The following is a 55,318-nucleotide window of genomic DNA, read 5'->3' on the forward strand; positions in this document are numbered from 1 at the left end:
CGGCGCCGATATGGAACAGCCTGAACGACCTGCCGCGTGACAGGCGTACCGACCTCTACGACACCACCTTGGGGTATCGGCTGCATGCGCCGATGCCACGTTGAGGAGGCGTCATGGAACAGCGTCTTGCTTTACCGCGACAACGGTCGTCGTCGCTGATACTCCTGGGCTTCGCGCTACTGTGCGTTGCCAGCCTGATGTTGGGTGGAGGGCCTGATTATGGGCAGCTCGTCGCAACCCTCGACCAGCCGCTGAGTAGGCTGCGCTGGATAGTCGGCGATATCAGCGAGGTCGCCTTCTACAAGCACGAGTTGCCGGCACTGGGGTTGCTGCTGGGGGCAAGCCTCGCGCACTGGGCCCAGCAGCGGGGCCATCGCTGGCAAGGTTTTGCCATCTGCTACGGCACAGGGCTGTGGCCCTGGCTGATCATCAGCTCGCTGCTCGGCTTGCTGCTCAGCCATGCGTTGTGGGGCTGGACGCTGGACGGTGGTGCCTGGCAGCCGACTTTCGTAGCTTTCGTTTCGCTGCCGGCGGCTATGGTCCTGCTGTTCGGTGGTGGTTGGCGCGTCGCGATCAATGGCGCGCTGCTCGGTGCCGTGCTGGTGACGCCAGCCAGCCTGCTGCTGGTCAACTACCTGTGCTACCCGCTGCAGTTGCCCGTGGTGATCGGCAATGTCAGTGGCATGGCCCTGGCCAGTGTGCTGGCGTTCATCCTGTGCAAGCGGTTTCCGGCGCTGGTTCGCGATGGACAGCGCCCAGAGGTCGCAGCGACGGCGAGCCAGCCGGACTATGGCCTGGTCTGGACCCTGCGTCGGGTACTGGCCGATTTCAGCGAGGCGCCGTTCTTTGGCAATGAACTGGCCAGCCTGGGTTTGCTGCTTGGCGTATTGCTGGCTTATGTATTGGCCCCGTCGGCACCAGCCTACGGTTCGCAACTGGTGTTGCAGATGGTGGCCGGGCAGGGGTTGGCATCGCTGGTCGGTGTGCTGTTTTGGCGACGGCAATGGAAAGAGCGGGGCTGGTATCCGACCTATATTCCCATCGTTTCGATCGTGCCCGCCGCCGTGCTGACTCTGGGTGGCAGCTGGCAGGTGGTCGTCGCCAGCGCAGTGCTCGGCGCGCTGATCGCGCCACCGCTTGCCGTGGCCATCAGCCGGCGACTGCCAGGCTACATGCACGGCTATATCGGCAATGTCCTGTCCATGGCCATCAGTACCCTGGGTATCGTGCCCCTGGTTGGCCTGCTTGCGGGAGGTAACCCATGACAGCACCACTCGTTTCTATCGGCAGCCTGGGCGGTACGGTCAGCATGCAATCCGCGGCGCCGGGGCAGGGTGTGACACCCCGGCTCGACTGTGCCGCTCTGCTGAGCACGCTGCCGCAGTTGCAGACACTGGCGCAAATCAGCACCGCCACGTTGTGCCTGGTGCCGAGCGCCTCCCTGGCATTCACCGACATGCTGGCTGCGCTGGCCTGGGCAAACGCACAAGTGCAAGCGGGAGCCCAGGCCGTGGTACTTACCCAGGGCACCGATACGCTGGAGGAGACCGCGTATTTCCTCGATCTGCTCTGGCCCCATGACACCCCGCTGATCATGACCGGCGCCATGCGCTCGGCCTGCCAGCCGGGCGCAGATGGTCCGGCGAACCTGCTGGCGGCAGTGCAGGTTGCGATAGCCGATGGCAGCCGGGGGCGTGGCGTACTGGTGGTGATCAACGACCAAATCCACTTGGCTGCTCGGGTGCGCAAGACTGCCAGCCTGGCAATGGCGGCCTTCGAATCGCCCGGCGCAGGGGCGATAGGGGAAGTGGAGGAGGGCTGTCCCATCTATCGTCAGGCTGCCGCGCCACGCTGGGTGTTGCCCCTGCCGACGCAGGTCGATCATCAGGTCGTGCTACTGGAGGCGTGCCTTGATGCCGATACGCGTCTGCTGCGAGCCTTTGGTGCCATGGGCTATTCAGGGCTGGTGGTTGCCGGCTTTGGCGCAGGCCATGTCTCCGAAGCCTGGGCCGAGGCTTTGAAGGACGTCGCAGACAGCATGCCAGTGATTATCGCCACCCGCACCGGCAGTGGTTCGACAGCCCGGGGAACCTACGGATTCGTCGGCGGCGAGATCGACCTGCAGGCCCGCGGCCTGCACATGGCTGGCTGGCTTTGCCCGCGCAAATGTCGGCTCTTGTTGTGGCTGCTGGCCGGTAGCGGGCGGCAGGCCGAGCTGGCGCAGTGGCTGCAGCAATAGCCCGATGCCCGCTCTCATGAAGGGAGCGGGCAGGCGTTGCCTATGCTACGGTGCACGCACATTTACACAGGACACCCACCCATGCTCCCCGCGCTCAGCGAAAAAGAACTCGACCGCCTCGAAGACCTGCTGATCACCTACGGCAACGATTATTCGGTACTCAACCTCGCCGAGCTCAACGGTTTCTTCACTGCTCTGGCCAGCTCCCCCAACAAGGTCAACCCTGAGCAGTGGCTGCCTTCTGTCGCCGGTGGCAAGGTGCCCAAGTTCAAGAAGCCCGCCCATGAAGAAGCCTATACCGCGCTGATGCTGCGTTATGCCAGCCAGGTGGCCGAAGAGTTGGCCACCGACCTCGAGGGCTTCGAACCGATGTTCGAAGAGGGCGAGAGTGAAGAGGGCCCGGCGATCATTCTCGAGGAGTGGTGCTTCGGCTACATGCGCGGCACGCAAGTGGCCGAGTGGAGCGAGCTGCCGCCAGAGCAGGATCGTCTGCTCAAGGCCATTTCGCTGCATGGGCTGGAAGACAACTTCGAGCTGCTCGACTCGATGAGCTTCGATGAGCGCCAGGCCTGTGTACCGCTGGTGGTCGAGGCGGCGCGGGGGTTGTACCAGTACCAGAAACAGCACCGGCATTGAGATCGTAACCGCGGGCGCGTGGGAGCGGCGATGCGGCGACCCGACGTGCCCCGCAATTGTGATTATTCCACTTGCCGAAATACTGGATTGCTCCCAGCACTGATTCTGCTGCCGGTCGATCCAGTGCAGCATGTCCTCCAGCAGCGCCACTCCCGGCGCTGACCTGGAGCCCCGCACATGCCAAGCCCGATCAAGCTCTACAACTTCCCCAAGTCCGGCCACGCCCACCGTATCGAGCTGATGCTGTCACTGCTCGAACTGCCTACCGAGCTGGTATTCGTCGACCTGGCCAAGGGTGAACACAAGCAGCCCGAGTTCCTGGCCATCAACCCCTTCGGCCAGGTGCCGGTGATCGATGACAACGGCATCGTCATCGCCGACTCCAACGCCATCCTCGTCTATCTGGCCAAGGCCTATGGCGGCGAGCGCTGGTTGCCCGAGGATCCGGTCGGCGCCGCCCGTGTGCAGCGCTGGTTGTCGGTGGCGGCAGGCCCGTTGGCCTTCGGCCCGGCCGCCGCACGCCTGGTGACTGTATTCGGCGCCTCGTTCAACACCGACGAAGTGATTGGCCGCGCCCACACCCTGCTCAAGGTGATCGACGCCGAACTGGCCAAGGGCCCGTTCCTGGTTGGTGACCAGGCGACCATCGCCGATATCGCCAACTACTCGTACATCGCCCACGCCCCCGAGGGCAACGTGTCGCTGGAGCCGTACGCCAATGTGCGCGCCTGGCTGGCCCGGATCGAGGCGCTGCCGGGCTTCGTGCCGATGCCACGCACCGTCATCGGTTTACAGACCACGCTCTGAACCCAGAGGAATGCCGCCATGCGATCGCCCTGGCATGCAGGTGAAAAACGGCTGCAGGAGCAAGTCGGTGTTGCAGAGCGCATGGAGGTGTTCGGCCAGAAGGTCATCCGCGACTTCATGCCCGACCAGCACCGGGCTTTCTATCACCAGTTGCCGTTCCTGGTGGCGGCTGCCGTGGATGCCGCTGGCACCCCTTGGGCGACGCTGCTCGAAGGCCCGGAAGGCTTCGTCAGCTCGCCCGATCCCCGGCAACTGCTGATCGGCACCGCGCCTGCCGCTGATGACCCAGCCACGCCGAGCCTGGTGGATGGCGGTGCCATTGGCTTGCTGGGGATCGAGCTGCATACCCGGCGACGCAACCGGCTCAATGGCCTGATCCGTCGAGCAGGCAACGGTCAGCTGGAGGTGGTGGTCGAGCAGTCGTTCGGCAACTGCCCCCAGTACATCCAGCTGCGCGAATACACTCGCGTCGATGAGCCGCCGCAGGCGCGTCGGGATTTATCGGCACTCGATGCCGCGTCCCGCGCCATGATCGAAAACGCCGACACCTTCTTTGTCGCCAGTTACGTCGAGCAGGAAACCGGCCAACGTGCCGTGGACGTGTCTCACCGCGGTGGCCGCCCCGGCTTCGTCAGGGTCGAAGGCAATCGCCTGACCATTCCGGACTATGCCGGCAACCTGCATTTCAACACCCTCGGCAACTTGCTGGTCAACCCGGTTGCAGGTCTGTTGTTCGTCGACTTCACCACCGGCGATGTGCTGCAGGTTTCAGGGCGAACCGAGGTGGTTCTCGACAGCCCGCTGATCAGCGCTTTCGAGGGGGCCGAGCGGATCTGGACCCTGGACATCGAGCAGGTGGTGATTCGCCCGACTGCCGTGTCGTTGCGCTGGGCCTTCCAGGAGTACGCGCCCACCAGCCTGATGACCGGTACCTGGAGTGAAGCCCAAGAGCGCCTGCAACAGCGTGAGCGCCAGCGCCAATGGCTGACCTGGCGCGTGCTGCGTATCGAGCAGGAAAGCCGCGATATTCGTTCGTTCTACCTGCAACCCGAGGAGGGCACGGCGGTGGCCTTCGCGCCCGGCCAGCATATTCCCGTGCGCCTGCAGGTTGATGGAGAGGCACCGCTGATCCGCACCTACAGCCTGTCCAGCGCACCGTCCGATGGCCACCTGCGCATCAGCGTCAAGGCGCAGGGGCCTGCCTCACACTACCTGCACCAGCAACTGAAGGTGGGCGACCCTTTGCAGGTGCGCCTGCCCATGGGCAGCTTCACCCTCGATCACACTAGCGACCGCCCCCTTGTGCTGATCGGTGCGGGCGTCGGTATCACCCCATTGATCGCCATGCTGCGCGAACAGTTGGCCTTGGGGCTGGGGCGACGCATCTACCTGTTCCACGGTGGCCGCACGCTGGCCGACCTGCCGTTCCAGCACGAGCTTGCCGAACTCCAACAACACGCCGGTGGCCTGCTGAGCATTCACCGCGCCCTGAGCCTGCCCGAACCCCAAGCCGTGCAGGGCCGCGACTATGCGTTCGCCAGCCGCCTGGGCATCGAGCAGATCAAGGCCACGCTGCCATTGGACGACTACGACTTCTACCTGTGTGGCCCGGCCAGCTTCACCCAGGATCTCTACGAGGGGCTGCGCACGGTGCATGTCCCCGATGCCCGCATCCACGCCGAAGCCTTCGGCCCTTCGACCCTGCGCCGCCATACCGACGACAACCAGCCCACGCTGCAACAACCGCCGCCCGCCAGCGAACCGGTGCCGGTGTACTTCGCCAGCTCAGCCAAGGAAGCGCGTTGGGCGCCTGGTGGCGGTACTTTGCTGGAACTGGCGGAGAGCCGCGGCCTGTCGCCGGACTTCAGTTGCCGCGGTGGCTCTTGTGGCACCTGCAAGACCAAGCTGGTCAGCGGCCAGGTCCACTACCCGAACCCACCCGCCGAGCTGCCCGAAGCCGGCAGCGTGCTGATCTGCTGCGCGGTTCCGGCCCAGGCCGAGGACGGTGTGCAAGCCGTGGTGCTGGAGCTCTAGCGTGCGCACAGGGATAATCGCCCCACGACAACGCGTGGGGCGCGGCATGGACCAGATCCACCTGATGAAAGTGTTCGTGGCCGTCGGCGAGCTGGAAAGCTTCGCCGCCGCCGCCCGCCGCCTGGCCATCTCGCCAGCGGCGGTAACCCGCGCCGTCAGCGCCCTGGAGGAGCAGCTCGGGGTCAAGCTGCTGCTGCGCACCACTCGCAGCGTGCGCCTGACCGAGGCCGGCGGGCGCTATCTGGAAGACACCCGGCATATCCTCGCCAGCATTATCGAAGCCAACGAAGCCGCCGCCGGCATCAATGCCTCGCCCAAGGGCGACCTGGCGGTGACCGCGCCGATCCTGTTCGGCAAGAAGTTCGTCATGCCCTGCATCGTGCGCTACCTGCAGCAGTACCCCGAGGTGGACGTCTCGGCGTTCTTCCTCGACCGCGTGGTGAACCTGGTGGAGGAGGGCATGGACGTGGCCGTGCGCATCGGCCAGTTGCCCGACTCGGGCCTGAAGGCGCTACGGGTGGGCAAGATGCGCCGGTTGCTGTGCGCCTCGCCCGAGTACCTGGAGCGTCATGGCACGCCGCGGCACCCCTCGGAGTTGCAGAAGCACGAGGTCATTGCCGCCGGGACGCTGTCACCTCGCACCGACTGGCGTTTCGGCGCCATCGACGACCCGACGCTGATCCGCATGAAGCCGCGCCTGACCGTGACCAGCAACGACGCCGCCATCGCCGCGGCCAGTGCCGGGCTGGGAATCGCCCGGCTGCTGTCGTACCAGGTGGCGGATGAGGTCGCGGCCGGGCGCTTGCAGGTGATCCTGGCCGAGTACGAGGAAGCGCCCTGGCCGATCCATATCCTGCATCGCGAGAGCAAGTACGGGTCGACCAAGGTGCGCACCTTCATCGACATGCTGGCCGAGCATCTGCGCAGCCATGCGCACCTGAGCTGACCGAGTGGCCTGTCGGCTCAGCTCAGACAAGGCACCTGTGCCTGCCGCGCACACGCCGCCAGTACCTTCAAACCGCCCATCACCTCCGGCGTAATCACCCGCCCAAGACACACCCGCAACCCCGTGCCACATTCCCCATCGGCAAAGAACATCCCGCTGTCGCCCACCTTGCATCCGCGCTCGGCGGCAAGCTCTCGCAATACCGCCATATCCGTCCCTTCCGGCAATTCGAGCCAGTGGATGAATCCTCCAGCAGGCGCTACATACCGCGTCCCCGGTGGAAACTCCGAGCGCACCAGCGTTTCCATCACCTCGGCCTGCGCCGCCAGCCGCCCACGCAGCTTCGCGCAGTGCGCCTCCATGTACCCGCGCCCGATGAACTCGTCCAGCACGCGCTGGGCCAGGCTCGACACCGCCAGGTTGCGCGAAAACAGCTGGGCCAGGATCGCGTCCCGATAACGCCCGGCCACGCACCAGCCCACCCGGTAGCCCGGCGCCACGGTCTTGGAGAACGACGAGCAGTAGATCGTCTGCCCGGTCGCGTCGTAGTGCTTGATCGCCTTCGGGCGCTGCGCCTCGTCCACCAGGTCGAAGAAGATGTCGTCCTCGATGATCGGCACATCCGCCGCCTGCGCCAGGCGCGATAGCTCGGCCCGGGCCGCGTCGGGCATGATGAAGCCGCGAGGGTTTTGCAGCGTCGGGTTGAGGAAGACCACATCGACCTTCTTGCGTTTCAGCGCCCATGCCAGGTGGTCGAGGTCCATGCCGCTGCCTGCGTGGGTGCGCATGGGCAGGGCGCGCATCCCCAGGCGTTCGATGGTCTGCAGGATGCCGTAGTAGGTGGGGGTCTCGATGGCCACCGTGGCGCCCGGCCGGGCCACGGCCTCAAGGGCCAGCTCCAGGGCCACGGTGTCGCCCGAGGTCACCAGGATTTCATCCGGGCCGCAGGCCACGCCGCGCTGCAGCATCAGCCCGGCGATACGTCGGCGCAGCGAGGCCAGGCCAGGCGGGGCGATCAAGCCGGCCAGCGGCTGATCGGCCTTGCTGGCCAGGGTCGTCAGGCATTTGTTCAGCAGCACCTGGGGCGTGAGTTCGTCATGCAGCACCGCCGAGCTCAACGACAACCCGCCGTTGCTGGCGGCCTCGGCAAGCATGGCGACTACCGCGTGGTTGACGTTGACGCTGACACTGGCCAGGTCAAAGCCCTGGACCTGGGCCGCGCCCTTGGCGACGAAATAGCCCACCCGGGGAGTGGCCTGCACATAGGCATTGGCTTCCAACTCCGCCAGGGCCCGTTGCACCGTGGCCAGGCTGCTGTCGAACAGCCGCGCCAGCTCGCGCACCGACGGCAGTTGCGTGCCGGTGGGCCATTCGCCGCTGTCGATCTGGCGCAGCAGCCAGGTGTTGACGATGTGCCAGCGTTTGTCGGGCTTGGGGGTGCTGTCCATGGGGGCCTTGTGTCGTGTCAGGCGGGGGCTCCGGAAAGGTAGAGCAAAACCACGCCGGTTGCAGCCACGATGACGATGTTCAGCAGCACCAGGGCAAAGCCGAAGCGGATCAGCCCGTGCTCTTCCTCGCGGTTGGCCCCGGCCAGCCCGATGATCAGCGACAGGATCGACAGCGAGCCCAGCGCGCCATGCCCGGCGGCGCTGTTGACCATCGCCGCCAGCCACGGGCCGTGGACCGTGGACAGCGCCGCGATGGAGGGCATCACCAGCGTGTTGCCGCCGACATTGGAGCCGGTGACATAGCCGGCCAACCCCGCCAGCAGCGATACCGTCGAGGCCAGCGACACCCCGGACAGCGCCTGCAACGCCCGCTGCGCCTCGACCAGGAAGCCGGCCTTGACCATCACCTGGGACAGCAGCAGGAACAGGAAGATCGTCGCCACCGGGAACCGCGCCCGAGTGACCAGCGCCTGCCATGGGAAGCCCGCGCCCTGGCGGCCGACCATCATCAGCACCACCAGCAGCAAGGCCAGCCCCGGCGAAGCCAGCGGCTTCCACGACACATTGGCGCCGTGCACCACCCACAGCCCGTCCCAGCCCGACAACAGGAACAACGCCCGCGACGCGATGATCACCGCCAACAGGGCCAGGTAAGGCCATGCCGCCTGCGGCCAGCGCACCAGTGCCCCGCGCCGCGCCCAGGAGATACCCAGGCCGACCGCGGCCACCGCCAGCCCGGCCAGCACACCCGAGGCCTCCGGCCCGATCCAGCGGTTGACTGAATACAGCACTGTGCTGAACAGCAGCGAGATCAATCCCAGCCCGAGCCATGCCCGAACACTACGAACACCCGCCAGGCCCAACGCCACGGCGGCCAGGCAGAGGAACACCGGAGCGCTCACCAGTGCTGAATGGCTGCCCAGCTCCTGCGCCGGCACATGCGCCAGCAACGCGCCGATCACCGTCGCCAGCCCAAGCGTGCCCCAAGGCATCACCACCATGCCGGCCAGCGCCATCTTCATGCCGACCTGGCGCGAGAACAGCCCCATCAACAACGGCACGGTAGCGATCAGCGATACGCCGAACCCGGTCATCGCCTCCAGCAGCGGCGCCAGGCCCAGCACGATGAAGATCACCTGCATCGGCGGCGTCCAGCCCAGCTCGCGCACCCAGGCGCCAATCGCCTGCGGCGCGCCGGCGCGCTCGACCAGGATGACGAAGGCCAGGCCCGGGACGATCACGCAGGCGGTACTGAGAAACAGGATCAGCGTGTCTTGCAGGATCGCGCCGGACACCGCCGTCGACAGCGGCTGCGCGGCGCCCAGGCCCCACAGCAGCAAGACACCGGCCACGCCGGCCAGCGCGGCCTGTACGGGCGGGCGGCGCAGCAGCAGGATCAGGGCGATCACCAGGCCTATGGGGGACATTTGCAGCAGCAGGGCAGCCATGATGCGGGTTCCTTTAGCCATCCGGGGGAGTATGGAAGGGATGGTGGAATGAAGGACTAGGCAGCGACAGATACAGGGGGTGGGGGTTTTTCAATACAACCCCAGGGCTTGTGGCGATGGAGCCACCTGTTTGCACCTCCTCTAACGCCAATGCCTGGATTTCTGGGCACTGAGTGCGATATTGGCCGTTAATGCCTGCAATCCGAGGCGTTATCTGGCCAAACCTGCCAGCACCTTCCCCAGTTTCACCATCGCGTCCCTCATCTCGGTGGGCGTCAGTGCCGCAAACCCCATCAGCAAGCCGGCATCGTTCCTCGGCACCGCGTACAAGCTGCCCAGCCCCAACAGATCAATCCCCGCTCCACGTGCCGCCCTGACCACTGCGTCTTCCGCCAAGTCCTGAACGAAGTGGCAGGGCATCTGCAGCCCACCCACCGGCACTTGCGGGCGCAGGAACGCCCCCAGGTGCCGCTGCACCAGGTCCGCCAGCACGTCGCGTCGCTCGGCATAGAGGCTTCGCATTGCCCGCACATGGGCGTTGAAGTGTCCGTCCTCCATGAACCTGGCCAGGGTCAGCTGGGCGATGGATGCGTTGTGGCCATCCTGCAGCGTTCGCGCAGCGGTCATTGGCGCGACGAGCTGGGGCGGCAGCAGCAGGTAGCCGATGCGCAGCCCGGCGCCCAGCGACTTGGTGAAGGTGCCGATGTACAGCGTGCGCGAGTGCGAATCCAAGCCCTGCACACAGGCGGTGGGGCGGCCGGCATAGTGGAACTCGCTGTCGTAGTCGTCCTCGATGATCCACGCCCGCTGCTGGCGCGCCCATTCGATGGCCAGCAGGCGCCGGTCAAGCGACAGGGTGGCGCCGGTCGGGTATTGGTGCGAGGGCGTGAGGAACAGCGCCCGGGCATCCGGCGCTAGCTGGGCCATGCCTTCCACCTGCAGGCCGTGCGCGTCCACCGGCACCGGCACGCCTTGCAGCCCGGCGGCGCTGATGGCCTTGCGGGTGCCCTGGTACAGCGGGTCCTCGACCAGCACCCGGTCGCCTGCGTCCATGAGTACCTGGGCGCACAAGCCCAGGGCCTGCTGCGAGCTGGTGAGGATCAGGATGCGGTCAGCGGATGCCTGCGCGCCGCGTTCGAGGTTGAGGTAGTCGGCGATTGCACTGCGCAAGGCGAGCATGCCCTGTGGCTCGCTGTGTTCCAGGGCACGAGTGCCGTATTGCTTGTATACCTGCCGCTCCAGCTTCTCCCAGACGGCCAGGGGGAAACGCCGGGTTTCTGCCACGCCCGGGGCGAAGGGGCGGGGTGATTGGAAGTTGTGAACGCCACCGCTGTGCAATAGCGCTTCACCTCGGCGGCTCAACTGCACCGGGGCCTCGCTGTGTGACGGCCGCTGGCGCTTACGCAACGGCAGGCAGCGGGCCCGTTGTGACACGAAGCTGCCGCTGCCTACGCGCCGCTCGATAAAGCCCTCGGCGTGCAACTGGCTGTAGGCCGACTCCACGGTATCCCGCGAGACGCCCAGGGAAATTGCCAGCGACCGCGACGCCGGCAGCGGCTTGCCGACCGCCAGGGCACCCTCAAGGATCAACTGGCGGATGGCCCGCTGGATGCGCACATGCCGCGCCAGTGCGCCATGGGCGGGATCCGTTAGCCAGGCTTTTACCGATTCCAGCTGGGCGTGTTTGAACATTGGCCTGGTCCTTGGCGGATGGATTTGAAAGGTGCCTGCCTATCCTGGGGCCGGATCGCGCCCCTGAAAATGGTCTGGTAACTACCGAATAATTGGCAGGTAAAAACCAGCCATTTATCCGCTATAAAACCCAGGTCCGCAAGCAATCGCCAAGGAAGGCAAGCGCTACGGGCAGGCCGGCCCCCTCACTCATTCAGCTGTGTTGTCCAAAAGGGGTTTCAACAATGACCACCACCCAACTGCCCGTTTTCGTACGCGAAGTGAAGCAAGCCGACCTGCAGGCATGGTCCGACTACTGGGCGCAATACCAGGCTTTCTACCAAGTGGACTTGGGCTCAACCATCACCGAGCGCACCTGGGCGCGCTTCTTCGACCCGGCCGAGCCCATGCACTGCGCCGTGGCCACGGACGGCGAGCAAATCTTCGGCTTTGTTCACTATGTGTTCCACCGCTCGACCTGGGGGCGCAATGATTTCTGTTACCTGGAAGACCTGTTCGTGTCGCCGAGTGCGCGGGGGAGGATGATCGGCAAGCGGCTGATCGAGTTCGTCCATGACCAGGCCCGGCAGCAGCGGTGCGACCGGTTGTACTGGCATACCCAGGAGACCAACAAGACTGCGCAGCGGTTGTATGACTGGATTGCCGAGAAGCCGGGGGTGATCGAGTACCGGATGTCGTTGGATGTTGCTCACTAAGTCCATAGTGAGCAGATGAGGGCGTGGGAGCGGGCTTGCCCCGCGAAGGGTGGCACCGGCTTCGGGGTGTAGGTCCCTGTGGCGCACAGCCGCTCCCATGCCCAGGCATCAGAAATTCCCTTTCGAAATCTGCCCGAGTCTTACGGTGCTGTCAGACCATTCAGAAAGACGACCCCTCCCTGGCAGTGGAATACTTAATCCAATATTTTGTGCCTTAACTGCCATCTATTCAGATAACACACATGAATTTGGATTTAAGTCTTACCAAACCCAGTGAACTCATGAGGGCGCTGTGCGAGCGCTTGCGCACCGAGCGGCTCGCTCAACAGATGTCGCAAGCGGAAGTGGCTGCTCGGGCTGGCATCGGCACCAATACTGTGTCCAACCTTGAAACGGGACGTAATGTCGGTTTTGAGAACCTGATCCGAGTGGCGATGGTTCTAGGCCGAAGAAAAGAGCTTGAGGCGCTGTTTTTGCCGAGGGTGGAGTGCATAGCCGACATTGCTCGCTACGAGCTCGGTGCCAAGCGCCAGCGCATCCGGAAGAAGTCAGGGCAGGGTTGAACAGGGCTGCATGGCAGCCCTTTCAGTGATCGCAGGGTTCAATCGCCAACCCCATGTAACCTCAATGCCCGCTGCGCACATTCCTTCCAGCTCAGCTTGCGCCGCTCGGGTACCACCACGGGCAACTCCGCCGCCATCACCAACGGCATATCCCGCATCCGTACCCAAGGCTCACTCTGCCAATACAACAGGCTCGCCGTATGCCCACCCGGCCAGCACATCCTGCCCAGGCGCGGCAGGTCTTCCAGCGCCGAGTCCTGCCCATCGCGCAGCACCGCCACCACCTCATGGGTCAGCCAGTGGCGCAGGTGGCGGTTTTCCGGAATGTGATGATGGGCGAGGAGGGTATAGGCCCCGGACTCGCTGACCATGGTGGTTTCGCCGTACTGGCCGTAGCGCAGCAACTGCACGGTGCGATGCTGGTCCGGGTCGAGCTTGCGGATGCAGTGTTCGTCGAAGAAGCGCCCGGTCATCCGGCCGAGTTCGTGGGCGCAGAACCAGGCTTGGGATTCGAGCCAGAGGGTGTGCAGGGGGCGGTTGTGGCGGGTGAAGAGGGTGGAGTCGTGGAGGTCAGTCATGGCTGGCCTCCCTGGTCCTAAGGGTTTGGAGCAGGCGTGACGCATGTGCGAAAAGCCTGTGAACGCTAGTCTCGATAGGCATTTCCTTTACCTCTACGTGATTGCCAGCTTTCTTAGGGCTGGGTGTCGGGAGTTAAGAAACCCACGTAGAGGCCGGACGTATTCCCCTTTCGGGTCTTGTATTGGTCCACTCCCGACATAACACGTTTTTTGCGCGCGCAGGATTAGACCACAGGCACAAAAAAACCGCATCTGTCGGGAGCGGAACGACCGCTACGTGAGGCGTTTCTTAGGCGCCGTACAAAGGATAGATTCGAACGGAATTTGGGGTCAAATTGGAAGGTGTGGGAAATTTCTGAAAATTAGCTGCTGGTCCAGACCTTTCATCGCACCGCAATTGAAGGTGCACTTTTCCGATGCGCTTATTCTTGCGTCCAGGCTCTCCATGGCTGAAAATTGTCGGATTTCCATCATGTGTGCTCGCAGTATTCCGCAGCCCTTGGAGCGGAACGGATTTATAAAAATGTTGAATATCAATGAGTTAAAGGATTTTTTCTCTAGCCGGAACATTGTCTCTGTCTCTAGAGGCGACCTATCGCTTGTAAATTGTGTGGCTAAGTGCTATCAAGAGAGTCTCCCCCCGTATTTCACTGTTGGAGATGTTTTTGATTATTGTTTTCGAGTTTTAATTAAGAATTACAGGAATGAGTACTGCCTGAAAAATTTGATAGCTAGGAATATTTTTTTGAGTAGGCACGGGGGAGGGGGTGCCACCATGTTCAATGAGTTTCGTGTGGGGGGGAATAAGGCTGATTGTGTGATCGTTAATGGACTTGCGTCTTGTTATGAGATTAAGACCGATTATGATAATTTGGGGCGTCTCTCAACACAGATTGAATCGTATCTGAAGATATTTGATAAAGTTAATGTGGTTGCGTCAGATAAATATCTCGACTCTATAGTCCATGCCGTTCCTGATGAGGTAGGCGTGATCAGAGTTAGCAAAGGTGGGGGGCTGAAGGCGGTTAGACCAGCTAAACAAATAGTAACTCCTATTGATACTGAGGTTTTAATTCGCTCGTTACGGAAAAGCGAGTATATTGCTTTGGTTGAAGATCTTGGGGGTGTTATTCCAGAGGTGGGTAATACGCAGATTTTTAGAGCTTGCTGTAATTTGTTGGGCGAGTTTGATAGCGATAAAGTTAGGCGTTCTTTCAGGCGAGTAATTAAAAAAAGTCGACCTGTGAATAGAGAGTTTTTGTATTCGTTGCCCAGCTCTTTGGTTGGGGCTGGTATTGAATCTGATCTTTCTGTCAATAGCAAGGTACGGCTCATTGAAAATTTAAAATTGACACTGAGTAAGGAAGCTTTATGTATTTCCCAATACTTAAAGGGAAGCAGCATGAGTTAGCTGCGCTAAAGGGGCTGATAGGGCATATAGATGTCGGGAATGTGTGTCCAATATTAGAGCCAGTTAATACCGATTTGCATGCGTTGGCAAGTTCTATTTCGGCGCTCTCTTCTTCTGGCTATGAATTGTGGGTTGTAATTAATCCCTCTCAGGGCAAGTATTCAGGTTACCCAAGGCAGAATATTCATGTTGCTTTGAGTAAGCTTCTGGCAACTCTACCCAGTGGCGGGCGTTTCTTGCCGTGTGTAAAGGTTAACGGTGCGGGTGATCTTTTTGCTATTAATCTACTGGGCTCGATTCAGCAACCTTTTGTCGCATACGTTGAAGGTGTGATTGATGCCGCGCTTGCGTTGGAACTTAAACGAGCGTCGGTGGTAGCATTAAACTCAGATTTGAACTCTTCTTCTACTTGGGCTGGATTTTCTGCGGTAGTGCTTTTTCATGATGGATTTGAGAAAAAGAGCCGGAATTTAGATTATCCGATCGAGTCTTTCTATTCGCGCCTCCATCTAAATTACAAGCTTTCACCGTCGGTTATAGGGTTCGGTGATTACACTGTCTTGCCAGAACGTTATGCTACTGGGGGTGGGCCTGCCTACGTTGTAACTATCCATTTATCTTATCTCAGCGTTGCGCGTAATATGGATATGTACGTTCGGCACTTTTCCTCCCATACAGACGTCAAGTCACAAGTTGATCCTGGCGGGAAGTTTAGGGAGGCACTTTTGCTGCTAGTTGCGTACTGCTCGGCAAATCCACATGATTTTGTCATGACGGCGGGACTTGAAGCGTTGTACGAACTAAATAGGACTGGCCATTATCCAGGTCTTGGGGTCGTTAAGGAAGAGTCTATAAAACACCATATACAGACTCTTTCTCATTTTTGATTCTGATTGCATAAATTAAAGCCTGCCATTAGGCTAATGCCAGTCAGTTAAGAAAAAACGGCGCTTCCCCTTGCTGGGAAAGCGCCGTTTTTTCGTTAGCCTCGTCATCGGTTTGAGGAAGAGGCTGTTCGTTCAGAGGCTTAACTGACTGGCATTAGCCATTAGGCAGCCTTTAAGATCAATCCCAGCTCAACGCCCCACCAGTCTGATACTCAATAACCCGAGTCTCAAAGAAGTTCTTCTCCTTCTTCAAGTCCATGATCTCGCTCATCCATGGGAACGGGTTGGTAGTCCCCGGATACTCTTCCTTCAGACCAATCTGGGTCAGTCGACGGTTGGCAATGAACTTGAGGTAATCCTCCATCATCGCGGCGTTCATGCCCAGCACGCCGCGTGGCATGGTGTCACGGGCGTATTCGATCTCCAGCTGGGTACCCTGCAGGATCATCTGGGTAGCCTCTTCCTTCATCGCGGCATCCCACAGGTGCGGGTTCTCGATCTTGATCTGGTTGATCACGTCGATGCCGAAGTTCAGGTGCATGGACTCGTCACGCAGGATGTACTGGAACTGCTCGGCGACGCCGGTCATCTTGTTGCGGCGGCCCATCGACAGGATCTGGGTGAAGCCGCAGTAGAAGAAGATGCCTTCCAGTACGCAGTAGTAAGCGATCAGGTTGCGCAGCAGCTCTTTGTCGGTTTCGACGGTGCCGGTGTTGAACTCCGGGTCCGAGATGGCGCGGGTGTACTTCAGGCCCCAGGCGGCTTTCTTAGCGACCGATGGGATCTCGTGGTACATGTTGAAGATCTCGCCTTCATCCATGCCCAGCGACTCGATGCAGTACTGGTAGGCGTGGGTGTGGATCGCCTCTTCGAAGGCCTGGCGCAGGATGTACTGGCGGCACTCGGGGTTGGTGATCAGGCGGTACACGGCCAGGGCCAGATTGTTGGCCACCAGGGAGTCGGCGGTGGAGAAGAAGCCGAGGTTGCGCATCACGATGCGGCGCTCGTCTTCGGTCAGGCCGTCCATGCTCTTCCACAGGGCGATGTCGGCGGTCATGTTGACCTCTTGCGGCATCCAGTGGTTGGCGCAGCCGTCGAGGTACTTCTGCCAGGCCCAGTCGTACTTGAACGGGACCAGCTGGTTGAGGTCGGCGCGGCAGTTGATCATGCGCTTTTCGTCAACGGCGACGCGGGCCGAGGAGCCTTCCAGCTCGGCCAGGCCTTCGGCGATGTCCAGGGCGTCCAGGGCAGCCTTGGCGCGTTTGACCGCGTCGGAGTCGGCGGCGGTGGCGGCGCGGGCTTCCAGGGCGGCGGCACCGCCGGCGCTGTCGAGCTTGTCCAGGGTGGTGGTGGCAGCGGCCTGTGCGGCGGTGTTGCCTTTGGCGGCGACTTCGCCGTCTTCTTTGTCGAATTCGTCCCAGCTCAGCATGGTGAGATCTCCTGCTTGAGGGCCATCAATGAGTATGGCCGGTGGATCTTGGTTGCGGTGCGGTGCACGCAAATCTGGAGTGCCCGGGGAGGGCTGACCGGGGCGTTGGGCCCCGGCTTGTTATGTCTGGCTGTGGGGAGGTGCTGGCAGTGCCGGCCTCATCGCTGGCAAGCCAGCTCCCACAGGGTTCTGCGCCGTGGCGCAGAAAAGAGGCTACCCGGGGGTAGCCTCTGCGAAGGCCTTATTGGCAGGCTTCGCAATCCGGCTCGTCGATGGCGCAGGCCTTCGGTACCGGGGCTGGGCCCGCGGCCTGGACCGGGGCGCTGTCGCCGCCGCTCGACACGGCGTTGAGCTTGCCAGTGTTGATGGTCGACTTCTCGGTGCTGGTCGCGGCCAGGGCACGGAGGTAGTAGGTGGTCTTCAGACCACGGTACCAGGCCATGCGGTAGGTCACGTCCAGCTTCTTGCCCGAAGCGCCGGCGATGTACAGGTTCAGCGACTGGGCCTGGTCGATCCACTTCTGGCGACGGGAGGCGGCATCGACGATCCACTTGGTCTCGACTTCGAACGCGGTGGCGTACAGGTCTTTCAGCTCTTGCGGGATACGCTCGATCTGCTGCACGGAACCATCGTAGTACTTCAGGTCGTTGATCATCACCGAGTCCCACAGGCCGCGGGCCTTCAGGTCGCGGACCAGGTACGGGTTGATCACGGTGAATTCGCCCGACAGGTTCGATTTCACGTACAGGTTCTGGTAGGTCGGCTCGATGGACTGCGACACGCCAGTGATGTTGGCGATGGTCGCGGTCGGCGCGATGGCCATGATGTTCGAGTTACGAATACCTTTTTGTACACGCTCGCGCACCGGGGCCCAGTCCAGGCTCTCGGTCAGGTCGACGTCGATGTACTTCTGGCCACGGGCCTCGATCAGGATCTGTTGCGAATCCAGCGGCAGGATGCCCTTGGACCACAGCGAACCCTGGAAGGTCTCGTAGGCGCCGCGCTCGTCGGCCAGGTCGCAGGAAGCCTGGATCGCGTAGTAGCTGACCGCTTCCATCGACTTGTCGGCGAACTCGACGGCAGCATCGGAGCCGTACGGGATGTGCTGCAGGTACAGCGCGTCCTGGAAGCCCATGATGCCCAGGCCGACCGGGCGGTGCTTGAAGTTCGAGTTACGCGCTTGCGGCACCGAGTAGTAGTTGATGTCGATCACGTTGTCGAGCATGCGCACGGCGGTGTTCACGGTGCGTTGCAGCTTGGCGGTGTCCAGCTTGCCATCGACGATGTGGTTCGGCAGGTTGATCGAGCCCAGGTTGCAGACCGCGATCTCGTCCTTGTTGGTGTTCAGGGTGATCTCGGTGCACAGGTTCGAGCTGTGGACCACGCCCACGTGCTGCTGCGGGCTGCGCAGGTTGCACGGGTCCTTGAAGGTCAGCCACGGGTGGCCGGTCTCGAACAGCATCGACAGCATCTTGCGCCACAGGTCTTTGGCCTGGATGGTCTTGAACACCTTGATCTTGTTGTACTCGGTCAGGGCTTCGTAGTACTCGTAGCGCTCTTCGAAGGCCTTGCCGGTCAGGTCGTGCAGATCAGGCACTTCCGATGGCGAGAACAGGGTCCACTTGCCGTCATCGAAGACGCGCTTCATGAACAGGTCAGGGATCCAGTTGGCGGTGTTCATGTCGTGGGTACGACGACGGTCATCACCGGTGTTCTTGCGCAGCTCGATGAATTCTTCGATGTCGAGGTGCCAGGTTTCCAGGTAGGCGCATACGGCGCCCTTGCGCTTGCCACCCTGGTTCACGGCGACGGCGGTGTCGTTGACCACTTTCAGGAACGGCACGACGCCTTGCGACTTGCCGTTGGTGCCCTTGATGTACGAGCCCAGGGCGCGCACCGGAGTCCAGTCGTTACCCAGGCCACCGGCGAATTTCGACAGCATGGCGTTGTCGTGGATCGCGTGGTAGATGCCCGACAGGTCGTCCGGCACGGTGGTCAGGTAGCAGCTCGACAGCTGCGGACGCAGGGTGCCGGCGTTGAACAGGGTCGGGGTCGAGGCCATGTAGTCGAAGGACGACAACAGGTTGTAGAACTCGATCGCACGGGCTTCTTTGTCTTTCTCTTCCAGCGCCAGGCCCATGGCCACACGCATGAAGAACACCTGCGGCAGCTCGAAGCGCACGCCATCCTTGTGGATGAAGTAGCGGTCGTACAGGGTCTGCAGGCCCAGGTAGGTGAACTGCTGGTCGCGCTCGTGGTTGATCGCCTTGCCCATGCGCTCCAGGTCGTAACCTTTCAGCGCCGGGTCGAGCAGTTCGAACTCGACGCCTTTCTCGACGTAGGCCGGCAGGGCCTTGGCGTACAGGTCGGCCATCTCGTGGTGGGTGGCGCTGTCGGCGACGTTCAGGAAGCCCAGGCCTTCGGCACGCAGGGTGTCCATCAGCAGGCGGGCGGTGACGAACGAGTAGTTCGGCTCGCGCTCGACCAGGGTACGGGCGGTCATCACCAGGGCGGTGTTGACGTCCTTCAGGGCGACGCCGTCGTACAGGTTCTTCAGGGTTTCGCGCTGGATCAGCTCGCCATCGACTTCGGCCAGGCCTTCACAGGCTTCGCTGATGATGGTGTTCAGGCGCGCCATGTCCAGCGGCGCCAGGCTGCCGTCGGCCAGGGTGATGCGGATGCTTGGGTGCGGCTCGACCACGCTGTCGGCGTTGGAGCGGGTAGCACGCTCCTTGGCACGCTGGTCGCGGTAGATGACGTAGTCACGGGCGACTTTCTGCTCGCCGGCGCGCATCAGGGCCAGTTCGACCTGGTCCTGGATTTCTTCGATGTGGATGGTGCCACCCGATGGCATGCGACGCTTGAACGTGGCGGTGACCTGCTCGGTCAGGCGCGCGACGGTGTCGTGGATGCGCGACGAGGCGGCAGCGGTGCCGCCTTCAACTGCGAGGAACGCCTTGGTGATGGCAACGGTGATCTTGTCGTCGGTGTAGGGGACGACAGTGCCGTTACGCTTGATCACGCGCAGTTGGCCAGGGGCGGTGGCGGCCAGATCCTGGTTCGAATCGGCGGCCTGAGGCGCCTTGGCCTGCGGGTTCTCGCGAGTTGTGTCGGTTTGCATGGGTGGGTGTCTCCACAGTTTCTAGTTTGTTCAGGCGCCGTTGTCGGGCGCCACCGTTCCGTCCACTTGCTCGATGGCCCGGGCGGGGATGCGCGTGAAGCACACGCATCCGCCCGCTCGGGCTTACCGACTTCGGGACAGACTCAGGAATTAGGGGCAGTAACCTGCCGCTCCCTGGCCGAAGTCAAAGGTTCTGGGCGTACCCAAAATCTGTTGCTGATGAGTGCGGGCCTTGCCTGCAACACTCATACCCGAACAAGGCCGTCTGCGGCTTGCCTCGGTCGCCCTCCGCAGGAGCGGTTTGGCTGTTGAAATCACCTTAAGTTCAGCCAGAAAATTCGCTTGAATTTGCCTGTTGACTTGTGTTTGTGATTTTGCGCAAAACCCAATATCTAGTGGTTCGCTGCGATGGGGATACAAGATAATGCGGTCCAGGGGGCTTTGCAAGGTCGGCGCCTGTGGATAACTTGTGGGTACTTTGTGAGTCATCCGTGGGTATTCGCTGTAGGCCTTGTCCCAAGAGGTTTGCACGATTTTTTGCCTGTGCTACGCCGCCGCGAAGATTTTTTAGGGCGCGCACCCTATCACAAAAAACGGTTCAGTCGAGGGCTGTTTGCGGTGGTTGGCAGGGGTGGGGGCGGGACGTAGTATCCGGGGCTGATGTTGCGCTTTGGTGAAGGCGGATTTGCTCTGCAATCAAAGGGTTGTGCTGGCCCCGCGATAAGGCCGGCACGGATAACACAAGGCCAGACAATAAACAGAAGAAGGGGAGGCCATGGACCAACCAATCAATCGCATCCTGATCGTCGAGGACGACCAGCGCCTGGCCGAACTGACTGCCGAATACCTCCAGGCCAACGGCTTCGAAGTGGCGGTGGAGGGCGACGGTGGCCGCGCCGCGCGGCGCATCATCGACAGCCAGCCGGACCTGGTGATCCTCGACCTGATGCTGCCCGGCGAAGACGGCCTGAGCATCTGCCGCCGCGTGCGCGGCCAGTACGCCGGCCCCATCCTCATGCTCACTGCCCGCAGCGACGAGCTCGACCAGATCCAGGGCCTGGACCTGGGCGCCGACGACTACGTGTGCAAACCGGTGCGCCCGCGCGTGCTGCTGGCGCGTATCAATGCCCTGCTGCGCCGCAGCGACGCCCCGGAGCGCCGCCAGGACCTGACCTTCGGGCCCCTGCATATAGACAGCCGCCAGCGCGAGGCGTGCCTGCACGGCCAACTGGTCGACCTGACCGGCGCCGAATTCGACCTGCTCTGGCTGCTGGCCAGCAACGCCGGACGCGTGCTGTCCCGCGAGGAGATCTTCACCTCGCTGCGCGGCGTCGGCTACGACGGCCAGGATCGCTCCATCGATGTGCGCATCTCCAAGATCCGCCCCAAGATCGGCGACGACCCGATCACCCCGCGGTTGATCAAGACCCTGCGCAGCAAGGGCTACCTGTTCGTCGGCGAGGCGCCATGAACTCGATCTTCCTGCGCATCTATGGCGGCATGCTCGCGGTGCTGGTGCTGGTGGCCGTGCTCGGTGTGCTGAGCCTGCACCTGCTCAACGAAATCCGCGCCGGCCAGCACCGCGAGCGCCTGGCCCAGGGCACCTTCAGCCTGATGGCCGACAACCTGGCGCAGCAGAACGCGGTGGAGCGCACCCGTTCGCTGGTGATCTGGGAGCGCCTGCTCGGCGTGCCGCTGGACCTGCAACCGCTGTCGGCCTTTACCCTCGACGGCGGGCAGCGGGCACGGCTGTACCGTGACCTGGTGGTGGTGGAGAAGACCGGCCCGCATGCTGCCCGGGTGCTGCGCCGGGTTGGCCACGAGGACCTGCTGCTGGTGGCCGAGGTCAAGCAGATCAGCGAGCAGCTGGCCCGCGCCACCCTTTATCTGTTGGCCGACGAACTGGTGCGCTACCCGGTGACCGAGCAGCAGGCGCGCCTGGCGCAGCTGCGGCAGAGCAAGGGCTTCGGTTTCGACATCGCCTTGCAGCGCATCGAGCGCGCCGCCCTGGACGACGACCAGCGACGCCGGGTGGAGGAGGGCGATACGGTGATGGCCCTGGGCAGGGACGGCGATTCGATCCGCGTGTTCTCGGGGTTGTCCGGTTCGCCCTGGGTGCTGGAGATCGGCCCGTTGTATCAGCTCAACCCCTATCCGCCGCAGTTGCTGATCCTCATCGCCTTTCTCGGCCTGTGCCTGATCGGCCTGGTGGTCTACCTGCTGGTGCGCCAGCTGGAGCGGCGAGTGTCGGGCCTGGAGGTGGCGGCCACGCGCATCGCCCAGGGCAGCCTCGACACCCGGGTGCCGGCCGGCGATGCCGACTCGGTGGGGCGTCTGGCCGAGGCCTTCAACGGCATGGCCGAGCACCTGCAGCGTTCATTGACCATGCAGCGCGAGCTGGTGCGGGCGGTGTCCCACGAGCTGCGCACGCCGGTGGCGCGGCTGCGCTTCGGCCTGGAGATGATCGAGAGCGCCGGCAGCGACGAGGCCCGGGCCAAGCACCTGGCGGGCATGGACGGCGATATCCAGGATCTGGACAAGCTGGTCGACGAGATGCTGACCTACGCCCGCCTGGAGCAGGGCGCGCCGGCCTTGCATTTCCAGGTGGTGGACCTGGACGAGCTGCTGGCGCGGGTGATCGAGGAGCTGGCACCGCTGCGCGCCGAGGTGCGGGTGGTGCGTGGCGAATGCCACGGGCTCGACGGCGGCGACGCCCGGGTCGAGGCCGAGCCGCGCTACCTGCACCGGGCCCTGCAGAACCTGGTGCGCAATGCCATGCGCCATGCGGAATCCGAAGTGCGCGTGAGCTATCACCTGGGGCAGCAACGTTGCCGCATCGATGTGGAGGACGACGGCCCCGGGATTCCCGAGGGCGTGTGGCACCGCATCTTCACCCCCTTCACCCGGCTCGACGACAGCCGCACCCGGGCCTCGGGCGGGCATGGCCTGGGGCTGTCGATCGTGCGGCGGATCATCTACTGGCACGGCGGCCGCGCCCTGGTCGGGCACAGCGAGCAGTTGGGCGGGGCGTGTTTCAGCCTGAGCTGGCCGCGGGAGCAGCCACGCGACTAAACGCTGATCAGACTGAGCAGGTGGCCGTCCTGCAGGCAGAACTGGCCATCCAGCTCGACGCCGTGGTGCCATTCGGCCGACAGGTCGGTGAGCAGGCGCAGGCGCGCGTGGCCGTCGGCGGACCATTCCAGCAGTTCGGCGTGCTCGAAATAGAAGCGCTTTTTCGTCAGTGGGTAGAGCGTCTTGAACAGGCTTTCCTTGAGCGAGAAGGTCAGGGTCACGGCCAGGGCCTGTTGGCTGCGGTCCAGGCGTTCGAGTTCCGCGGGGGTGAGGATCTCCCCGGCCAGGCGTTCGGCGCGGTCCTCGCCGAGCAGGGTTTCCTGGTCCAGCCCGAGGCCACGGCATTGGCCGTCAGCGGCGACCACGGCGGCGGCCCAGCCCTGGCCGTGGGTGATCGAGCCGTGGATGCCGGCGGGCCAGATCGGCGAGCGGTCTTCGTGGGTAGCGGGCGCGTAGTCGCGGCCATCCAGATGTTGCAAGGCTGCACGGGCGCAGACTCGGCCTGCCAGGTACTCGGCCTGGCGCTTGGCCACCGAGCGTTGCAGGCTGGCGGTCTGTTCGATGCCGGCGCGCTGGAAATCGTCCGGCGCGAGATTGGCCGGGTCGAAGGCGCAGCTGACCAGCACCGCGCCAGGGACCGGGCGCGGCAGGGGCCAGTGGTGCTGGAGCGGGGCGCAGCAGGTGGGGAGTCTGTTCATGGCGGGTATTGTGCCAGCCTGGTGGCTGGTGGTGGAGCACAGATTTTGGGGCTGCTGCGCAGCCCTTTCGCCGGCGAGCCGGCTCCCACAGGGGGGGCGTCGCCATCTTTTTGTGGGAGCCGGCTTGCCGGCGAAAGGGCTGCAAAGCGGCCTCGGCGATCATCAGTCGAGCGCATCCTTCAAGAACGCCTGCATATCCTTCCACGAGCTCTCGTCAGCTGCCTTGTCATAGCCGATATCCGGCCCGCCATGCTCGCCATGGCTCAAGCGGTCGGCATCCGGGTTGGTGAAGCCATGCTTGGCCCCCGGGATCCCGACGAACTTGTAGTCGGCCTTGGCCGCATCCATCTCCGCCTTGAACGCCGCCACCTGCTGCGGGGTGACCATGCTGTCGGCCTCGCCATGCTCCACCAGGATCTTGGCCCGGATCACCCCCGGCTTGGCCGGCGTCTGGGTCACCAGCGCGCCATGGAAGCTCACCACGCCGTCGAGCTTCTCACCGCGGCGCGCCGCGTCCAGCACCACCTTGCCGCCAAAGCAGTAGCCGATGGCCGCCAGCTGGTGCTTGTTGGTGTTGGGCTGGATCTTCAGCAGCTCCAGCCCGGCATCGAAGCGCCGGGCGGCGGCCGCTGGGTCCTTCATCGCCGCGGCCATGAACGCTTGGGCATCCTGCGGGTGCTCGGTGTTCTTGCCGTCGCCGTACATGTCGATGGCCAGGGCGTTGTAGCCCAGCGCCGCGAGGTCGCGGGCGCGGCGCTTGGCGTAGTCGTTCAGCCCCCACCATTCATGCACCACCACCACGCCCGGGCGCTTGCCCTTGATGGCGTCGTCGTAGGCGTAGTAGCCGATCAGCGCAGTGCCGTCGGCGTCCTGGTAGCGGATCTCGCGGGTCTGCACCGCCGCCTGGGCGAGGGTGGCGCCGCACAACAGGGCCAGTGCAAGCAGGGTACGCATGGTCGAGCTCCTTGTTCGGTTCGTTCAGCCCAGGTTCAGGCCGGGTTCAGCAGGGGTTCAGGGCGCCCTCCCTACTCTAGTCCCCAGACAGAAACAACGCATCCAACCCGGAGTACCTGAACCATGAAAACGCTCAATACCCTGATCGCCGCCATGGCGGTTTGCGCCGCCGGCCTCACCACCGCCGCCCAGGCCGATGACAATTTCGCCAGCCTGACCTACGGCCAGACCAGCGACAAAGTGCGCAAGTCCGGCCTGTTGCAACGCAACACCGACGGCCTGAACGCCGACGGCATCATCGGCAAGGACAGCACCTGGGGCGTGCGCCTGGGCAAGATCAACGACCAGGGCCGCTACTACATGACCTACGACAACGTCTCGGGCGATCACAGCGGCGTCAAGCTGCGCCAGGAAAACCTGCTCGGCAGCTACGACCTGTTCCTGCCGGTGGGCGATACCACCAAGCTGTTCGGTGGCGGCACCCTGGGCATGACCAAGCTGACCCAGGACTCGCCGGGCGCCAGCCGCGACACCGACTACGGCTATGCCGTGGGCCTGCAGGCCGGCGTGATCCAGGAAATCACCGACAAGGCCTCGGTGGAGATGGGCTACCGTTACCTGCGCAGCAACGCCGCCACCGAGATCGGCGCCCACGGCGGGCCGAAGGACGGCACCCTGCGCCTGACCAGCAGCGCACAGACCTACCTGGCGGCGAGCTACAAGTTCTGAGGTCGCTGTTATCCTGTACCGGCCTCATCGCGAGGATGCCCCGCGATGAGGCCGGTACAGGCATTCGCTATTGGAAGGAGAACTGCATGAAATTGCTGGTGGTCGAGGACGAGGCGCTGCTGCGTCATCACCTGTTCACCCGCCTCGGCGAGGGCGGCCACGTGGTGCAGGCGGTGGCCAACGCCGAGGAAGCCTTGTACCAGGCCGAGCAGTACAACCATGACCTGGCGGTGATCGACCTGGGCCTGCCGGGCATGAGCGGGCTGGACCTGATCCGTCAGTTGCGCAACCTTGGCCAGACCTTCCCGATCCTGATTCTCACCGCCCGTGGCAACTGGCAGGACAAGGTCGAAGGCCTGGCCGCCGGCGCTGACGATTACGTGGTCAAGCCGTTCCAGTTCGAAGAGCTGGAGGCGCGCCTGAACGCCCTGCTGCGCCGCTCCAGCGGCTTTACCCAGTCGACCATCGCCGCCGGCCCGCTGGTGCTCGACCTCAACCGCAAGCAGGCGACCCTGGACGAGCAACCGCTGGCGCTGACCGCCTATGAATACCGCATCCTCGAGTACCTCATGCGTCATCACCAGCAGGTGGTGGCCAAGGACCGCCTGATGGAACAGCTGTACCCGGACGACGAGGAGCGCGACCCGAATGTCATCGAGGTGCTGGTCGGCCGCCTGCGCCGCAAGCTCGAGGGCGACAACGGCTTCAAGCCGATCGATACCGTGCGTGGCCTGGGCTACCTGTTCACCGAGCGCTGCCGATGATCCGCTCGCTGCGGGTGCGCCTGATGCTGGCGGCGGCGTTGCTGGCGCTGCTGTTCATGCTGGCGCTGCTGCCGGCGCTGCAGAAGGCCTTCAGCCTGGCGTTGCAGGAGTCCATCGAGCAGCGCCTGGCCTCGGACGTGACCACACTGATTTCAGCTGCGCGCATAGAGCGTGGCCAGTTGCAGATGCCGGCGCTGCTGCCGGACGAACGCTTCAACCTGCCGTATACAGGCTTGCTCGGCTACATCTTCGACCGCCAGGGCAAGCTGGTGTGGCAGTCGCGGGCCACGCGCAACCGCAACATCAACTACCACCCGCGCTATGACGGACGTGGCAACGAATTCGCGCGTATTCACCAGGACGACGGCGAGGAGTTCTTCGTCTATGACGTCGAGGTCAAGCTGCTTGGCGGCAAGAGCGCGGCGTTCAGCATCGTTGCCTTGCAACCGGTCCGCGAATACCAGGACACCCTCAATGGCCTGCGCGAGAAGCTCTACTTCGGCTTCGGCGCGGCGCTGCTGGCGCTGATGGTGCTGCTGTGGGCCGGCCTGACCTGGGGCCTGCGCTCGCTGCGCCGGCTCAGCTCCGAGCTGGATGACGTGGAGAGCGGCGCCAGGGATGGACTGAGCCGCGAGCACCCGCGCGAGCTGCTGCGCCTGACCGGCTCGCTCAACCGCCTGCTGCGCAGCGAGCGCGAACAGCGCCAGCGCTACCGCGACTCGCTCGACGACCTGGCCCATAGCCTGAAGACCCCGCTGGCGGTGTTGCAGGGCGTGGGCGAGAGCATGGAGCAGGGCGACCGCGAGCAGGCGCGGGTGCTGCAGAGCCAGATCGAGCGCATGAGCCAGCAGATCGACTACCAACTGCAACGCGCCAGCCTGCGCAAGAGTGGCCTGGTAAAGCACCAGGTCCAGCTCAAGCCGTTGCTCGACAGCCTGTGCAGCACCTTGGCCAAGGTCTATCGCGACAAACGCGTTGAGGTCGGTTTCGATCTGCCGGCCGATGCGCGCGTGCCGATGGAGCAGGGGGCCTTGCTCGAGCTGCTCGGCAACCTGCTGGAGAACGCCTACCGGTTGTGCCTGGGACAGGTGCGGGTCAGCCTGCGCGAAGCGCCTGGGCAACTGGAGCTGTGGATCGAGGACGACGGCCCGGGTGTGCCGCCCGACCAGCGTGAGCGCATTCTCGAACGCGGCGAGCGGCTGGACCGCCAGCACCCCGGGCAGGGGATCGGCCTCGCGGTGGTCAAGGACATCATCGACAGCTACGACGCCGAGTTGAGCCTGGGCGACTCCGAATTGGGCGGGGCTGCGTTCCGCATCGCTTTCCGGCTCGATTGAAATCGCGCAAGACTTGTAGGCGCGCGCTGGGCGGAAATCCGCCAACCTGCCCTGTACGATTTCCGCCATCGGGCGGAAATCCGCCATTTCCCACCGGCTATTACGCCCCGTCCCGGGGCATTCACACCCTGTAATCATTGGCTGTGCACCTCAAGCGGGCACTTTGGCATCGCCCTTGCTATTCACCTGGCAGAGGCCTGCCCAGGCGCTCGAACACAACGACAAATCCCTCCGGGTACAGGAGGGTTCGCGATTCAGGTGCCCCGACATCCTGGGAAGGATGCGCCGGCCCACTTGAGGAAAAACTAGCCATGACGACTCGTCAGCCGCTGTACAAATCGCTGTATGTCCAGGTGATCGTCGCGATCACCATCGGTATCCTGCTCGGCCACTACTACCCGGAAACCGGCGTAGCCCTCAAACCCTTGGGTGACGGCTTCGTCAAGCTGATCAAGATGGTCATCGCGCCGATCATCTTCTGCACCGTGGTCAGCGGCATCGCGGGCATGCAAAGCATGAAGTCGGTCGGCAAGACCGGCGGTTACGCGCTGTTGTACTTCGAGATCGTCTCCACCATCGCCCTGATCATCGGCCTGGTGGTAGTCAACGTGGTGCAGCCGGGCGCCGGCATGCACGTCGACGTCAGCACCCTCAACGCCAGCAGCGTGGCTGCCTATGCCGCCGCCGGCGCGCAGCAGACCACCGTCGGCTTCCTGCTCAATGTCATCCCCAACACCGTGGTCGGCGCCTTCGCCAACGGCGACATCCTGCAAGTGCTGATGTTCTCGGTGCTGTTCGGCTTCGCCTTGCACCGCCTGGGCAGCTACGGCAAACCGGTGCTGGATCTGATCGACCGCTTCGCCCATGTCATGTTCAACATCATCAACATGATCATGAAGCTGGCCCCGATCGGCGCCTTCGGTGCCATGGCCTTCACCATCGGCCAATACGGCGTGGGTTCGCTGGTGCAGCTGGGCTACCTGATGGCCTGCTTCTACATCACTTGCCTGCTGTTCGTCCTGGTGGTGCTGGGCGGTATCTGCCGCGCCCACGGCTTCAGCGTGATCAAGCTGATCCGCTACATCCGTGAAGAACTGCTGATCGTGCTGGGCACCTCCTCCTCCGAGTCGGCCCTGCCGCGCATGCTGGCCAAGATGGAGCGCCTGGGCGCGAAGAAATCGGTGGTTGGCCTGGTGATCCCGACCGGCTACTCGTTCAACCTGGACGGTACCTCGATCTACCTGACCATGGCCGCGGTGTTCATCGCCCAGGCCACCGACACCACCATGGACATCACCCACCAGATCACCCTGCTGCTGGTGCTGCTGGTGGCCTCCAAGGGTGCCGCGGGCGTCACCGGTTCCGGCTTCATCGTCCTGGCCGCCACCCTGTCGGCCGTCGGCCACCTGCCGGTTGCCGGCCTGGCGCTGATCCTGGGTATCGACCGCTTCATGTCCGAAGCCCGCGCCCTGACCAACCTGATCGGCAACGCCGTGGCCACCGTGGTCGTGGCCAAGTGGGTCAAGGAGCTGGACACCGACACCCTGCAGGCCGAATTGGCGTCTGGCGGCTCGCCGCTGATCGACACCCGTCCGACCGACGACCTGGGCGTGGCCGAAGGCCCGGCGCGTTGAGCGTGAGTTGAAATGCGAAAAGGCGACCCTCGGGTCGCCTTTTTCATGCGTTGACGATTATTCGACCCGGGTCTCGCCGCTGTATACCAGGATCTCCCGGCAGCGCCGGCACAGGTAGCGTCGCCCCTGGCGCACCAGCTTGTGGCGCTGGGCGGTGAACGGGAAATCGCTTTCCGGGCACGGACAACGGTAGATGTAGCGTGTCGCCACGCGCCGCTGCACTTCGTAGTTGTGGCAGCGGTTTGGCGGCAGCTCGTACACCCCGCGCATGATCAACTGCCACTCCTCGCCATGGGCCTGGATGCGCTCGCCGAACAGCTGGTGGGCGATCAGGTGGGCGACCTCGTGGGCCACAGTCTGGCGCAGGAAGTCTTCGGCGTTCTCGCGGTACAGCTGCAGGTTGAAGCGCAGCAGGTTCTCGTGCAGGTGGGCGACGCCGGCCTTCTGTCCGCGCAGCTTGAAGCTGACCTGCGGGCGCGGGAAGGGGCGTTTGAAGAAGGTTTCGGCTTGCTGGTAACAGGTTTCGACGCGTTGTCTGAGCAGCTCGGGCATGGCGGGGTAGTTCTCCTGACCGGGCATTATGCCGCAGGCAACGGGCGGCTGCCGAGCCGCCGGTCAGGCACACGAAGCGAGGCCGCCTTGCGGCGGCCCCGGTGATGCCCCAGTGTTGGTTGGATCTGGTTGGTATGCGTTCAGTTGGTATAGACGGGCCCCACGCCCAGTCCCCAGATGATCACGGTCGCGGCCATGATCGCCACCAGAACCACGAGGCCCACCGCCAGCACCGAGCTGGAGAACAGGAAGCCTTCATCCGACGGTATGTTCATGAAGGTCGGCAAGCCGACATACAGCAGATACACGGTGTAGCAGATCGCCGCCGTGCCGATCAGCATGCCCAGCCACAGGTGTGGGTACAGCGCCGCAAGGCCGCCGATGAACAGCGGAGTGGCGGTGTAGGTGGCAAAGGCGATGCACTGCGCCATGCTCGGGTTGGCGTCGTAGGTGCGCGCCATCCAGTGGATGAAGGCGCCCATCACCGCCACGCCTGCGAGCATCGCCAGGTAGGACATGATGCTCATCCACAATGCGCTTTCCATGGTCAGCATCACGGCTGGCCGCTCGCCGATCACCCAGCCGACCTGGGTGGTGCCGATGAACGCCGACACGGCGGGGATCGCCGCCAGGATCAGCGTGTGTGTCAGGTACATGTGGCTGATGCTTTCATCCTCGCCACGAATCTCCCGCCACTCCTGGTCGGGGTGGGTGAACAGCCCAACAACGTGATGAATCATACGGGTCACTCCTATCGTCGTTGCCAAACGCCCCCCGGATGGAGCGCCTATGGCCCGAGGCCAGGACACCAGGTGCTGCGCCAATGTGGCCTTATGTCGCAGTATAGGAAGCGGATTCCCGCATAAAACCGGCTTTTTAGAGCAAATCGCGCTGTCAGGACGGTTGTTGATTCCCTTGAAGTCTTTATCGGATTCACCTACTGCGCCGCCCGGTTTGTGCGTAAAATAGCCGGCTTTTGTCACACCTCGCGGATCCAAGCGCTATGGGCACCCTCTCGGTCAACCAGAACAAACTGCAAAAACGCCTGCGTCGCCTCGCCGGCGAAGCCATCACCGACTTCAACATGATCGAGGATGGCGACAAGGTCATGGTCTGCCTGTCCGGCGGCAAGGACAGCTACACCATGCTCGACGTTCTGTTGCACCTGCAGAAGGTGGCGCCGATCAAGTTCGAGATCGTTGCGGTGAACATGGACCAGAAGCAGCCGGGCTTCCCCGAGCACGTGCTGCCGGCCTACCTCAAGGAACTGGGCGTCGAGTACCACATCGTCGAGAAGGACACCTACTCGGTGGTCAAGGAGCTGGTGCCCGAGGGCAAGACTACCTGCTCGCTGTGCTCGCGCCTGCGCCGCGGCACCCTGTACACCTTCGCCGACGAGATCGGCGCGACCAAGATGGCCCTGGGGCACCACCGCGACGACATCGTCGAGACCTTCTTCCTCAACATGTTCTTCAACGGCGCGCTCAAGGGCATGCCGCCGAAGCTGCGCGCCGATGACGGGCGCAACGTGGTGATCCGCCCGCTGGCCTACTGCAGCGAGAAGGACATCCAGGCCTACTCGGACATGAAGGAATTCCCGATCATCCCGTGCAACCTGTGCGGCTCGCAGGAAAACCTGCAGCGCCAGGTGGTCAAGGACATGCTGGTGGAGTGGGAGCGCAAGCACCCTGGCCGTACCGAGAGCATCTTCCGCGCCCTGCAGAACGTCGCCCCGTCGCAATTGGCCGACCGCAACCTGTTCGACTTCACCAGCCTGAAGATCGACGAGAGCGCCACCCCGCGCTTCCTCGACGTGTTGAATATCTGACCTTATGCGCGACTACCAGTGGTTGCATGAGTACTGCCTGAACCGCTTCGGTTCGGCCCAGGCGCTGGAAGCCTTCCTGCCGCAGCCGCGCACACCCGCGCAGCTGCGTGACATCACCGACGACCGCTACCTGTCGACCCTGGCCCTGCGCGTGTTCCGCGCCGGGCTCAAGCACAGCCTGGTGGATGCCAAGTGGCCGGCGTTCGAGCAGGTGTTCTTTGGCTTCGACCCGGAGAAAGTGGTGCTGATGGGCGCCGAGCACCTGGAGCGACTGATGCAGGACGAGCGCATCATCCGCCACCTGGGCAAGCTCAAGAGCGTGCCGCGCAATGCGCAGATGATCCTCGACGTGGCGAAGGAGAAGGGCAGTTTCGGCGCGTTCATCGCCGACTGGCCCGAGACCGATATCGTCGGGCTGTGGAAGTACCTGGCCAAGCATGGCAACCAGCTGGGCGGGTTGTCGGCGCCGCGTTTCCTGCGCATGGTCGGCAAGGACACCTTCATCCCCACTGACGACATGGCCGCCGCGTTGATCGCCCAGAAGATCATCGACAAGCCGCCGACCAGCCTGCGTGACCTGGCACTGGTGCAGCAGGCGTTCAACCAGTGGCATGCCGAAAGCGGGCGGCCGCTGTGCCAGTTGTCGGTGATGTTGGCGCATACCGTCAACCATTGAGATCGCCGGGGCCGCAATGCGGCCCCGATACGGTCAGGCACCTTCGCCGGCCAGGCGTCGATCCTGCTGGAACTTCCAGCGCACGAACAGCAAGCCGCTGACGAACAGCCCCAGGCTCACCAGCACTTCGACCCAGCCGAACAGCGCTCGGGCGGGGTCGAAGGCGGCCAGCACGCCCTTGATGAAGTAGATATTGACCACGAAGCAGGTCCAGGCATGCGCCCGGGCGCTGCCCATCAGCATGCCCGGCAGCAACAGCAGCAGGGGGATCAGCTCGATGGCCAGGATCACCTCGACCCGCGCCCCGTGCAGGTTGGCGAACCACAGGTTGTTCACCACCAGCAGGGCGATCAGGCCGAAGAAGCAGGCCAGGCTCAGGGCGCGGGTCAGCCGTACGCGTGGGGCGAGCCACTCCAGCGGCGGCAGCACCTTGGGTTTTCTAGCCACGCTGGCCACCCAGGGCCTTGGCGGTGTTGGCCAGGCGTTGGCCGAGGGCGCGGCACAGGGTGATCTCGTGCTGGTCCAGCTCGCGCTTGCCGTCGGCGCCGGCATGGTGGCTGGCGCCGTACGGGGTGCCGCCGCCGCGGGTATCGAGCAGCGCCGACTCGCTGTAGGGCAGGCCGGTGACCAGCATGCCGTGGTGCATCAGCGGCAGCAGCATCGACAGCAGGGTGGTTTCCTGGCCGCCGTGCAGGCTGGCGGTGGAAGTGAACACCGCCGCCGGCTTGCCCACCAGTTCGCCGCCCAGCCACAGGCTGCTGGTGCCGTCGAGGAAGTACTTGAGCGGCGCGGCCATGTTGCCGAAGCGGGTCGGGCTGCCCATGGCCAGGCCCGCGCAGTGGCGCAGGTCGTCGAGGGTGGCGTACAGCGCGCCGCTGGCCGGGATGTCCGGGGCCACGGCTTCGCACTCCGTGGAGATCGCCGGCACCGTGCGCAGGCGTGCCTCCATGCCGGCCATCTCGACGCCGCGGGCAATATGCCGGGCCATCTCGCTGGTCGAGCCGTGGCGGCTGTAGTACAGCACCAGGATGTAGGGTTCGCTCACGGCAGGATCTCCAGGACCTTCTCGGGTGGGCGACCGATCACGGCCTTGTTGCCTGCGACCAGGATCGGGCGTTCGATCAGCTTGGGATGCTCGACCATCGCCTTGATCAACTGAGCGTCGCTCAGGGCAGGGTTGGCCAGCTCCAGGGCCTTGTATTCGTCTTCGCCGGTGCGCAGCAGTTGGCGCGCGCCGATGCCCAGCTTGGCAAGCAGCTGTTCGAGGGTGGCGGCGTCCGGCGGGGTCTCGAGATAGCGCACGATGGTCGGTGCGAGGCCGCGTGCCTCGAGCAGTTCCAGGGCGCCGCGGGATTTCGAGCAGCGCGGGTTATGATAGAGGGTCAGATCGGTCATGACGGGTCGCATCCAGCTGGGTGTGGCGGCTATTCTAACCGCAGCGACCGACTTCAATGCTTGAAAACTTCGAGAAGGATTGACCCATGGCAAGGCGTTTGGCAGCTGCACTGGCCATCACCGCGAGCCTGCTGCTCGGCGGCTGCGGTGCGGACTACGGCGTGGACCAGCACGGCAATACGGTGAAGGCCGAACAGGTCGAGGGGCACTGGCTGGTGCTCAACTACTGGGCCGAATGGTGCGGCCCGTGCCGTACCGAAATCCCCGAGCTCAATGCTGCGGCGAAGCAGTGGGATGCCGAGGGCATCAAGGTGCTGGGGGTGAACTTCGATGGCTTGCAGGGCGCCGACCTCAAGGCCGCCGCCGAGACCCTCGGCATCGGCTTCACCGTGCTCGCGCAAGACCCGGCCGAGCGCTATGAGCTGCCGCGCAGCGAGGCGCTGCCGGTGACCTATATCATCGATGACAAGGGCAAGGTGCGCGAGCAACTGCTGGGCGAGCAGACCCTCGAGGGTTTGCAGGCCAAGATCAAGGCGTTGAAAGGCGGCGCCTGAACCCTGCATCGCGGGGCAAGTCGCATCGGCGCACCGTCGCTCCCACGTAGGAGCGGGCTTGCCCCGCGATGGTTTCAGCCTTCCTCAGGCCAGAACCGCAGCGGCTTGCCCTCGGCCGGCCAGAAGCGGATCTGCTCGATTGGCGACACGTCCCAGCGCTGCACCGTTTCCAGCGCCTGCAGGAAGCGTTTCTCCTGGTCCATCAGCGCTGGCGCGCATAGCTTGCGGGTCTTGCCGACCTTGCCGAAGCTTAAGTGCTCGCCGTCCAGCGTATAGGGCGCGAACCAGTGGTTGCAGCCGGCATTGCCATAGGCACGACCATCGCTGGCCAGGGTCAGGGTCAGGTGGCTGTAGTCGATCAGCGGGCGTTCACCGATCCACTCCAGCAGGTAGCTTTGCTCCTGCTGCAGCTTCGAAGGTTGCGACGCGCAGCCCATCAGGCCAGTGGCGATCAGCACGCCGGTCAGCAGCTGTTTCACTCAGGCTCGCTCCTGGCACTGCGGGCACAGGTGCTTGTCGCCCTGGCTGGCCCAGCCCAGCTCCTGGACACGGGCGGTGGCTGCCGGGGCGTGGCCCTTCTTGCCGAGCTTGGCTTCGGTGGCGAACTCGAAGTCCAGCACCGCGTCGCAGCCATCACACTTGACCTGCCACTCGTGGATTTCCAGTTCGTTGAATACTGGCCCCTGGGCCACGGCCACCCACTGCCCGGTGGGGTTGATCAGGTGGCGTACGCTGTCGACGGTCAGGCGCATGGACAGGGTTTTGCTGCCTTTGAGCGAAACCAGCAGTGCGTCGCCTTTCTGGATCGAGCCGCCGTTGCCGGTGACCTGATAGCGGCCCGGTACCAGCGCGCGGCACTCGATCAGGGTGTGTTGCGGGTTGAAAAGGGTGTAGCGGAAATCGTGTTCGACCATGGGTCCTCCAGAAATGCCGCGTATCCTAGCATCATCCCGTGACCAGATTCTGCGGATTGCCTGCCGCCCAGCGGGCGATGTTGTCCAGGGTGATGGCCGCGATGGCATCCAGGGCCTCGCGGGTAAGAAACGCCTGGTGCGCGGTGACGATCACGTTGGGGAAGGTCAGCAGCCGTGCCAGCACGTCGTCCTGCAGCGGCAAGTCGGAGCGGTCCTCGAAGAACAGCTGCGCCTCTTCTTCATACACATCTAGCCCCAGGTAGCCGAGCTGGCCGCTCTTGAGCGCGTCGATCAGTGCCGGGGTGTCGACCAGCGCGCCGCGGCCGGTGTTGATCAGCATGGTGCCGGGCTGCAGCTGGGCCAGGCTCTGGGCATTGATCAGGTGGCGGGTATGTTCGGTCAGCGGGCAGTGCAGGCTGATGATGCGTGCCTGGCGCAGCAGCTCGGGCAGCTCCAGGTAGCGGGCGCCGAGGGCGACCAGCTCAGGGTTGGGGTAGGGGTCGTAGGCCAGCAGCTGGCAGCCGAAACCGGCCATGATGCGGGCGAAGGCCGCGCCGATCTGGCCGGTGCCGACCACGCCGACGGTCTTGCCGTGCAGGTCGAAGCCGGTCAGGCCGTGCAGGGTGAAATCACCTTCGCGGGTGCGGTTGTAGGCGCGGTGCAGGCGGCGGTTGAGGGCCAGGATCAGGGCCACGGCATGTTCGGCGACGGCGTGCGGCGAGTAGGCCGGCACGCGCACCACGCTGAGCCCGAGGCGCTGCGCGGCAGCCAGGTCGACGTGGTTGTAGCCGGCCGAGCGCAGGGCGATCAGGCGCGTGCCGCCAGCGGCCAGGCGCTGTAGGACCTGGGCGTCGAGTTCATCGTTAATGAAGGCGCACACCACTTCGAAGCCCTGGGCGAGGGCGGCGGTGTCCAGGGTCAGGCGGGCGGACTGGTAGTGCAGCTCCAGGGCGTCCGCGCTGGCGGCGCGGGTGAAGCTTTCCTGGTCGTAGTGCTGGCTGCTGAACAACAGGGCGCGCATGGGGGCTTCCTTCTGTGAGTCGGCAACAGTCTAGGCCGTCAGGGAGATCGGGTATTGATCTGTGACGGCCCTGTCGCGGGGCAAGTCGCACCCCCGCTCCCACGACTCTTGCAAAGCCTGTGGGGGATTCAGGCGCTTTCGCGTGCCTGCTCGGCCAGTCGGCTGATGGCCTGGTCCAGTTCGTCCAGGGCCTGCAACGCCTGGGGGCTGTCCTGCTTGAGCAAGGTCTCGCTGCGCTGGCAGGCCGCGCGCAACTGCGGTACGCCGCAATAACGCGAGGCGCCGTTGAGCCGGTGCACCCGCTCGATCATGGCGTTGCGGTCGGCAGCGTCGCGGGCGGCCTGGATGGCCTCGCGGTCGGACTCCAGCGAGGCCAGGAGCATTGCCAGCATATCCGCCGCCAGGTCTGGCTTGCCGGCGGCCAGGCGTAGCCCTTCCTCTGGATCGAGCACCTTCAGCTCGCTGCTGTCGGGCAGGCGCTCACTGGGCCGTTCCTGTGGCGGTGAGCCCAGGCTCAGGCCGGTCCATTTCATCACCACCTGGGCCAACTGGCGCTCGCTGATCGGCTTGGTCAGGTAGTCGTCCATGCCGCTGTGCAGCAAGGCACGCTTTTCGTTGGCCATGGCGTGCGCGGTGAGGGCCACGATGGGCAGGGCCGGACCGCTCTGGCTGGCCTCCCACTGGCGAATCTGTTCGGTGCAGGCACGGCCATCCATGCCTGGCATCTGCACATCCATCAGTACCAGGTCGAAGGGCTCGTCCTGCACGGCCTGCACCGCGGCATAGCCGCTGTCCACCGCCAGTACCTCGGCGCCCATTCCTTCGAGCAGGGTCTGCACCAGCAGCAGGTTGGCCGGGTTGTCGTCGACGCACAGGAGCTTGGGCATGCGTTGGCCGCCGTTGCTGCGTTGCTCGCACACCGGCCGGCGCGGCTGCACCAGTTCCAGCAGCAGGCGACGCAGCTTGCGTGTGCAGGTGGGCTTGGCCAGCAACTGGCCGTGGGCGTTGGGCAGGTAAGGGTGGTAGAGCGGCTGCTCCCTGGTGGGGCACAGCACCACGCACTGGCATCCCAGGCGCTCGAGCTGTTGGTGGTATTGCCCCAGTTGTTCCGGCGCCAGGCTGCCGAGATTGACCCCGAGCACGGCGAAGTCGAACGGCTGCCCGGCCTGGCTTGCCGCCTGCACGCCGTGCAGCAGTTGGTCGCAGGAAGCGAACACTGTGACCGCCAGGCCGCAGTCCTCGAGCTGGTGCTGCAATGCCTGGCGGGCCAGGTCGTGCCCGTCGACGATGGCCACGCTACGGCCGACCAGGGCCTGGGCGGGTTGCTCCTCGGTGTCGTCGTGGGCCTTGGGCAGGTTGAGGCTGATCCAGAACTGCGAGCCTTCGCCCGGCGTGCTGTCGACGCCGATTTCGCCACCCATCTGTTCGATCAGGCGCTTGGAGATCACCAGGCCCAGGCCGGTACCGCCGGGCTGGCGTGACAGCGAGTTGTCGGCCTGGCTGAAGGCCTGGAACAGGGTGCGCACATCCTGCGGCGACAGGCCGATGCCGGTGTCCTGGACGCTGATGCGCAGTTGCACGCTGTCTTCCTGCTCGTCCTCGAGCATGGCGCGCACGACGATGGTGCCTTCGCGGGTGAACTTGATGGCATTGCTCACCAGGTTGGTGAGGATCTGCTTGAGCCGCAACGGGTCGCCCACCAGCGACAGCGGGGTGTCGCGGTAGACCAGGCTGAGCAGCTCCAGCTGCTTGGCGTGGGCGGCCGGGGCAAGGATGGTCAGGGTGTCCTGGATCAGGTCGCGCAGGTTGAGCGGGATGCTGTCGAGCACCAGCTTGCCGGCCTCGATCTTGGAGAAGTCGAGGATCTCGTTGATGATCCCCAACAGGTTGTCGGCGGATTTCTCGATGGTGCCTAGGTAGTCGAGCTGACGCGGGCTGAGCTCGCTCTTTTGCAACAGGTGGGTGAAGCCGAGGATGCCGTTGAGCGGGGTGCGGATCTCGTGGCTCATGTTGGCGAGGAACTCGGACTTGATGCGGCTGGCCTCCAGGGCCTCCTTGCGCGCCATGTCCAGCTCGATGTTCTGGATCTCGATGGTTTCCAGGTTCTGGCGCACGTCCTCGGTGGCCTGGTCGATGCTGTGCTGCAGCTCTTCGTGGGCGCTGTGCAGGGTCTCGGCCATGCGGTTGATGCCAGCGGCCAGTTCGTCGAGCTCGTGGCTGCCCATGGCTGGCAGGCGTTCGTCGAGGTGGCCGTCCTTGAGCTGGTTGACCGCGTGCTTGATGCGGTTGATCGGGTCGTTGATGGTGCGGCTCATGCGCAGGGCGAGCAGCGCGGTCAGGCTCAGGCAGGCGAGGATCAGCAGCAGGCTGGTGAACAGGTTGCGGTAGCCGCGCAGCAGGGTGCCGTCGTGGGAGAGCTCGATCTCCACCCAGCCGAGCAGGCGCTCGGCTTCGGCGGGTACGGCGTCGGTGGCCAGGTCGCGGTGATGGCCGAACACCGGCATCAGGTAACGGGTGGCATCGTTGCCGGTGCGCTGGAGCAGTTGCGTGCCGGTGCCGCCGCTGGGCGGCTGGTTGAGCATGCTGGGGCCGGCGTGGGCCAGGCGCGTGCGGTCGGCGGCGAGGAACGCCACGGCGCGCACGTCGACCTGCTCCAGGGCCTGGGCCGCGATGCGCTCCAGCTGCGCCGGGGACTGGCGGGCCAGGGCCGGCGCCGCCAGGGGCGCCAACTGCTCGGCGATCATCTTGCCGCGTTGCAGCAGCTGCGTGCGCAGGTCGCTCTGCTGCAACCAGGTGAAGTAACTGCCCAGCACCAGGGCCATCAGGCTGGCGGGGAGCAAGGCCAGCAGCAGGACGCGGCTGCGGATTCCCAAACGGTCGAGCACACCTGTCTCCTGTCATGTGCCTTGAAAAGCGCTGTTCGCGCATCAGCGGGAACGTTACTCCGCGCCGCAGGCATTTGTAAGGCTTTTGTTTGCCAAGTAACCCGGCTGTACGATGGCGCGTCAGTCGGGCGACGGTTGCCTTGCCGGGAGCGCTTGCCCAATAATCACGCAACTGAGAATCGATGGCAGTTGCCAATGCATCCTGAAGCTATTCACGCCACCCACATCCTGGCCATCGAGGACGATCCCGTGCTCGGTGCCTACCTGCGCGAAGAATTGCGCCGCGGCGGCTTCCAGGTGACTTGGTGCCGTAGTGGTCTGGAGGGGCTTGAGGAGGCGGGACGACAAGCCTTCGACCTGGTCCTGCTGGACATCCTGCTGCCCGGCCTCAATGGCCTGGATGCGCTGACCAGCCTGCGCCGACGCAGCGCCACGCCGGTCATCCTGATGTCGGCGCTGGGGGCCGAGGCCGATCGTATCAATGGTTTTGAACGCGGCGCGGACGACTACCTGCCAAAGCCTTTCAGTTTCGCCGAGCTGCGGGTGCGCATCGAGGCCATCCTGCGCCGAGTGGCTTTCGAACGACGGGCGTTGGCGCCGCGCAAGGAGGCGGAGCCGCTGTTGCGCTTTGACGAGCAAGCGGCCGATATCTGCCTTGCCGGCCAGTGGGCCGGGCTGACCCCCAGCGAATACCGCCTGCTCGACACCTTGTATCGCAGCGAGGACGAGGTCCTCAGCAAGCCGTTCCTGTACCAGCAGGTGCTGCAGCGCGGATACTCGCGCCATGACCGCAGCCTGGACATGCACGTCAGCCAGATTCGCCGCAAGCTCAAGGCCATCGGTTATCACGAGCGGCAGATCCGCACCGTCTGGGGCAAGGGCTATGTATTCGGCGTGGGCGAGGTCGACTGAGTCGTGCTCGATCGCCATTCGCTGTTCTGGAAATTGGCCGTCCTGCTGGTGGGCTTCTGCCTGCTGATGATCGGCCTCAGCTACAGCTGGGGTCGCCATATGGAAACCCAGGACGCCTTCCTTTCCGAACCCGCGCGTCAGGTGCTGCGTGGTTACGCGGCCGAGGCGGAGCTGGCCTGGCGCAGGGACGGCGCTGATGGTGTCGATGCCTGGCTGGCCGAGATGCGTGGGCGCGAGCAAGGCTGGGCGGGGGTGCTCGATGGCGACCTGCAACCGTTGGGCAACGCCGATCTCACTGCCCGGCAGGCCCAGCGCCTGACCCGCCTGCGCGGCGTTGACTGGCCGATGAGCCGGCGCAGTATCGGCCAGCCCTGGTTGCGCCTGCCGTTCCCCGGCGCGCCGGAGCAGGGCATGCTGGTGATCGAGCTGCCGGAGCGCTTCAACCCGGGCCAGTACCGGTTGTTCTGGCGCATCGTCACCAACGGCATCATTCCTGGACTGTCTACCCTGCTGTTGTGCGTCGGCCTGTACCGCATGCTGATCGTGCCGCTCAACCAATTGCGTGAACAGGCCAGCGCCTGGCGCGCCGACCAACTGGCGGCGCGCCTGGATCCGCGCACCACCCGGCGCAAGGACGAGCTGGGCGAACTGGCCAGGGCCTTCGACCAGATGGCCGAGCGCCTGCAGGGCACCGTGGCCTTGCAGCAGCAGTTGCTGCGCGACCTGTCCCACGAGATGCGCACGCCGCTCAGCCGCCTGCGCGTGGCCTGCGACGGCGAAACCGACCTGCAGCGCCTGCGCGAACGCCTGCACCGCGAGGTGGACGGCATGCAGCAACTGGTCGAGGACACTTTGCAACTGGCCTGGCAGGACGCCGAGCGCGCCCCGGTGAACCTGGAACCGATCCAGGTGCCGGCGCTGTGGGACCTGCTCAGCGAGAATGCCTGTTACGAAAGCGGCTGGGCACCTGGGCAGTTGCGCTGTGCGTTGCCGGCGGACTGCTGGGTGCGGGGCAGCCTCAACGACCTTGCCCAGGCGCTGGAGAACATGCTGCGCAACGCCATCCGTCACTCGCCGGAGGCGGGTGTGGTGCGCCTGGGCGGCTGGCGTGAAGGCGGGTATTGGCGTATCGACCTGGAGGATGACGGCGGTGGCGTGGCCGAGGAAGACCTTGAGCGGATCTTCGCGCCGTTTTCCCGGTTGGACGGGGCGCGGCCCGGGGACGGTGGCTTCGGCTTGGGCTTGAGCATTGCCCGCAATGCGATCCGCCGCCAGGGTGGGCTGGTGTGGGCGGTCAATGGCGAGCGTGGCCTGCGCCTGTGCATGCGCCTGCCTGCCCATGAAGCGGGGCCGTCGGTAGGTCCGGCGCGGACAAGCCCGGTGCCAGGGAACAATTGCTTATAGCTACCCGCTATAACCACCGACAATTGCGTGATATGGCCGCGCCGGGTTTGCCGGTATGATAGGCGCCCCTGCCGTCCGGATTGCGAAAACGCCCATGACCCTGCAGTACCCAACCATCGCCGACTGCGTCGGCCATACGCCGCTGGTTCGCCTGCAGCGCATCGCCGGGAACACCAGCAATACCTTGCTGCTCAAGCTCGAAGGCAACAACCCGGCAGGTTCGGTCAAGGACCGCCCGGCGTTGTCGATGATCACCCGTGCCGAACTGCGTGGCCAGATCAAGCCCGGCGACACTCTCATCGAAGCCACCTCCGGCAATACCGGCATTGCCCTGGCCATGGCCGCAGCGATCAAGGGCTACAAGATGATCCTGATCATGCCGGACAACTCCACCGCCGAACGCAAGGCGGCCATGACCGCCTATGGCGCCGAGCTGATCCTGGTGACCAAGGAAGAGGGCATGGAAGGCGCCCGCGATCTCGCGGAAAAACTGCAGGCCGAAGGCCGTGGGCTGGTGCTTGACCAGTTCGCCAACGGCGACAACCCGATCGCGCACTACAACAGCACGGGCCCGGAGATCTGGCAGCAGACCCAGGGCACGATCACCCACTTCGTCAGCTCCATGGGCACGACCGGCACCATCATGGGTTGTTCGCAATACCTCAAGGAGCAGAACCCGGCGGTGCAGATCGTTGGCCTGCAGCCGATGGAAGGCTCGGCCATTCCGGGCATTCGCCGTTGGCCCCACGAGTACCTGCCGAAGATCTTCGACGCCACCCGGGTCGACCGCGTGGTCGACATGTCCCAGCAGGAGGCCGAGGAAACCACCCGTCGCCTGGCCCGCGAAGAGGGCATTTTCTGTGGCGTATCCTCCGGCGGGGCGGTGGCGGCGATGTTGCGTCTGTCCCGTGAAGTCGAGAACGCGGTGATGGTCGCCATCATCTGCGACCGCGGCGACCGTTACCTTTCCACCGGCCTGTTCGATCCGACCTGATGTCCAGAAAGAAAAGCAATACCGGCCTGCGTTTTCAGCCGGCCGGCGGCAACCGTGCCGCACAAGTGCCGGTGGGCAAGAAGCAGCGCTTGCTGATCGAGCGCGTGGCCGGTGACGGCCGTGGCATCGCCTTCAGCGAGGGTCGTACCTGGTTCGTCAGCGGCGCGCTGGGCGGCGAAGACGTCGAGGCGCGGGTGCTTGCCGCACGCGGCAAGGTGGTCGAGGCGCGCCTGGAACGCTTGTTCCAGGCCAGCGCCGAGCGCCGCGAAGCGCCCTGCCGTCACTACGCCCGCTGTGGCGGCTGCAACCTTCAGCACCTACCCCATGACGGCCAGCTGGCGCTCAAGCAGCGCCTGCTCGCTGAGCAGTTGCAGCGGGTGGCCGGCGTGCAGCCCGAAGAGTGGGCTGTTCCCTTGTGCGGACCGGAATTCGGCTACCGTCGCCGGGCGCGGGTAGCGGTACGCTGGGACACCAAGGCGCGTCAGCTGGAGGTCGGTTTCCGCGCCGAGGCCAGCCAGGACATCGTTGCCATCGACGACTGCGCGGTGCTGGTACAGCCCTTGCAGGCGATCATGCGCCACCTGCCGACCGTGTTGCGCAGCTTGAGCAAGCCGCAGGTGTTGGGGCATGTGGAGCTGTTCAGTGGTACCGCGGAGGCAGTGATGGTCCGGCATGTGGCGCCCTTGCCAAGTGAAGACCTGGCGCGGCTCGAGGCATTCTGCCGCGAGGCCGGCGCCCAGTTATGGCTGCAGGGCGAGGGCGAGCCGGCGCCAGTAGACGCCGCGGCGCAACTGGGCTTTGCTTTGGAGCCCTGGGGCCTGGAGCTGGCCTGGCGGCCGGGGGATTTCGTCCAGGTCAATGCCCAGGTCAACACCTCGATGATCCAGCAGGCTTTGACCTGGCTGGCGCCCCAGGCGCATGAGCGGGTCCTGGACCTGTTCTGCGGCCTGGGCAACTTTGCCTTGCCACTGGCCCGCCAGGCGCGCGAGGTGGTGGCGGTGGAAGGCGTGCAGGCCATGGTCAGCCGTGCCGAGGCCAACGCCCACGCCAACAATGTGCATAACGCACGGTTTTTTCAGGCCGATTTATCGCAGCCTTTGGCAGGCGCTGGATGGGGTACCGAGGGCTTTTCTGCGGTACTCTTGGATCCACCGCGCGACGGGGCTTTCGAGGTAGTGCAGGGCCTCGCCCGGCTGGGTGCGAAACGGCTGGTCTATGTATCGTGCAACCCCGCCACGCTGGCGCGTGATACGCAAGTGCTGGTCGGGCAGGGGTACCGGTTAAAAAGGGCCGGGATTCTCGACATGTTTCCTCAGACGGCGCATGTCGAAGCCATGGCGTTATTCGAAGCGGGCTAGCCGGGCTGGCCCTCTTGGTGCGGCCATCAGGGATTGAGGGACGCACAGGTGATAGCCAGTGCACCCGCGTGGTGCGCTGTATGGAAAGGTAAAGCAAAGATGGTACAGGTGAGAGTGCACCAGCCGGTCAACAACGACGGCAGTATCAATCTCGAAGCATGGCTCGATCATGTGGTGAGCGTCGATTCGCAACTCGATCGCCCGGGGTTGAAGGAGGCCTGCGAGTTTGCCCACGAGGTCGAGAAGAAAGGCAACCCTGCCAAGCATTCCTGGGCCGATGGCACGTCCAGTTTCCAGGCGGGGCTCGAGATCGCCGAAATCCTCGCCGACCTCAAGCTCGACCAGGATTCCCTGGTGGCGGCTGTCATCTACCGTTCGGTGCGCGAAGGCAAGGTGACCTTGGCCGAGGTCGGCCAGCGCTTCGGGCCGGTGGTGTCCAAGCTGATCGACGGCGTACTGCGCATGGCGGCCATCAGTGCCAGCCTCAGCCCGCGCCAGTCGCTGGTGCTCGGCTCCCAGGCGCAGGTCGAGAACCTGCGCAAGATGCTGGTGGCGATGGTCGACGATGTACGCGTGGCGCTGATCAAGCTGGCCGAGCGTACTTGTGCCATTCGGGCGGTCAAGGCGGCCGATGACGAGAAGCGCCTGCGTGTGGCGCGCGAGGTGTTCGATATCTATGCGCCGCTGGCGCACCGCCTGGGTATCGGCCATATCAAGTGGGAACTCGAGGACCTGTCGTTCCGCTACCTCGAGCCCGACCAGTACAAGCAGATCGCCAAGTTGCTGCACGAGCGCCGGCTGGACCGCGAGCGCTTCATCAGCGACGTGATGAACCAGTTGCAGAACGAGCTGCTGGCCACCGGCGTCAACGCCGATATCAGTGGCCGGGCGAAACACATCTATTCGATCTGGCGCAAGATGCAGCGCAAGGGCCTGGAGTTCAGCCAGATCTACGACGTGCGCGCGGTGCGCGTGCTGGTGCCGGAAGTGCGTGACTGCTACACCGCGCTGGGCATCGTGCACACCCTGTGGCGGCACATTCCGAAAGAGTTCGACGATTACATCGCCAACCCCAAGGAAAACGGCTATCGCTCCCTGCACACCGCGGTGATCGGCCCCGAGGGCAAGGTGCTCGAGGTGCAGATCCGCACCCATGGCATGCACGAGGAAGCCGAGCTGGGTGTCTGCGCCCACTGGCGCTACAAGGGCACCGATGTCAAGCCCAGCTCGAACCACTACGAAGAGAAGATCTCCTGGTTGCGCCAGGTGCTGGAGTGGCACGAGGAACTGGGCGACATCGGCGGCCTGGCCGAACAGCTGCGCGTCGATATCGAGCCGGATCGCGTCTACGTGTTCACCCCCGACGGCCACGCCATCGACCTGCCCAAGGGCTCGACGCCGCTGGACTTTGCCTATCGGGTACACACCGAGATCGGCCACAACTGTCGCGGCGCCAAGATCAACGGGCGCATCGTGCCGCTGAACTACAGCCTGCAGACCGGCGAGCAGGTGGAGATCATCACCAGCAAGCACGGCAGCCCGAGCCGCGACTGGCTGAACTCCAACCTGGGCTACGTGACCACTTCGCGGGCCCGGGCCAAGATTGTCCATTGGTTCAAGCTGCAGGCTCGCGACCAGAACGTCGCCGCCGGCAAGACCCTGCTCGAACGCGAGCTGTCGCGCCTGGGCCTGCCGCAGGTGGACTTCGAGCGCCTGGCCGAGAAGGCCAACGTCAAGACCGCCGAGGACATGTTCGCCGCCCTCGGTGCCGGCGACCTGCGCCTGGCGCATATGGTCAACGCCGCCCAGCAGTTGCTCGAACCCGAGCGCCTGGAGCCGGTTGAGCTGATCCCGCGCCAGGCGCGGGGCATCCGTTCGGGCAAGCGCAACGACATCCAGATCCAGGGCGTCGGCAACCTGCTCACGCAGATGGCCGGCTGCTGCCAGCCGCTGCCGGGCGATGCCATCGTCGGCTACATCACCCAGGGCCGTGGCGTGAGCATTCACCGCCAGGACTGCGCCTCGGTGCTGCAGTTGGCGGGCAAGGAGCCGGAGCGCATGATCCAGGTCAGCTGGGGACCGATCCCGGTGCAGACCTACCCGGTCGACATCATCATCCGTGCCTACGACCGCCCGGGTTTGCTACGCGACGTTTCGCAGGTGCTGCTCAACGAGAAGATCAACGTGCTGGCGGTAAACACCCGCTCGAACAAGGAAGACAACACCGCCTTGATGTCGCTGACCATCGAGATCCCTGGCCTGGACGCCCTGGGGCGCTTGCTCGGCAGGATCTCGCAGTTGCCCAACATCATCGAGACGCGGCGTAACCGTACCCCTTGAGACAGAACGGGGCCGCTGTGCGGCCCATCGCTGGCAAGCCAGCTCCCACAGGTACGGCATAACCCTGTGGGCGCCGGCTTGTCGGCGATCGAGGGCAAGGCCCTCGCTGAGGAAAGATATTCATGACCTACACCCTCGACGACCTGCTGCACCTGATGGCCCGCCTGCGTGACCCGCAATACGGTTGCCCCTGGGACCTCAAGCAGGACTACGCCAGCATCGTCCCGCACACGATCGAAGAGGCCTACGAAGTGGCCGACACCATCGAGCGCGGCGACTTCGAGCACCTGCAGGGCGAGCTGGGCGACCTGCTGTTCCAGGTGGTCTACTACAGCCAGCTGGCAAGGGAAGAAGGGCGTTTCGAGTTCGACGGCGTGGTCGATGCGATCACCCGCAAGCTCATCCGCCGCCACCCCCATGTATTCCCCACCGGCGAGCTCTATGCGCCGCTGGACACCCCCATGCTGGACGAGGCCCAGGTCAAGTCGCGCTGGGAAGAGATCAAGGCCGAGGAGCGCGCCGAGAAGAGCGAGCCTGAACAGCTCTCGCTGCTCGACGACGTGCCGGCGGCCTTGCCTGCGCTGTCACGGGCGGCCAAGCTGCAGAAGCGCGCCGCCACGGTCGGCTTCGACTGGCCGGACGCGCTGCCGGTGCTGGACAAGGTCCGTGAAGAGCTCGACGAAGTGCTGCAGGCCATGGCCGATGGCGACAGCGATGCGCTGGAAGATGAGCTGGGCGACCTGTTGTTCGCCACCGTCAACCTGGCCCGCCACCTGCGCCACGACCCGGAAAACGCCCTGCGCCGCGCCAATCGCAAGTTCGAGCGGCGCTTCCGATTCATCGAACAGGCATTGCGCGAGCAGGGCCTGAACATCCAAGATCGTACCCTCGACGAGCTGGACGCCCTGTGGGGCGAGGCCAAGCGTCAGGAAAAGAACCTGCCCAGCTGCGGCTGAGCTGATGCATAAGTGAGTGAACTTCCATGAGCCTTTCCCTTCGCGACCAATTGCTCAAAGCCGGTCTGGTCAACCAGAAACAGGTTTCTCAGACCAACAAGGCCGAGAAAAAACAGAAACGCCTGGAGCACAAAGGCCAGGTCGAGGTGGACGACAGCCAGCAGCGCCTGGCCAAGGAAGCCCAGGCCGAGAAGGCCCGAAAAGACCAGGAGCTGAACCGCCAGGTCCAGGAGAAGGCCGAGCAGAAGGCCCGTGCCGCGCAGATCAAGCAGTTGATCGAGGCGACCCGCCTGCCCAAGCTGAATACCGAGGACTACTACAACTTCGTCGATGACAAGAAGGTCAAGCGCATCGCCGTCAACGCCCTGATGCGCAGCAAGCTGAGCAACGGCGCGCTGGCGGTCGTCGCCCATGGCGGTGGCTACGAAGTGATTCCACGCGAGGCGGCGGTGAAGATCCAGGAGCGCGACCCCAAGCGCATCCTGCTGCTCAACACCCATGTCGAGGAGGCGGACGAGGACGACCCGTACGCAGCCTACAAGATCCCTGACGATCTGATGTGGTAAGCATGAAAAACCCCGCCTAGGCGGGGTTTTTCGTTTGAAGAGGGTGTTATTGCGACGGTCGCTGGTTCTCTAGGTATTCCAGCTCCATGCGGTATTGCTGGGCCTGGTGCTCATCATGGAACATGCCGACCAGTTGGCCCTGTTGATGCACATCCCAGATCCGCACACCAGCGGCCAGGCCTTCGTGGGACATTTTCGATTCGTCGCGTTCGGTTACTTGGACTGTCATCGTTAAACTCCACTGCTTCAGTTGGCTGCGACAGCGTGTCGCACACCCTCTTTATAGAGTTTGTTAGCAGGCTAAGTAAATAAAACAGCGATGAAACAAGTTTCATGAAGAGGCCAGTCGCGGGGCAAGCCCGCTTCCACGAATCGAACACAAATACGTGCGGGCTTGGCCCGCGATTGGGCGGTGCAGGCACTCACCGAAAAAGAAGCCCCGCACAAGGCGGGGCTTCGGGTATTGCAGGCAGCGCCATCAGTTACCCTTGACCGCCTTGCCGTCTACCGTGCCATCCTGCAGCACGATCACGTATTCCTTGCCATCGGTCTCGACCTGGCGCAGTTGCACCAGCAGGTAATCCCAGTCCTTGGCGAACCATAGCTCGGTGATGCGCTTGCTCTGGCTAGGATCGCGCACGCGCTCGACCTTGACCGCATCGACCTGGCCGGTCTTGGTGGCCACTTTCTCGGTGCCCAGCACGCGGAAGTCGTAGGTGTCGATCTCGTCACCGTCGACCACCTGGTAGGTCATGCTTTTCTTGCCGGCGGCCACGTCATGCTGCAGCGCCAGTTGATAGGACGACTTGTCCAGCACGCCGCGGTTGAGCGGCAGGCTGATCGCGTCGCCACGGTCGCTGCCGGTCACCTTCTTGCCGGTCCAGTCGAAGGTGAGGTCGACTTTCTTCGCCTTGCCCAAGCCGCCACGCTCGAAGTGGTACTTCTGCGGCAGCAGGGTGTCATTGTCGAGCTTGAGGGTGCTTTGCTCGGTCAGGCTGGCGATCATCATGGAGGCCTTGAAATTAAGGTCCCAGGTACCGTTGGCGTTCTTCACCAGGCTGCGCTCGGCAGTGCCGCTCATGGGCAGCTGCTTCCAGTCGGCGGTGTAGCTGGCCGCGAAAGGCTTCAGATCAGCTGCCTGGAGGGGCAGGGCGAGCACGGCGAGAGCCAAGAGCAGGGCGCGACGCATAAATTCTCCTAGGATCGAATCAAGTGACCGCTGGCCGCCAGCGGCTGGCCATCCAGTAATGCACCGTGCTCGCCCAGACGCAAGCGTCCTTCGGCGAACCAGCGCACCGCCAGCGGGTAGATCTGGTGTTCCTGCAGGTGCACGCGCTCGGCGAGCGTCTGCTCGGTGTCGTCCGTTGCAACCGGCACCACAGCCTGTACGACCAAAGGCCCGCCATCGAGTTCCTCGGTGACGAAGTGCACGCTGCAGCCGTGCTCGGCATCGCCAGCCTCCAGCGCGCGCTGGTGGGTGTGCAGCCCTTTATACTTGGGCAACAGTGACGGATGTATGTTGAGCAAGCGGCCTTGATAGTGGCGCACGAAGCCGCCACTCAAGATGCGCATGAAACCGGCCAGCACCACCAGGTCGGGGGCGAAGCCGTCGATCAGCGCCATCAGCGCCGCATCGAAGGCTTCGCGACCGTCGAAGCCGGTGTGCGCGAGCACCGCGGTGTCGATACCGGCGGCCTTGGCGCGTTCCAGGCCGTAGGCATCGGCGCGGTTGGAAATTACCGCGCGGATGCGTACCGGGCTGTCACTGGCGCTGTTGCTGTCGATCAGCGCTTGCAGGTTGCTGCCGGAGCCCGACAGCAGTACCACGACGTTGCAGGTCTTGCCCGGCATCAGTGTGCCTTGAGGTTCTTGAGCTCGACCTGGGCGGCGCCTTCGGCGGCTTCGGCGATCTGGCCGATGACCCACGGCTGCTCGCCGGCGGCGCGCAGCACGTTCAGGGCGTTGTCGACCTGGTCCTGGGCCACGCAGATGACCATGCCCACGCCGCAGTTCAGCACGCGGTGCATTTCATGTTCGTCGACGTTGCCTTTTTCCTGCAGGAAGTCGAACACCACCGGGCGCTGCCAGCTGGCCACGTCGACCACGGCCTGGGCGCCTTTTGGCAGTACGCGCGGGATGTTGTCCAGCAGGCCGCCGCCGGTGATGTGGGCCATGGCCTTGACCGCGCCGGTCTGTTTGATCAGCTGCAGCAGGGGCTTGACGTATATGCGGGTCGGCGCCATCAGCAGGTCGGCCAGCGGCTTGCCATCGAGCTGGGTGTTGTCGATGTCGGTGCCGGACACTTCGAGGATCTTGCGGATCAGCGAGTAGCCGTTGGAGTGCGGGCCGGAGGATGGCAGGGCGATCAGGGCGTCGCCGGTGACCACTTTCGAGCCGTCGATGATCTCGGCCTTTTCCACCACGCCGACGCAGAAGCCGGCCAGGTCGTAGTCTTCGCCTTCGTACATGCCTGGCATCTCGGCGGTTTCACCACCGACCAGCGAGCAGCCGGCCAGTTCGCAACCGGCGCCGATGCCGGTGACCACGGTGGCGGCCACGTCGACGTTGAGCTTGCCGGTGGCGTAGTAGTCGAGGAAGAACAGCGGCTCGGCGCCGCACACCACCAGGTCGTTGACGCACATGGCGACCAGGTCCTGGCCGATGCTGTCGTGCTTGTTCAGGTTCAGCGCCAGGCGCAGCTTGGTGCCGACGCCGTCGGTGCCGGAGACCAGCACCGGCTGCTTGTAGCCGGCCGGGATCTCGCAGAGGGCGCCGAAGCCGCCCAGGCCACCCATGACTTCAGGGCGTGCGGTGCGCTTGGCGACGCCCTTGATGCGTTCGACCAGTGCTTCGCCGGCGTCGATGTCTACACCGGCGTCTTTGTAGCTCAGGGAGGGTTGCTTGCTCATTGATCCAGGCCTTTAGGAGGGAGGGATTCAGAAAAACGACCGGGACGGCCAAGGCCACTTTCAGAAACGGCGGCTGCCTGTACGTCACTGGTCTGCGAAGGCGCGCGATTTTATCAGGGTTGCCCCAAGGCGGCCATCCTCAGGCCGACGGGCAGGCGGGAAATCTGGGCAAAAAACGCTGTTTCACCCTGTGCGACTGGTTGCCGCGTCGGCGCCTGTATAAGGTATAGGCATGGCGACGCGCGCAAAGGCGTGGCGCGGCGGAGCATTTTCCGGCGTGGCGCGGTCACAGCCCACAGGCAAGGGCGCGTCGCCCCAAGGTCATCTGGACAGGAATCCTCAATGCGTCTTCTCAATTTCCTTGCTGGCGCCTGCCTCGTCGTGGCCGGCACCCTCGCGCAGGCCGAAACCGTCTCGGGCCTGTATCAGGTTCGCGAGCCCGTCGAAGGGCAGGGCAGCGAGGCCCGCGCCCAGGCGACCGGCAAGGCGCTCGACACCCTGGTGTTGCGCCTGACCGGCGACCCCAAGGCCGCGCAGAACCCGGCACTGGCCGCGCTGCGCAAGGACCCGCAACAGATCATCAATCAGGTCGGTACCGAGGCAGGCCCACCGGAGTCGGTGCTGGTCGAGTTCGACCCCGGCAGCACCGAGCGCGCCCTGCGCCAGGCGGGGCTGGCATTGTGGGGCAGCAACCGGCCGTCGGTCCTGGGCTGGTGGCTGAACGACAGTGTCGAGGGCAGCAGCCTGGTCGGCGATGGCCAGAGCGCCGCCGAGCCATTGCGTCGGGCAGCCCAGCATCGCGGCCTGCCCCTGCGCCTGCCATTGGCCGATCTGCAGGAGCAATTGGTGGCCAATGCCAAGCTGCTCGAGGGTAACGACCCCGCGCCGCTGCGCGAGGCGTCCGAGCGCTATGGTGCCGACGCCTTGCTGGCGGTGCACGCCCATGAGGCCGACGGCAAGTGGCAGGGCAAGTGGCAGTTGTGGCTGGGCGACAACCGCGAACAGGGCAACGCTGAAGGCAGCGACCAGGCGGCCCTGGCCGATGCGGTGCTGCTGGCAGTGAGCAACCGCCTGGCGCCGCGTTATGTCACGCGGCCCGGCGCCAGCAGCGACCTGCAGGTACAGGTGCAGGGGATGAACCTGCAGCGTTACGCCGAACTGAGCCGGGTGCTGGAACCTTATGGCGCCCGCTTGCAGATGGCAGAAGGCGACACCCTGACCTACCAGGTCAGCGGCAATCGCGAGCAATTGCGCGCCCAGCTGGGCCTGGCCAAGCTGCAGGAGCTGCCTGCCGAGCCAGCCGCCGCCACGCCTGCGCCGAGCGCGCAGGGCGATACCGGCACACCGCCGCCCACCACTGCCGCAACGCCGTTCGACGGCCTGCGCTTTCGCTGGTAAGGAGTGGCGCGAATGACTGACATGCGTCGTTGGATCTGGCTGGGCGCGGCCCTGGTGATCGCCGTGCTGCTGTACTTCCTGCACAACATCCTCTCACCGTTCCTGGTGGGCATCCTGCTGGCCTACCTGGCCGACCCGCTGGTCGATCGCCTGGAGCGCCTCGGGCTGTCGCGCACCTGGGGCGTGGTGGTGGTGTTCAGCCTGTTCACCCTGATCTTCCTGGCCCTGCTGCTGGTGCTGGTGCCGATGCTGGCCAAGCAACTGCTGCGCCTGTACGAGCTGGCGCCGCAAATGCTCGACTGGCTGCAGCACGTGGCGCTGCCCTGGGTGCAGAGCCGCCTGGGCCTGGCGGATGGCTTCTGGAAATTCGACAAGATCAAGGCCGCGATCGGCGAGCACATGGGCCAGACCACCGACATCGTCGGCGTGCTGTTGTCCCAGGCCACCGCCTCGAGCCTGGCGCTGATCGGCTGGCTGGCCAACCTGGTGCTGATCCCGGTGGTGGGCTTCTACCTGCTGCGCGATTGGGACCTGATGATGGCCAAGCTGCGCAGCCTGCTGCCGCGCCAGCGTGAGCCGCAGGTGGTGGGGTTGGCCGGCGAGTGCCACGAGGTGCTCGGGGCGTTCGTGCGCGGGCAGCTGCTGGTAATGCTGGCGTTGGGCGTCATCTATTCCTCGGGGCTGATGCTGGTGGGCCTGGAGTTGGGCCTGCTGATCGGCATGCTGGCGGGGCTGGCGGCGATCGTGCCGTACATGGGCTTCATCATTGGCATTGGCGCGGCGCTGGTCGCCGGGTTGTTCCAGTTCGGCGGCGACCTCTATCCCATGCTCGGTATCGTCGCGGTGTTCATGGTCGGGCAGGCGCTGGAGGGCATGGTGCTGACTCCACTGCTGGTGGGTGACCGCATCGGCCTGCATCCGGTGGCGGTGATCTTCGCGATCCTGGCTGGCGGCGAGCTGTTCGGCTTCACCGGGGTGCTGCTGGCGCTGCCGGTGGCGGCGGTGATCATGGTGCTGCTGCGCCATGTCCACGACCTGTACAAGGAATCGGACATGTACGCCGGGGAAGTGGACCCGGATCTGTGAGTGATCACGGGGCAAGCGCGCTCCCATGCCCGGAGTCTTGAACACTAGAGGGCGTGGCAGCGGGCTTGCTCCGCAACGCAACTGCTTGATTTTACTTGTGCTATTCCCCTGCCGGATTGTGCCGCCCGCGTTGCGGGTATAGACTTTGCACACTGTTCATCAAAGGCCCCCTGTGGTCCCCGCGACCGCCCGCGAGCATGAAACCGATCCAGTTGCCCCTGGGTGTGCGTCTGCGCGACGACGCCACCTTCATCAACTACTACCCCGGCGCCAATGCCGCGGCACTGGGCTATGTCGAGCGGCTCTGCGAAGCCGACGCCGGCTGGACCGAAAGCCTCATCTACCTGTGGGGCAAGCAGGGCGTGGGCCGTACCCACCTGTTGCAGGCCGCCACCCACCGCTTCCAGCAACTCGGCGAGCCCGCCGTGTACCTGCCCCTGGCGCAATTGCTCGAGCGTGGCGTCGAACTGCTCGACCATCTCGAGCAATACGAGCTGGTGTGCATCGATGACCTGCACGTGATCGCGGGCAAGGCCGACTGGGAAGAGGCCATGTTCCACCTGTTCAATCGCCTGCGCGACAGTGGCCGGCGCCTGCTGCTGGCAGCCTCCAGCTCGCCCCGGGAGTTGCCGATCAAGCTGGCCGACCTCAAGTCGCGGCTGACCCTGGCGCTGATCTTCCAGATGCGCGGGATGTCCGACGAGGACAAGCTGCGCGCCCTGCAACTGCGCGCCTCGCGCCGCGGCCTGCATCTGACCGACGAAGTCGGCCACTTCATCCTCACCCGTGGTACGCGCAGCATGAGCGCGCTGTTCGACCTGCTCGAGCGCCTCGATCAGGCCTCCTTGCAGGCCCAGCGCAAGCTGACCATTCCGTTCCTCAAGGAAACCCTCGGCTGGTAGCGCTGAAAACACGGTGCCAGAGCGTCGAATCAGAAAAGTCACATGTTTTTCGATAAAATTTGCAAATGGGTCCGATAGAAGGCATAGTTTCCCCCTTCTAAAGGACTACAGACACGGTCGTGCCCATGCTGAAGCGCTTCGCACCCCTCGTGCCACTTGCACTTGTCACCCTTCTTTACGGCTGTGCCTCCACTGGCCCGGTCGCGCCTTCGCAGGATCAACGCATGGCCACCGAGCAATCGGTCAAGGCCAAGGCCTCTGCCTCTTCCGTATTCACCGAGGAAGAGCTGGCCAGCGAAGATGACCTCGAGGCCTTCTCCAGCAACAGCAAGCCGTACCAGTTGCCCGTATTGGCCGACAGCATTCTCGAACGCGGCATGGCGCTGATCGGTACCCGCTACCGCTTCGGTGGCACCTCCGAGAAGTCCGGCTTCGACTGCAGCGGTTTCATCGGCTACCTGTTCCGCGAAGAGGCCGGCATGAACCTGCCGCGCTCGACCCGCGAGATGATCAACGTCGACGCACCGAAAGTCGCGCGCAACAAGCTCAAGCCCGGCGACCTGCTGTTCTTCAGCACCAACGGTCGTGGTCGCGTCAGCCACGCTGGCATCTACCTGGGTGACAACCAGTTCATCCATTCCAGCAGCCGCCGCAGCGGTGGCGTGCGCATCGACAGCCTTGGCGATCGCTACTGGAGCAAGACCTTCATCGAGGCCAAGCGCGCGCTCGCCATGGCGCCGACCACGATCTCGCGCAATTGAATTGATATCAAAATGCTGTACCCTGCCACGGCGGCGTAGCTGAAAAGCTCGCCGCCGTGCGCATTTACAGAAAGCGTCTAATCTAAATTCTCAACTCTTTTTACCTTCGGCCATGGCCGGGGCTTCCCGACAGGACGTTTACATCATGGCGATGTTGGCGCGCTTCGCATTCCTCTCCCTCGTGGCCCTGCTCGCGGCCTGTTCCAGTCGTGCTCCCGCTCCGGCGACAATGCCCACGGCGCCGGTGGTGTTCAATTCGTCGCCGTCTTCGCCCGCGGCGGATGATGTGCTGTTTCGTGCCATCGGGCTGGTGGGCACGCCCTATCGCTGGGGCGGCAACACTCCAGACTCTGGTTTTGATTGCAGTGGCCTGATCAGCTACGTATATCGTGATGCCGCGGGTATCAGCCTGCCACGCACCACCCGCGACATGATCGTCATGCGTGCGCCGAACGTGGATATCAATGCGCTGCAGTCCGGCGATCTGGTGTTCTTTGCCACCAGTGGCGGCTCGCATGTCAGCCACGCCGGGATCTACGTGGGTGAGGGGCGTTTCGTCCATGCGCCCTCCACGGGGGGCACCGTGCGTCTGGACTACCTGTCGAACAGCTACTGGGCCAAGGCCTATCTTCAGGCCAAACGGGTGCTACCCCCTGAACATCTGGCGCAGAATCCCTGACTGCTGTTCGCTAGATAAGGACGCGGACAGCGTCTGGTTGTTCATTGGCCTGTGCCAGGGGCATCAAGCTTGCTTGAGCAGTAATGCCACGCCGGGATAGTACTGG

54 protein-coding genes (2 of these 54 cut by a window edge) are annotated in these 55,318 nt (G+C 64.2%); 32 read left to right on the top strand and 22 right to left on the bottom strand.

Features of this window, described 5'->3' with window-relative positions; translation table 11 throughout:
• The 7 genes from C3F42_RS24315 to C3F42_RS24345 all read left to right on the top strand — a co-directional run.
• On the top strand, nucleotides 1-104 hold the 3' portion of the coding sequence (locus C3F42_RS24315) for a nitrilase family protein (RefSeq protein WP_023629318.1). It extends 793 nt beyond the left edge of the window; 104 of the gene's 897 nt are visible here — the last part of the coding sequence; its start codon lies beyond the left edge, outside the window; the stop codon is at nucleotides 102-104.
• 93 nt (nucleotides 105-197) lie between these two features.
• Nucleotides 198-1,265 (top strand): hypothetical protein, encoded by a 1,068-nt coding sequence (locus C3F42_RS24320; protein ID WP_256586313.1) that lies wholly within the window; start codon nucleotides 198-200, stop codon nucleotides 1,263-1,265.
• Complete coding sequence (locus C3F42_RS24325) at nucleotides 1,262-2,239, top strand: asparaginase (protein ID WP_104445008.1); 978 nt, start codon at nucleotides 1,262-1,264, stop codon at nucleotides 2,237-2,239. Before C3F42_RS24320 ends, C3F42_RS24325 begins: the two co-directional genes overlap by 4 nt.
• 81 nt (nucleotides 2,240-2,320) lie before the next feature.
• Nucleotides 2,321-2,875, top strand: a complete 555-nt coding sequence (locus C3F42_RS24330) for a UPF0149 family protein (protein WP_023629321.1) — start codon at nucleotides 2,321-2,323, stop codon at nucleotides 2,873-2,875.
• A gap of 177 nt (nucleotides 2,876-3,052) precedes the next feature.
• Nucleotides 3,053-3,682, top strand: coding sequence for a glutathione S-transferase family protein (locus tag C3F42_RS24335; protein ID WP_046854507.1), 630 nt, complete (start codon nucleotides 3,053-3,055; stop codon nucleotides 3,680-3,682).
• Nucleotides 3,683-3,700: 18 nt separating this feature from the next.
• Nucleotides 3,701-5,716, top strand: coding sequence for a pyridoxamine 5'-phosphate oxidase family protein (locus tag C3F42_RS24340; RefSeq protein ID WP_104445009.1), 2,016 nt, complete (start codon nucleotides 3,701-3,703; stop codon nucleotides 5,714-5,716).
• Nucleotides 5,717-5,762: 46 nt separating this feature from the next.
• On the top strand, nucleotides 5,763-6,662 hold the full coding sequence (locus C3F42_RS24345) for a LysR family transcriptional regulator (RefSeq protein WP_094011790.1): 900 nt from the start codon (nucleotides 5,763-5,765) through the stop codon (nucleotides 6,660-6,662).
• Between the two features lie 17 nt (nucleotides 6,663-6,679).
• Here the strand turns inward: C3F42_RS24345 and C3F42_RS24350 are convergent, their stop codons facing one another.
• The 3 genes from C3F42_RS24350 to C3F42_RS24360 form a co-directional block, all read right to left on the bottom strand.
• The gene (locus C3F42_RS24350; protein WP_104445010.1) at nucleotides 6,680-8,110 is read right to left on the bottom strand and encodes a PLP-dependent aminotransferase family protein; all 1,431 of its coding nucleotides are present in this window, start codon (nucleotides 8,108-8,110) and stop codon (nucleotides 6,680-6,682) included.
• Between the two features lie 17 nt (nucleotides 8,111-8,127).
• Nucleotides 8,128-9,558, bottom strand: coding sequence for an L-lactate permease (locus C3F42_RS24355; RefSeq protein ID WP_104445011.1), 1,431 nt, complete (start codon nucleotides 9,556-9,558; stop codon nucleotides 8,128-8,130).
• A gap of 210 nt (nucleotides 9,559-9,768) precedes the next feature.
• Nucleotides 9,769-11,250 (bottom strand): PLP-dependent aminotransferase family protein, encoded by a 1,482-nt coding sequence (locus C3F42_RS24360; RefSeq protein ID WP_104445012.1) that lies wholly within the window; start codon nucleotides 11,248-11,250, stop codon nucleotides 9,769-9,771.
• A 224-nt stretch (nucleotides 11,251-11,474) separates the two neighbouring features.
• Here C3F42_RS24360 and C3F42_RS24365 point away from each other — a divergent pair, with 224 nt between their 5' ends.
• Nucleotides 11,475-11,945, top strand: coding sequence for a GNAT family N-acetyltransferase (locus C3F42_RS24365; RefSeq protein WP_104445013.1), 471 nt, complete (start codon nucleotides 11,475-11,477; stop codon nucleotides 11,943-11,945).
• 242 nt (nucleotides 11,946-12,187) lie between these two features.
• Complete coding sequence (locus C3F42_RS24370; RefSeq protein ID WP_023628809.1) at nucleotides 12,188-12,508, top strand: helix-turn-helix domain-containing protein; 321 nt, start codon at nucleotides 12,188-12,190, stop codon at nucleotides 12,506-12,508.
• Between the two features lie 38 nt (nucleotides 12,509-12,546).
• On the opposite strand, the gene C3F42_RS24375 is transcribed toward C3F42_RS24370, so the two are convergent.
• Nucleotides 12,547-13,086, bottom strand: a complete 540-nt coding sequence (locus C3F42_RS24375; protein WP_104445014.1) for a Bro-N domain-containing protein — start codon at nucleotides 13,084-13,086, stop codon at nucleotides 12,547-12,549.
• Between the two features lie 523 nt (nucleotides 13,087-13,609).
• Between C3F42_RS24375 and C3F42_RS29480 the strand changes: the two genes are divergently transcribed.
• Both C3F42_RS29480 and C3F42_RS29485 read left to right on the top strand, forming a co-directional pair.
• A complete protein-coding gene (locus tag C3F42_RS29480; RefSeq protein WP_158659588.1) occupies nucleotides 13,610-14,497 on the top strand; it encodes a sce7726 family protein in 888 nt (295 codons plus the stop codon).
• Entirely contained in the window at nucleotides 14,458-15,384 is a 927-nt protein-coding gene (locus C3F42_RS29485) for a sce7725 family protein (RefSeq protein ID WP_158659589.1), read from the top strand. Before C3F42_RS29480 ends, C3F42_RS29485 begins: the two co-directional genes overlap by 40 nt.
• Before the next feature lie 178 nt (nucleotides 15,385-15,562).
• Here the strand turns inward: C3F42_RS29485 and C3F42_RS24380 are convergent, their stop codons facing one another.
• Complete coding sequence (locus C3F42_RS24380; RefSeq protein WP_038706634.1) at nucleotides 15,563-16,813, bottom strand: ribonucleotide-diphosphate reductase subunit beta; 1,251 nt, start codon at nucleotides 16,811-16,813, stop codon at nucleotides 15,563-15,565.
• Between the two features lie 241 nt (nucleotides 16,814-17,054).
• A complete protein-coding gene (locus tag C3F42_RS24385) occupies nucleotides 17,055-19,934 on the bottom strand; it encodes a ribonucleoside-diphosphate reductase subunit alpha (protein WP_038706633.1) in 2,880 nt (959 codons plus the stop codon).
• Between the two features lie 775 nt (nucleotides 19,935-20,709).
• On the opposite strand from C3F42_RS24385, the gene C3F42_RS24395 reads away from it, so the two are divergent.
• Complete coding sequence (locus C3F42_RS24395) at nucleotides 20,710-21,405, top strand: response regulator transcription factor (protein ID WP_104445015.1); 696 nt, start codon at nucleotides 20,710-20,712, stop codon at nucleotides 21,403-21,405.
• On the top strand, nucleotides 21,402-23,006 hold the full coding sequence (locus tag C3F42_RS24400; RefSeq protein ID WP_023632361.1) for an ATP-binding protein: 1,605 nt from the start codon (nucleotides 21,402-21,404) through the stop codon (nucleotides 23,004-23,006). Before C3F42_RS24395 ends, C3F42_RS24400 begins: the two co-directional genes overlap by 4 nt.
• Here the strand turns inward: C3F42_RS24400 and C3F42_RS24405 are convergent.
• On the bottom strand, nucleotides 23,003-23,704 hold the full coding sequence (locus C3F42_RS24405) for a 4'-phosphopantetheinyl transferase (protein WP_094011798.1): 702 nt from the start codon (nucleotides 23,702-23,704) through the stop codon (nucleotides 23,003-23,005). The genes C3F42_RS24400 and C3F42_RS24405 overlap by 4 nt on opposite strands.
• Before the next feature lie 162 nt (nucleotides 23,705-23,866).
• Nucleotides 23,867-24,658: a dienelactone hydrolase family protein gene (locus C3F42_RS24410; RefSeq protein WP_104445016.1), complete on the bottom strand. Its 792-nt coding sequence runs from the start codon at nucleotides 24,656-24,658 to the stop codon at nucleotides 23,867-23,869.
• Nucleotides 24,659-24,781: 123 nt separating this feature from the next.
• Between C3F42_RS24410 and C3F42_RS24415 the strand changes: the two genes are divergently transcribed.
• The 4 genes from C3F42_RS24415 (at nucleotide 24,782) to C3F42_RS24430 (ending at nucleotide 29,122) form a co-directional block, all read left to right on the top strand.
• On the top strand, nucleotides 24,782-25,387 hold the full coding sequence (locus C3F42_RS24415; RefSeq protein ID WP_023632176.1) for an outer membrane beta-barrel protein: 606 nt from the start codon (nucleotides 24,782-24,784) through the stop codon (nucleotides 25,385-25,387).
• 86 nt (nucleotides 25,388-25,473) lie between these two features.
• Complete coding sequence (locus C3F42_RS24420) at nucleotides 25,474-26,151, top strand: response regulator (protein WP_023632177.1); 678 nt, start codon at nucleotides 25,474-25,476, stop codon at nucleotides 26,149-26,151.
• A complete protein-coding gene (locus C3F42_RS24425; RefSeq protein ID WP_094011800.1) occupies nucleotides 26,148-27,488 on the top strand; it encodes an ATP-binding protein in 1,341 nt (446 codons plus the stop codon). Before C3F42_RS24420 ends, C3F42_RS24425 begins: the two co-directional genes overlap by 4 nt.
• Nucleotides 27,489-27,799: 311 nt before the next feature.
• Nucleotides 27,800-29,122: a dicarboxylate/amino acid:cation symporter gene (locus C3F42_RS24430; protein ID WP_023630780.1), complete on the top strand. Its 1,323-nt coding sequence runs from the start codon at nucleotides 27,800-27,802 to the stop codon at nucleotides 29,120-29,122.
• A gap of 57 nt (nucleotides 29,123-29,179) precedes the next feature.
• Here the strand turns inward: C3F42_RS24430 and C3F42_RS24435 are convergent, their stop codons facing one another.
• The gene (locus C3F42_RS24435) at nucleotides 29,180-29,674 is read right to left on the bottom strand and encodes a SprT family zinc-dependent metalloprotease (protein ID WP_046854519.1); all 495 of its coding nucleotides are present in this window, start codon (nucleotides 29,672-29,674) and stop codon (nucleotides 29,180-29,182) included.
• Between the two features lie 140 nt (nucleotides 29,675-29,814).
• The gene (locus tag C3F42_RS24440; protein ID WP_023630778.1) at nucleotides 29,815-30,414 is read right to left on the bottom strand and encodes a Yip1 family protein; all 600 of its coding nucleotides are present in this window, start codon (nucleotides 30,412-30,414) and stop codon (nucleotides 29,815-29,817) included.
• A 263-nt stretch (nucleotides 30,415-30,677) separates the two neighbouring features.
• Here C3F42_RS24440 and ttcA point away from each other — a divergent pair, with 263 nt between their 5' ends.
• Together ttcA and C3F42_RS24450 are read left to right on the top strand one after the other, a co-directional pair.
• Nucleotides 30,678-31,502, top strand: a complete 825-nt coding sequence (gene ttcA / locus C3F42_RS24445) for a tRNA 2-thiocytidine(32) synthetase TtcA (RefSeq protein ID WP_023630777.1) — start codon at nucleotides 30,678-30,680, stop codon at nucleotides 31,500-31,502.
• A 4-nt stretch (nucleotides 31,503-31,506) separates the two neighbouring features.
• Nucleotides 31,507-32,178: a DNA-3-methyladenine glycosylase I gene (locus C3F42_RS24450; RefSeq protein ID WP_023630776.1), complete on the top strand. Its 672-nt coding sequence runs from the start codon at nucleotides 31,507-31,509 to the stop codon at nucleotides 32,176-32,178.
• Between the two features lie 33 nt (nucleotides 32,179-32,211).
• Here C3F42_RS24450 and C3F42_RS24455 read toward each other — a convergent pair whose 3' ends face one another.
• Genes C3F42_RS24455 through arsC form a run of 3 tightly spaced genes read right to left on the bottom strand, consistent with a single transcriptional unit; the run spans nucleotide 32,212 to nucleotide 33,573 of the window.
• Nucleotides 32,212-32,625 (bottom strand): DUF2069 domain-containing protein, encoded by a 414-nt coding sequence (locus tag C3F42_RS24455; protein ID WP_031315197.1) that lies wholly within the window; start codon nucleotides 32,623-32,625, stop codon nucleotides 32,212-32,214.
• Nucleotides 32,618-33,223, bottom strand: a complete 606-nt coding sequence (gene wrbA, locus C3F42_RS24460) for an NAD(P)H:quinone oxidoreductase (RefSeq protein ID WP_038706629.1) — start codon at nucleotides 33,221-33,223, stop codon at nucleotides 32,618-32,620. Before wrbA ends, C3F42_RS24455 begins: the two co-directional genes overlap by 8 nt.
• Entirely contained in the window at nucleotides 33,220-33,573 is a 354-nt protein-coding gene (gene arsC, locus C3F42_RS24465; RefSeq protein WP_023632208.1) for an arsenate reductase (glutaredoxin), read from the bottom strand. Before arsC ends, wrbA begins: the two co-directional genes overlap by 4 nt.
• 86 nt (nucleotides 33,574-33,659) lie before the next feature.
• Between arsC and C3F42_RS24470 the strand changes: the two genes are divergently transcribed.
• The gene (locus C3F42_RS24470) at nucleotides 33,660-34,127 is read left to right on the top strand and encodes a TlpA disulfide reductase family protein (protein WP_023632209.1); all 468 of its coding nucleotides are present in this window, start codon (nucleotides 33,660-33,662) and stop codon (nucleotides 34,125-34,127) included.
• 74 nt (nucleotides 34,128-34,201) lie between these two features.
• Here C3F42_RS24470 and C3F42_RS24475 read toward each other — a convergent pair whose 3' ends face one another.
• The 4 genes from C3F42_RS24475 to C3F42_RS24490 form a co-directional block, all read right to left on the bottom strand.
• Nucleotides 34,202-34,606 (bottom strand): META domain-containing protein, encoded by a 405-nt coding sequence (locus C3F42_RS24475; RefSeq protein ID WP_023632210.1) that lies wholly within the window; start codon nucleotides 34,604-34,606, stop codon nucleotides 34,202-34,204.
• Nucleotides 34,607-35,041 (bottom strand): hypothetical protein, encoded by a 435-nt coding sequence (locus C3F42_RS24480; protein WP_023632211.1) that lies wholly within the window; start codon nucleotides 35,039-35,041, stop codon nucleotides 34,607-34,609. It abuts the gene before it with no gap.
• Between the two features lie 31 nt (nucleotides 35,042-35,072).
• Nucleotides 35,073-36,062 carry a 2-hydroxyacid dehydrogenase gene (locus C3F42_RS24485; protein WP_094011802.1) on the bottom strand — a complete coding sequence of 330 codons (990 nt, stop codon included), beginning with the start codon at nucleotides 36,060-36,062 and terminating at the stop codon, nucleotides 35,073-35,075.
• Nucleotides 36,063-36,190: 128 nt separating this feature from the next.
• A complete protein-coding gene (locus tag C3F42_RS24490; protein WP_104445017.1) occupies nucleotides 36,191-38,947 on the bottom strand; it encodes a response regulator in 2,757 nt (918 codons plus the stop codon).
• Between the two features lie 195 nt (nucleotides 38,948-39,142).
• On the opposite strand from C3F42_RS24490, the gene C3F42_RS24495 reads away from it, so the two are divergent.
• The 7 genes from C3F42_RS24495 (at nucleotide 39,143) to C3F42_RS24525 (ending at nucleotide 47,477) form a co-directional block, all read left to right on the top strand.
• Nucleotides 39,143-39,859, top strand: coding sequence for a response regulator transcription factor (locus C3F42_RS24495; protein WP_023632826.1), 717 nt, complete (start codon nucleotides 39,143-39,145; stop codon nucleotides 39,857-39,859).
• A 3-nt stretch (nucleotides 39,860-39,862) separates the two neighbouring features.
• Nucleotides 39,863-41,263: a sensor histidine kinase gene (locus C3F42_RS24500; protein ID WP_104445018.1), complete on the top strand. Its 1,401-nt coding sequence runs from the start codon at nucleotides 39,863-39,865 to the stop codon at nucleotides 41,261-41,263.
• A gap of 94 nt (nucleotides 41,264-41,357) precedes the next feature.
• Nucleotides 41,358-42,257: a cysteine synthase CysM gene (gene cysM / locus C3F42_RS24505; protein WP_023631413.1), complete on the top strand. Its 900-nt coding sequence runs from the start codon at nucleotides 41,358-41,360 to the stop codon at nucleotides 42,255-42,257.
• The gene (gene rlmD / locus C3F42_RS24510; RefSeq protein WP_104445019.1) at nucleotides 42,257-43,615 is read left to right on the top strand and encodes a 23S rRNA (uracil(1939)-C(5))-methyltransferase RlmD; all 1,359 of its coding nucleotides are present in this window, start codon (nucleotides 42,257-42,259) and stop codon (nucleotides 43,613-43,615) included. The genes cysM and rlmD overlap by 1 nt, the downstream gene beginning before the upstream one ends.
• Before the next feature lie 99 nt (nucleotides 43,616-43,714).
• On the top strand, nucleotides 43,715-45,955 hold the full coding sequence (relA, locus tag C3F42_RS24515) for a GTP diphosphokinase (protein ID WP_038706624.1): 2,241 nt from the start codon (nucleotides 43,715-43,717) through the stop codon (nucleotides 45,953-45,955).
• Between the two features lie 122 nt (nucleotides 45,956-46,077).
• Nucleotides 46,078-46,911, top strand: coding sequence for a nucleoside triphosphate pyrophosphohydrolase (gene mazG, locus C3F42_RS24520; protein WP_023630168.1), 834 nt, complete (start codon nucleotides 46,078-46,080; stop codon nucleotides 46,909-46,911).
• A gap of 26 nt (nucleotides 46,912-46,937) precedes the next feature.
• On the top strand, nucleotides 46,938-47,477 hold the full coding sequence (locus tag C3F42_RS24525; protein ID WP_023630169.1) for a DUF2058 domain-containing protein: 540 nt from the start codon (nucleotides 46,938-46,940) through the stop codon (nucleotides 47,475-47,477).
• A gap of 46 nt (nucleotides 47,478-47,523) precedes the next feature.
• Here C3F42_RS24525 and C3F42_RS24530 read toward each other — a convergent pair whose 3' ends face one another.
• The 4 genes from C3F42_RS24530 to purM form a co-directional block, all read right to left on the bottom strand.
• Complete coding sequence (locus tag C3F42_RS24530; RefSeq protein ID WP_023630170.1) at nucleotides 47,524-47,706, bottom strand: hypothetical protein; 183 nt, start codon at nucleotides 47,704-47,706, stop codon at nucleotides 47,524-47,526.
• A 249-nt stretch (nucleotides 47,707-47,955) separates the two neighbouring features.
• The gene (locus C3F42_RS24535) at nucleotides 47,956-48,666 is read right to left on the bottom strand and encodes a DUF3108 domain-containing protein (protein WP_023630171.1); all 711 of its coding nucleotides are present in this window, start codon (nucleotides 48,664-48,666) and stop codon (nucleotides 47,956-47,958) included.
• Nucleotides 48,667-48,674: 8 nt separating this feature from the next.
• Nucleotides 48,675-49,328 carry a phosphoribosylglycinamide formyltransferase gene (gene purN / locus C3F42_RS24540; RefSeq protein ID WP_023630172.1) on the bottom strand — a complete coding sequence of 218 codons (654 nt, stop codon included), beginning with the start codon at nucleotides 49,326-49,328 and terminating at the stop codon, nucleotides 48,675-48,677.
• Nucleotides 49,328-50,386: a phosphoribosylformylglycinamidine cyclo-ligase gene (purM, locus tag C3F42_RS24545; protein WP_038706623.1), complete on the bottom strand. Its 1,059-nt coding sequence runs from the start codon at nucleotides 50,384-50,386 to the stop codon at nucleotides 49,328-49,330. Before purM ends, purN begins: the two co-directional genes overlap by 1 nt.
• A 342-nt stretch (nucleotides 50,387-50,728) precedes the next feature.
• Between purM and C3F42_RS24550 the strand changes: the two genes are divergently transcribed.
• The 5 genes from C3F42_RS24550 to C3F42_RS24570 all read left to right on the top strand — a co-directional run bounded on the left by C3F42_RS24550 (nucleotide 50,729) and on the right by C3F42_RS24570 (nucleotide 55,212).
• Nucleotides 50,729-51,784: a DUF2066 domain-containing protein gene (locus C3F42_RS24550; RefSeq protein ID WP_094011807.1), complete on the top strand. Its 1,056-nt coding sequence runs from the start codon at nucleotides 50,729-50,731 to the stop codon at nucleotides 51,782-51,784.
• A 12-nt stretch (nucleotides 51,785-51,796) separates the two neighbouring features.
• Nucleotides 51,797-52,870 (top strand): AI-2E family transporter, encoded by a 1,074-nt coding sequence (locus C3F42_RS24555; protein ID WP_038706621.1) that lies wholly within the window; start codon nucleotides 51,797-51,799, stop codon nucleotides 52,868-52,870.
• 197 nt (nucleotides 52,871-53,067) lie between these two features.
• The gene (gene hda, locus C3F42_RS24560) at nucleotides 53,068-53,772 is read left to right on the top strand and encodes a DnaA regulatory inactivator Hda (protein WP_031314897.1); all 705 of its coding nucleotides are present in this window, start codon (nucleotides 53,068-53,070) and stop codon (nucleotides 53,770-53,772) included.
• Between the two features lie 125 nt (nucleotides 53,773-53,897).
• Nucleotides 53,898-54,533, top strand: coding sequence for a C40 family peptidase (locus C3F42_RS24565; RefSeq protein ID WP_031314898.1), 636 nt, complete (start codon nucleotides 53,898-53,900; stop codon nucleotides 54,531-54,533).
• A 145-nt stretch (nucleotides 54,534-54,678) separates the two neighbouring features.
• On the top strand, nucleotides 54,679-55,212 hold the full coding sequence (locus C3F42_RS24570; RefSeq protein WP_104445020.1) for a C40 family peptidase: 534 nt from the start codon (nucleotides 54,679-54,681) through the stop codon (nucleotides 55,210-55,212).
• Nucleotides 55,213-55,275: 63 nt separating this feature from the next.
• Here C3F42_RS24570 and C3F42_RS24575 read toward each other — a convergent pair whose 3' ends face one another.
• A protein-coding gene (locus C3F42_RS24575; RefSeq protein ID WP_023630053.1) for a hypothetical protein crosses the window boundary here: on the bottom strand, nucleotides 55,276-55,318 show its end. 536 nt of this gene lie beyond the right edge of the window; 43 of the gene's 579 nt are visible here — the last part of the coding sequence; its start codon lies off the right edge, out of view; it ends in the stop codon at nucleotides 55,276-55,278.

The organism is Pseudomonas sp. PONIH3 (genome assembly GCF_002934345.1).
Classification (GTDB): domain Bacteria; phylum Pseudomonadota; class Gammaproteobacteria; order Pseudomonadales; family Pseudomonadaceae; genus Aquipseudomonas; species Aquipseudomonas soli.

Bases quoted from the DNA above. Each gene is read 5' to 3' on its own strand.
- mazG (WP_023630168.1), top strand. From the start codon at position 46,078: ATGACCTACACCCTCGACGACCTGCTGCACCTGATGGCCCGCCTGCGT.
- C3F42_RS24535 (WP_023630171.1), bottom strand. From the start codon at position 48,666: ATGCGTCGCGCCCTGCTCTTGGCTCTCGCCGTGCTCGCCCTGCCCCTC.
- C3F42_RS24405 (WP_094011798.1), bottom strand. From the start codon at position 23,704: ATGAACAGACTCCCCACCTGCTGCGCCCCGCTCCAGCACCACTGGCCC.
- C3F42_RS24415 (WP_023632176.1), top strand. From the start codon at position 24,782: ATGAAAACGCTCAATACCCTGATCGCCGCCATGGCGGTTTGCGCCGCC.
- rlmD (WP_104445019.1), top strand. From the start codon at position 42,257: ATGTCCAGAAAGAAAAGCAATACCGGCCTGCGTTTTCAGCCGGCCGGC.
- C3F42_RS24335 (WP_046854507.1), top strand. From the start codon at position 3,053: ATGCCAAGCCCGATCAAGCTCTACAACTTCCCCAAGTCCGGCCACGCC.
- C3F42_RS24325 (WP_104445008.1), top strand. From the start codon at position 1,262: ATGACAGCACCACTCGTTTCTATCGGCAGCCTGGGCGGTACGGTCAGC.
- C3F42_RS24340 (WP_104445009.1), top strand. From the start codon at position 3,701: ATGCGATCGCCCTGGCATGCAGGTGAAAAACGGCTGCAGGAGCAAGTC.
- ttcA (WP_023630777.1), top strand. From the start codon at position 30,678: ATGGGCACCCTCTCGGTCAACCAGAACAAACTGCAAAAACGCCTGCGT.
- C3F42_RS24495 (WP_023632826.1), top strand. From the start codon at position 39,143: ATGCATCCTGAAGCTATTCACGCCACCCACATCCTGGCCATCGAGGAC.
- C3F42_RS24345 (WP_094011790.1), top strand. From the start codon at position 5,763: ATGGACCAGATCCACCTGATGAAAGTGTTCGTGGCCGTCGGCGAGCTG.
- C3F42_RS24485 (WP_094011802.1), bottom strand. From the start codon at position 36,062: ATGCGCGCCCTGTTGTTCAGCAGCCAGCACTACGACCAGGAAAGCTTC.
- C3F42_RS24410 (WP_104445016.1), bottom strand. From the start codon at position 24,658: ATGCGTACCCTGCTTGCACTGGCCCTGTTGTGCGGCGCCACCCTCGCC.
- C3F42_RS24570 (WP_104445020.1), top strand. From the start codon at position 54,679: ATGGCGATGTTGGCGCGCTTCGCATTCCTCTCCCTCGTGGCCCTGCTC.
- C3F42_RS24555 (WP_038706621.1), top strand. From the start codon at position 51,797: ATGACTGACATGCGTCGTTGGATCTGGCTGGGCGCGGCCCTGGTGATC.
- C3F42_RS24320 (WP_256586313.1), top strand. From the start codon at position 198: ATGTTGGGTGGAGGGCCTGATTATGGGCAGCTCGTCGCAACCCTCGAC.
- C3F42_RS29485 (WP_158659589.1), top strand. From the start codon at position 14,458: ATGTATTTCCCAATACTTAAAGGGAAGCAGCATGAGTTAGCTGCGCTA.
- C3F42_RS29480 (WP_158659588.1), top strand. From the start codon at position 13,610: ATGTTGAATATCAATGAGTTAAAGGATTTTTTCTCTAGCCGGAACATT.
- C3F42_RS24375 (WP_104445014.1), bottom strand. From the start codon at position 13,086: ATGACTGACCTCCACGACTCCACCCTCTTCACCCGCCACAACCGCCCC.
- C3F42_RS24355 (WP_104445011.1), bottom strand. From the start codon at position 9,558: ATGGCTGCCCTGCTGCTGCAAATGTCCCCCATAGGCCTGGTGATCGCC.
- C3F42_RS24350 (WP_104445010.1), bottom strand. From the start codon at position 8,110: ATGGACAGCACCCCCAAGCCCGACAAACGCTGGCACATCGTCAACACC.
- C3F42_RS24525 (WP_023630169.1), top strand. From the start codon at position 46,938: ATGAGCCTTTCCCTTCGCGACCAATTGCTCAAAGCCGGTCTGGTCAAC.
- C3F42_RS24370 (WP_023628809.1), top strand. From the start codon at position 12,188: ATGAATTTGGATTTAAGTCTTACCAAACCCAGTGAACTCATGAGGGCG.
- C3F42_RS24530 (WP_023630170.1), bottom strand. From the start codon at position 47,706: ATGACAGTCCAAGTAACCGAACGCGACGAATCGAAAATGTCCCACGAA.
- C3F42_RS24395 (WP_104445015.1), top strand. From the start codon at position 20,710: ATGGACCAACCAATCAATCGCATCCTGATCGTCGAGGACGACCAGCGC.
- arsC (WP_023632208.1), bottom strand. From the start codon at position 33,573: ATGACCGATCTGACCCTCTATCATAACCCGCGCTGCTCGAAATCCCGC.
- C3F42_RS24365 (WP_104445013.1), top strand. From the start codon at position 11,475: ATGACCACCACCCAACTGCCCGTTTTCGTACGCGAAGTGAAGCAAGCC.
- relA (WP_038706624.1), top strand. From the start codon at position 43,715: ATGGTACAGGTGAGAGTGCACCAGCCGGTCAACAACGACGGCAGTATC.
- C3F42_RS24480 (WP_023632211.1), bottom strand. From the start codon at position 35,041: ATGGTCGAACACGATTTCCGCTACACCCTTTTCAACCCGCAACACACC.
- cysM (WP_023631413.1), top strand. From the start codon at position 41,358: ATGACCCTGCAGTACCCAACCATCGCCGACTGCGTCGGCCATACGCCG.
- C3F42_RS24565 (WP_031314898.1), top strand. From the start codon at position 53,898: ATGCTGAAGCGCTTCGCACCCCTCGTGCCACTTGCACTTGTCACCCTT.
- C3F42_RS24550 (WP_094011807.1), top strand. From the start codon at position 50,729: ATGCGTCTTCTCAATTTCCTTGCTGGCGCCTGCCTCGTCGTGGCCGGC.
- C3F42_RS24380 (WP_038706634.1), bottom strand. From the start codon at position 16,813: ATGCTGAGCTGGGACGAATTCGACAAAGAAGACGGCGAAGTCGCCGCC.
- C3F42_RS24330 (WP_023629321.1), top strand. From the start codon at position 2,321: ATGCTCCCCGCGCTCAGCGAAAAAGAACTCGACCGCCTCGAAGACCTG.
- purM (WP_038706623.1), bottom strand. From the start codon at position 50,386: ATGAGCAAGCAACCCTCCCTGAGCTACAAAGACGCCGGTGTAGACATC.
- C3F42_RS24425 (WP_094011800.1), top strand. From the start codon at position 26,148: ATGATCCGCTCGCTGCGGGTGCGCCTGATGCTGGCGGCGGCGTTGCTG.
- C3F42_RS24360 (WP_104445012.1), bottom strand. From the start codon at position 11,250: ATGTTCAAACACGCCCAGCTGGAATCGGTAAAAGCCTGGCTAACGGAT.
- hda (WP_031314897.1), top strand. From the start codon at position 53,068: ATGAAACCGATCCAGTTGCCCCTGGGTGTGCGTCTGCGCGACGACGCC.
- purN (WP_023630172.1), bottom strand. From the start codon at position 49,328: ATGCCGGGCAAGACCTGCAACGTCGTGGTACTGCTGTCGGGCTCCGGC.
- C3F42_RS24450 (WP_023630776.1), top strand. From the start codon at position 31,507: ATGCGCGACTACCAGTGGTTGCATGAGTACTGCCTGAACCGCTTCGGT.
- C3F42_RS24470 (WP_023632209.1), top strand. From the start codon at position 33,660: ATGGCAAGGCGTTTGGCAGCTGCACTGGCCATCACCGCGAGCCTGCTG.
- C3F42_RS24400 (WP_023632361.1), top strand. From the start codon at position 21,402: ATGAACTCGATCTTCCTGCGCATCTATGGCGGCATGCTCGCGGTGCTG.
- C3F42_RS24385 (WP_038706633.1), bottom strand. From the start codon at position 19,934: ATGCAAACCGACACAACTCGCGAGAACCCGCAGGCCAAGGCGCCTCAG.
- C3F42_RS24430 (WP_023630780.1), top strand. From the start codon at position 27,800: ATGACGACTCGTCAGCCGCTGTACAAATCGCTGTATGTCCAGGTGATC.
- C3F42_RS24440 (WP_023630778.1), bottom strand. From the start codon at position 30,414: ATGATTCATCACGTTGTTGGGCTGTTCACCCACCCCGACCAGGAGTGG.
- C3F42_RS24435 (WP_046854519.1), bottom strand. From the start codon at position 29,674: ATGCCCGAGCTGCTCAGACAACGCGTCGAAACCTGTTACCAGCAAGCC.
- C3F42_RS24420 (WP_023632177.1), top strand. From the start codon at position 25,474: ATGAAATTGCTGGTGGTCGAGGACGAGGCGCTGCTGCGTCATCACCTG.